The organism is Streptomyces sp. NRRL B-1140, from assembly GCF_001280065.1.
Classification (GTDB): Bacteria; Actinomycetota; Actinomycetes; order Streptomycetales; family Streptomycetaceae; genus Streptomyces.
On sequence record NZ_LGEA01000148.1, the window covers coordinates 171,301 to 228,006 of the forward strand.

The window sequence follows — 56,706 nt, forward strand, 5'->3', positions numbered from 1 at the left end:
ATGTCGCGCATCGGCTGGTAGAGGTCGATGCTCAGCCCGAGGTCGGCGCAGCGGGCGCGGATGTCCTCGGGGGTGAGGGGGCAGGCCAGCAGGTCGTTCTCGAAGATCTCCACCCCGTCGAAGCCGGCCCGGGCGGCGGCGTCGAGTTTCCCGGTGAGGGAGCCGCTGAGGGAGACGGTGGCGATGGACGTACGCACGTCGGTACCTCTCTCTAGTTCGGAGCTCCGACGGCCCCGGCCAGTTCGGTCAGGTCCGCCAGCATCCGCGCGGCGCCGGGTTCCCGGCCGGTGAACAGGCGGAACGCGTCTGCGGCCTGGAAAGCGGCCATGCCACCACCGTCGAGTGTGGCGCAGCCCAGGGCTCGTGCGGTGCGCAGCAGTTCGGTCTCCAGCGGACGGTAGACCACCTCGGCCACCCACAGGCCGGGGTGGAGCAGCTCGGCGGGCAGGGGCAGGCCGGGGTGGGCGGCCATGCCGGTGGGGGTGGCGTGCACGATGCCGTCGGCCCGGGCGAGCAGCTCGGCCTGCCGGTCCGGCGTGGCAGCGGCCGCCCGGCCCTGGCCGAAGGTCCGGTTCAGGGCTGCGGCGAGGGCCGCGGCCCGCTCGGGCACGGCGTCGACGACGGTGACCCGCCCGGCGCCGAGGGTGAGCGTGGCTTGGGCGACGGCCACTCCCGCGCCTCCGGCGCCCAGCTGCACGACCCGCTCCAGCGGCGCGTCGGGCAGCCCGCGCGCGAAGGACGCGGCGAAGCCGGTGACGTCCGTGTTGTGGCCGACGGCCCGGCCGTCCTCGAAGACGACGGTGTTGACCGCGCCCAGCGCCTCGGCCTGCGGGGCGAGCGCGTCCAGGTGCTCGATGACGAGCTGCTTGCAGGGGTGCGTGATGTTGAGCCCGTCGAAGCCCAGGTCGCGGGCGGCCCGCAGCAGGTCACCGACCCCCGCGGGCGGCACCCCGAGGGTGTCGATGTCGATCAGGCGGTACACCAGGCGCAGGCCCTGGCGGTCGGCCTCCCGCTCGTGCAGCGCCGGGCTGAGTGACGGGCCGATGCCGGAACCGATCAGTCCGACGAGATACGACTCCTTGGGCACGCGCGCCTCCCGAGCGGCTCACTAATGTACGAACCAGTACGTTAGCTATATCAGTCGAGCACGGACTCGGGAAGACCCGACGGGCGAACGGGCCCCTGCTTCTAGAATCACCGGCACCGGCCCCCGAGCCTGAAGGAACCTGATGACCAGCGTCGAAGAACCGGCACGACCCGGCGAGCGCATCCGTGACGCCGTACGCACCCGGGCCGAGATCCTCGACGTCGCCACGCAGGAGTTCGCCCGGGCCGGCTACGACGGGGCCCGGGTCGACGAGATCGCCGCCCGCACCCGCACCACGAAGCGGATGATCTACTACTACTTCGGAGGCAAGGAGCAACTCTTCACAGCGGTGCTGGAACGCGCGTACGGCGTGATCCGGGAGGCCGAGCAGCGGCTGGACGTCGACCATCTGGACCCGGTCGCGGCCATCCGGCGCCTGGCCGAGCTGACCTTCGACCACCACGAGCGGCACCCCGACTTCATCCGCCTGGTCAGCATCGAGAACATCCACGAGGCGCAGCACATCGCCGGCTCCGAGATGCTCGGGAGGATCGGCTCCCCGGCTCTGGACGTGATCCGCCGGATCCTGGCGTCGGGCCAGGAGTCGGGCCTGTTCACGGCCGACGTCGACGCCGTCGACCTGCACGCGATGATCTCCTCCTTCTGCTTCTTCCGGGTCGCCAACCGGCACACCTTCGGCGCCCTGTTCGGCCGCGACCTGCTCGACGGGGCGCAGCGTGCGCACTACCGCGCGATGCTGGGCGACATGGTGATCGCGTACCTGACGGCGGAGCGCACGGCCCCCTGAACGCGCGGCGCGCGACCCCTTGACACCGGCGGCACGCGAGCGCAGCATCACTGGCCATCGCCTACTAACTACCCAGTGGGTTAATTAGCCGCGATCCGGCACGCCCCACTTCTCGCCGTTCTTCTCACTCCGCCTGTGGCGGAGTCCCTCAAGGAGCCGCCGTGTCCGTCCCCGCCGTGCCCGAAGGGCCCGCCGCCCCGCCCGGTCAGCCCAGGAAAGCCGCGACCGCCGCCTGGATCGGCAGCGCCCTGGAGTACTACGACTTCTTCATCTACGGCAGCGCCGCCGCGCTGATCTTCCCCGAGGTGTTCTTCGACGAGTCCGACCCGGCCACGGCGACCCTGCTGTCGCTCGCCACGTTCGGTGTCGCGTACGCGGCCCGCCCGCTGGGCGCGCTGGTGCTCGGGCACTTCGGCGACCGGGTCGGCCGTAAGAAGATCATGGTCTTCACGCTGATGCTGATGGGCCTGTCGACGTTCCTCATCGGCTGTCTGCCGACCCGCGACCAGGTCGGCGCGCTCGCCCCGGCCCTGCTGGTGCTGTGCCGCGTGCTGCAGGGCATCTCCGCGGCGGGTGAGCAGGCCAGCGCCAACTCCATGACGCTGGAGCACGCGCCGCCGGGCCGGCGCGGCTTCTTCACCAGCTTCACCCTCAGCGGCACGCAGGGCGGCCAGCTGCTGGCCACGCTGGTCTTCATTCCCGTCGCGGCGCTGCCCGAGGACCAGCTGCTGTCGTGGGGCTGGCGACTGCCGTTCTGGCTGAGCGTCGCGGTCGCCGTCGTCGGCTACGTCATCCGCCGCAAGCTGGACGAGACGCCGGCCTTCGCCCGGCAGGCAGCGCGGGAGGGAGTCGTGAAGCTGCCCCTCGCCGTGCTGGCGCGCGAGCACTGGGCGGATGTGCTGCGGGTGATCGCGGGCGCGCTGATCGCCTCGGTCAGCACGATCTTCACGGTGTGGGCGCTGGCGTACGCCACGAGCGACGCGGTCGGCATGTCGCGTACGGCCATGCTGTGGGTGAGCGCCCTGGCCAACGTCGTCGCGCTCGCCGCGATCCCGCTGTGGGCGACGCTGTCCGACCGGATCGGGCGCCGCCCGGTGTTCCTGATCGGCGCGGCCGGCAGCGCGGTGACGATGTTCCTTTACCTGTGGGCTGTCTCCACCGGCTCCTACCCGCTCACTCTCCTGACGGGCGTCCTCTGCTTCGGCGTGGTCTACAGCGCCGCGAACGGCGTGTGGCCCGCCTTCTACGGCGAGATGTTCGCGACCCGTGTCCGGCTGTCCGGGGTGGCCATCGGCACCCAGATCGGTTTCGCGGCGGCCGGGTTCGCGGTGACGTTCGCGGCGCGGATCGCCGGGCCCGGGGGCGACGACTGGTCGGCGGTGGGGCTGTTCACCGCGGCGTTGTGCGTGCCGCCGGTGATCGCCGCGCTGTCGGCGCGGGAGACCCACCGGCTTCCTACGGAGTCGCTGGGGGAACGTCCCGGACTCGGGGATGTGCAGCGGGACAAGGTGGCGGCCTGAGGGATCGGGCGGGTGTGTGGGGGGCTGGTCGCGCAGTTCCCCGCGCCGCTCAGGGGCCGCCTGTTCAGCCGTTGGACCATGCCCTGCGGCACAGGACCAGGCGGTAGCCGTCCGGATCCTGGATCGTGACTCCCCACTCGTTCCAGTAGGGGTTGGGTGACTCGACCCTTTTTCCGCCGTGCTGCTCCAGGCGGGCGACGAGGTCGTCCGGGACGGGGCCGTCCACGTAGACCACCAGCAGGTCCTCCTCCGTGGGGCGGGGCTCGACCGGGCGGGCGGGCTCGTGGACGAGTTCCAGGTGCCAGTCGGCGTCGGGCCAGCCGAGCATCAGCAGGTCGTGCTCGCCGGGTGCGTGGCCGCCCTCCGCCCGCCACAGCACACCGAGACCCAGCCCTGTGCCCCAGAACCGCTCGGCCGCCGCGAGGTCCCTGGAGGGACGGGCGATACGGATGTGGCTGCGACCGTTCACGGGCATGGCGACCTCTTCTCCTGGCGTCCTGGCCTCGGCGATGCCCCGAGCCTACGAACCCGGCCGCCGCCGGACCATCGGCCATCGGTCCTGCGTCCGGGGCCCTAAGGCCCCCGCTCGCGTGTTCCCCCCGCGGTCACGAACCGTTCCTGCACCACCATGGGGTCTGAGGCGGTCCGGGCGGGGTATGCCGGATCTCACCTCGACAGCGCGACGGGAGACGAGCCATGGCACAGCTGCGACAAGAGGTCGATCCGGGTGAGGCGGGGCTGGATCCGCAAGTGCTGGACCGCCTGGACCGGACCTTCGCCCGGCTGGTCGACGAGGGGCGTCTGCCGGGATTCCTCGTGTCCGTCGCCCGGGCCGGACGCGTCGCCCACCTCACGGCCCACGGCCTGCGCGACATCGCGGCCGGGCTGCCGGTCGAGCCCGACACGCTGTGGCGGGTGTACTCCATGACGAAGCCGGTCACCGCGGTCGCCGCGCTGCTGCTGGTCGAGGAGGGCCGGCTCTCGCTGGACGACCCGGTCGCCGACCATCTGCCCGCCTTCGCCGAGCCGCGGGTCTACGTCGGCGGCAAAGGGGCGGACGTCGAGACCCGCCCGGCCGACGGACCGATCCTCGTCCGGCATCTGATGACCCACACCTCGGGTCTGACCTTCGGCTTCTACCACACCCACCCTGTCGATGCCCTGTACCGCGAGGCCGGCCTGGAGTCGTCGGTGGCGCCGGGTGCGGACCTGGCCGAGACCATCGAGGTGTACGCGAGTCTGCCGCTGCAGTTCGAGCCGGGCACCGAGTGGAACTACTCGGTGGCCAGCAACGTCCTGGGCCGGATCATCGAGGTCGTGTCCGGGCAGCCGCTCGACGTGTTCTGCGCCGAGCGCGTCTTCGGACCGCTCGGCATGACGGACGCGGGCTTCCACGTCACGGACGCACAGGCGCCCCGGCTGGCGGAGATGTACGGGGAGAAGGAGGGCGGCGGCATCGAGCCGATCCCGGGGCTGCCGCTGCGCGGCCGGCCGCGGTTCCTGTCGGGCAGCGGCGGCATGGTGTGCTCGGCCCACGACTACCACCGCTTCATGGAACTGCTGCGCCGCCGGGGCGAACTGGACGGGGTGCGGCTGCTCGAACCGGGGACCGTGGAGCTGATGACCCGCAACCACCTGCCCGGCGGCGCCGACCTGCGGGCCTTCGGCAGCCGCCCCGCCCACGACGAGCCCGGCAACGAGGGGCTCGGCTTCGGCCTCAACTGCTCCGTGGTGATCGACCCGTCCCGCACCCTCGTCCCGTCCGGGCTCGGCGCCTTCGGCTGGAGCGGGGTGGCCACGACGACGTTCTGGGTCGATCCGGGCCGCGACCTGACGGTGCAGTTCATGACACAGGTGCGGCCCCGGACCTCCCACACGGTCTTCAAGGACCTCAAGCGGCTCATCCATGAGGCCCTGACGGACCGAAGGTCCGCTACCGGTTCACGCGCAGAGTGAACTCCACTTTCTCCTGAGCGAGTTCACGCAGCCACTGCTCGGACCGGGCAGCCGTCCCCGCGGCGCGGTTCAGGCCGGGCGGCAGGGAGCCGTTCAGGACGTGACGGACACCGAGGGCGAGGGTCCGTGAGACACAGCGGGCCATCGCGCTCTCCTCTGCGTCGCCCACCAGGTCGAGGAGGTAACCGCCCTGCCACGTGCGCCCCGACTCGGCGCGCACGTCCAGCGACACGGCCAGGACCACCCGGTCACGGTCGTCGTCCCCGGTGGGATACGCGGCTGCCAACTCCCGGGCCAGCGCGGCGATCCGGGCGTCGTCGCCGGTCCTCAGCTCCTCGAAGACGCCGTCCCAGGCGCGCAGCCAGCCCTCCAGCCGCAGGGTGCCGCGGACGAACGTGTGCGGCGTCCAGGCGTCCGGCAGCCCGTACTGCGCGACGAAGGGGACGCTGTCGCGGTTGGGGTAGACCTCGAAGGTCTCCCCGTCGACGACATGCCGCCGGGTCGCCTCCCAGGGCCGCTCCGCGACGGCCTCCACACCACCCTCGAGGTAACGGGCCGGGGAGCGCAGGGCGTTCAGGACACCCGCGGGAGCCCAGCTGAAACGGTACGTGAAGTCGTTCGGGACGGCGGGGACACCGCCGCAGTACGACGTGAAGGTGTAAGACGCCGGCGTCCCGTCGCCGATCGCCTCCCGGGCCCGGGCCACCAGGGCGTGGGCGAACAGGTGGTCGATGCCCGGGTCCAGTCCGGCCTCGGTGAGGACGACGAGGCCGGCCTTCCGGGCGGCGGGCACCTGTTCCAGCACCGCCTCCGAGACATAGCTGGAGCACGCGAAGTGCACGCCCTGCCGTACGCACTCGGCGAGGAGCGGAGCGTGCTCCGTCGCCGGCAGCATCGACACGACGACGTCGCCCGGGGCGAGTTCGGCGGCGAGCCCGGACAGCGTGTACGCGCGGGGCTCGGCCCGGCCGGCGAGACCCAGCCTGCCGAGGGCGTCGGCGGCGCGGCTCTCGGTGCGGTGCCAGAGCCGTACCCGCCCGGCGGTACCGCACAGCGCGGCGAGACCGCTGCCCGTGGACAGGCCGGCGCCTATCCAGTGGACGGTGCCGCTCGCCGGTGCCGGTTCAGTGGTCAAGGGACTCCCCCTTGTCGAGGCCGTGGGCGCGGGACGCGGCACGGAACCGGTCCAGGCAGCGCCCCCAGGCCCCGGACACGCCGAAGTCGAGCAGGTGGGGTACCAGGGCGGCCGAGAAGTCGGTGCTGGACTCCAGCGGCAGCAGGGAGGGCAGGTTGTCGATGGCGATCAGGTCGAGCGGGGGATCGTCACGCAACCGGCGTACCGGATCCTCCCAGGAGGTGGTGTCGTCGTACACCGGCAGGACGTTGAGCGGGGATCCGACGTCGCAGGTGACGTCGCACAGGGTGCGCAGGCGGCGGTCGGGGGCGTCGAGGTCCTGTGGGCGCAGGAAGGGCGGGACGGGGGTGGTGGCGAGCACCGCGTTGACCATCACGTCGTGCCGCAGCAGGGCGGCGCGGTCGAGGTCGCGGGTTTCGGCGAGGTCCCAGCAGGTCGGGTCGGCGCCGGCGGTGGCGAAGGCCGTGCGGGCTCCTCGGCCGCTGCGGCCGAGAGCGCCGATGACGAGGCCGGTGAACGCGGCGTCGGCCGCGTCCGGCTTCAGTGTCTCGTCCAGGTCTTCCTTGGTGGTCGGGGTCAGCGGTGCGTGCAGCCGGCCGCGGTGGCGGAGCACGGCGAGGGCGGCGCCCAGATAGCCGGCCCAGAAACCGAAGGCCGCGAGGCGCCGCCCGGCGTCGTCCACCAGGTACTCCAGGTCGAACAGCGCCCCGCCCCCGGCGGCGAACCGGCCCAGCAGGTCCGCCGCGCCCGGCTGGCCCTTGTAGGCGTGGCCGAAGAAGATGTGCCGGTGCGTCAGTTCGACCGGATCGCCGGGCAGTTCCTTCAGGCCGAGCACGACGGCGTCCCGCGGCGCCGCGGCCCAGGAACCCGCGGGCGCGACCCGGCAGCCGGCCGCCTCGTACTCCTCGATCGGGAAGACCCGCTGCGGGGACTCCTCGACGGTCAGTTCCACTCCGTGCCCGACGAGCCGCCGGGCGTCGTCGGGCACGATCGGAGTGCGTCGCTCGGTCGTGCGGGCCTCGTGGCGCAGCCACAGATGGAGCTCGGTCATACCAGGTGGGCCTCCGGCGTGAGGCGTCGGCCGCCGAGGGCCGACGCTTCTGGGGCGGACGTCCACGAAGCGTACGCGGCCCGCCTCCGGGTCGCGTACGGATCCGCCCAGGTCACGTCAGGGAACCGGAACCGGCCGTAGCGGTCAGGAGGAGCTGACCACCGCGTCCAGGTGGGGCAGGTGATGGTCCAGGCGCTCCCGCTTGGTGCGCAGATAGGTGATGTTGTTCTCGCACGGCGGTATGAGCAGCGGCACCTGCTCGGCGACGGTGATGCCGTGGTCCACCAGCGCCTCGCGCTTGCGCGGGTTGTTCGACATCAGGCGCACGGACCGCACACCCAGGTCCTCCAGGATCCGTGCGGCGACACCGTAGTCGCGGGCGTCCACGGGCAGGCCGAGGGCGAGATTGGCCTCGACCGTGTCCAGGCCCTCCGCCTGCAGGGCCATCGCGCGCAGCTTGCCGAGCAGGCCGATGCCACGGCCTTCGTGCCCTCTGAGGTAGACCACGACACCGGCGCCCTCGGCGACGACCGCGCGCAGGGCCGCGTCGAGCTGGTCGCCGCACTCGCAGTGCTGGGAACCGAAGGCGTCGCCGGTGAGGCACTCCGAGTGCAGCCGGATGAGGACGTCGTCCGAGCCGATCTCGCCGTAGACCAGCGCGACCTGTTCGTCACCGCGGTCGTGGTCCATGTAGCCGATCGCCTGGAATTTCCCGTACACGGTGGGCAAGGGGGCATTCACGACGCGTTCCACGCCGGTCCGCTGGGGTGCCTTCTTGCCGAGTACGCCAATGTTGTCTGTCATGATTCTCGAGTTCCTAAGCAGAGACGAAAGGCCGTGACGATATGAGTGATCTGGTGCCGGCGGACACCACGGAAGACGTACGGACGCGAGCTGCCGGCGTCTCACGGCAGGTCGCGGTGCTTCCCGTGGGGAGCTTCGAACAGCACGGCGCGTATCTTCCGTTGGCTACCGACACACTCGTCGCCTGTGCCGTCGCGCGGGAGATAGCCGGCGCGTATCCGGTGCACCTCCTTCCTCCGGTGACGATCTCGTGCTCGCACGAGCACGCGGCCTGGCCGGGGACCGTCAGCATCTCCTCGGTGACCCTTCATGCGGTGGTACGGGACATTGCGGCTTCGCTGCGCCGGTCCGGTGTCGACGCCCTGGTGGTGGTCAACGGGCACGGGGGCAACTACGTGCTGGGCAACGTGGTTCAGGAATCCTCCGCCCGCGGCGAGCGGATGGCGCTCTTCCCGGCCGCGGAGGACTGGGAGGCGGCGCGCGAGCGGGCGGGTGTGGTCACCTCGCTGCTCACCGACATGCACGCGGGGGAAATCGAGACCTCCATCCTTCTGCACGCTCATCCCGAAATGCTCCGACCCGGTTATGAGACTTCCGATTTCGTCGCTGACGACCGGCGTCATCTGCTCACCCTCGGCATGGCCGGTTATACCGATTCCGGTGTCATCGGCCGTCCTTCGCTGGGTTCGGCGGAAAAGGGGAAGCAACTGCTGGCGAGCCTGGCGGATTCCTTCGGGGCGTATTTCTCGATGCTGACCTCCGACGCGTAGTCCCCCTGGGGCGCCGGGGCCCCGGGGGTCGCGCGGGGCCCGGCCCGCAGGCCCGCGTACCAGCGGGCGACGAGCACGATCAGGCCGGGCAGGCTCGCCACGAGGCTGAGGACGCCGTAGACGACCGCGACGGCGAGCCCCCGGCCCGCGCCCAGGCCCGCGGCCCCGAACGCCCAGGCGGTGACGCCCTCCCTGGGTCCCCAGCCGCCGACGTTCAGCGGCAGGCCCATCGCCAGCAGGGCGAGGACGGCGAGGGGCAGCAGGACGGCCACGGAGGCGGCGGTCCCGGCGACCCGGGCGGCGAGGACGAACATCGCGACGTAACCTGCCAGCACGACCACTGAGGAGACAACCACTCCGGGCCCGTTCCGTCGCGACAGCAGCCCCTCGCGGGCCTCGGCGAGGAACGCGCGCAGCTTACGGCCGCGGGGCGAGGGTGCCGCGCGGTTCATGCGCAGGGCGAGAACGACGGCGAGCGCACCCAGGGCGGTCAGGGCCGCGAGCGGGGCGATGTTCCGGGCCTGGGTCAGCACCGGGGACGGCATGGTCAGCAGGACGACGGCCCCGGCGGCGAACAACGCGAGCTGCCCGGCGGTCCGTTCGAGGACGACGGCCTTCACGCCCCGCCGCAGGTTGCCCTCGCTCTGCCCGTGCCGCACGGCCCGGTGCACGTCGCCGAGGACACCGCCGGGCAGGGCCGCGTTCAGGAACAGGGCCCGGTAGTAGTCGGCGACGGCAGGCCCGAACGGCAGCCGGATCCTGAGCCCCCGGGCCACGATCGCCCACCGCCACGCGCTGCACACGGTGGTGACGAGCCCGATGCCGAGCGCGAGCAGCAGCGACATCCCGTCGATCCGTCGCAGCCCGTCCAGGAAGACGCCGGTACCGAGGCGCCAGAACAGCACGCCGAGGATGGCGATTCCGGCGAACGTGCCCAGGTGCGTGCGGACCTTGGGGGAGCCGAGACGGGCCAGGGCCGTACGGACACGGTTCGCCGGGGCTTCGGCCGTCCGCGTGGGGCCGGACGGGGCCGAGGCGGCGGGCTCGCTGCTGTCGCCCACGGCCGGACACGGCAGGGCCGCGTCCACCGGGCCGGAGGGCGCCGGCACACGGGTGCCGCCGGTGGTCGCCTGCGGCCGGGTGCGCTCGGTGAGCGTGGTGGGCGGGCGCGTTCCCGTCGCCTGCGGGCTCATGACGCTCCGCCCACCGGGCGGGACAGGGCGAGGAGGTCGACGTGGTGGACGGTGACGCGCAGCTCGCCCGCCGCGCAGGCCGCCAGCCTGTTGGTCAGGTAGACGTCGGCCTCGGCCCGCAGTTCGGGGCGCTCCTCGACGGCGGCGCCGACCCAGCCGCGCAGCCACTGCTCGGTGAGCCGGGCCTGCTCGGGACCGAGCCGCCAGGCGCTCGGGTGCAGCCGCACGGTCGCCCCGTGCTCGGAGAACGCCTCGGCCGCCACGGTGACCGCGTCGGGTCCGAGCAGGCCGTCGCGACGCTGGTGGTCGTTGAACGCCTGGGCGATCTCCGCGTCCAGCGGGTGGGACGGGGTCAGTTCCACGCGCCCGGCGACGGACAGCGTCAGCAGGGCGGGGCAGCCGGCTCCGGCACACGCCGCGACGAGCGTGTCGATCTCCTCGCGCGTGAGGACGTCCAGCAGCGCCGACGCCGTCACCAGGGACGCGCCCTGCAGGGCGTCCGGGGTGAGACGGGCGACGTCACCCCGGCGCGTCTCCACGGTGACCCGGCTGCCGTCGGCGGCCGAGCGCGGGGAGGAGACGGCGGCGAAGTGCAGCAGGTAGGGGTCGCGGTCGTGCAGGATCCAGTGCTGGGCGCCGTCCAGGCGGGGTGCGAGCCAGCGGCCCATCGAGCCGGTGCCGCAGCCCAGGTCGTGGATGACGACGCCCGACTTGCCCGGCAGGTTGGCGAGCCGTATCCGCAGCGGGTCGAGCAGGTCGTGCGCCCGTGCGGCGGCATCGGCCGGCTCACGCAGCTCCAGCCACTCGGGCGCGTACCGGGGCGGGTCGTCCGGGTCGGCCTCACGCAGTTTGACGGTGGGCCGCGAGCCGGGCCTGCCACTGGGGCCGGCGCCGGGGATGACGGCGTCCGGGGCGTACCCCGGGACGAACTCCACGCTGGAGCCCAGGCCCGGGGTTCCCGTGTTCCCGGCGGGAGCCGCGTCCGCGACGCCCGTCGTGGCCGCCTGCCCAGGGCCGGGCTTGCCGCCCGCGCGTACGCCGCCCGTCACGCCCGTGATCTCCCTCGGCCCGGGTTGTGCCGGGATCGCCCCGCTCTGCTGGGTCGTCGTCGCCGGGTTCGTCATGCGGCCCTCCGGGGTTCGGTCGGGAGCCGGCGCAGTACCGCCGCCAGGCTCTGTGCGGTCGTCGCCCAGCCGTCGAGGGCGGCACGGCGGCTGCGCGCGGCGGCCTTCAGGCGGCGTCGTACGTCCGCCTCGCCGAACCAGCCCCGCAGTTCGGCGGCGATGGCGGCGGGGTTCTCCGGCGGGACGAGGATGCCCGGCACTCCGCCGTCGGGAGCGCGGCCGACCGCCTCCGGCAGCCCGCCGACGTCCGTGGCCAGCACCGGGATGCCCCGGGCCAGCGCCTCGGTCACCGCCATGCCGTACGTCTCGGCGTAGGAGGTGAGGACCATCAGGTCGGCCGTGGCGTAACTCGCGTCGAGCGCCGGGCCCAGCTTCGGACCCGCCAGCTCCAGCCGGTCCTCGATGCCGTGCTTTCTGATGAGGGTCCGCAGGTGGTCGACGTACTCCGGGTCCTGGGTCAGGGAGCCGACGCACACGCAGCTCCACGGCAGGTCGCTCACCGCGGCCAGCGCCTCCACCAGCCGGTGCTGGCCCTTGCGCGGGGTCACGGCTGCCACACACAGCAGGCGCGACACCCCGTCGGTGCCGGGCGCGAGCGGTGCGATGTCCGCGCCCGGGGCGGCGACGTGCACCCGCTCCGGCGGAAGGCCGTGGTGGGCGACCAGGCGGCGGACCGCCCAGTCGCTGGTGGCGATCACCGCCGGCACCGCCCGCAGCACCGTCCGCTCCTTGGCGTCCAGTTCGGCGGCGACCGTGGCGTCCAGGCCCGTCTCGTCGCCGAGCGGGAGGTGGACGAGGACCGCCATGCGCAGGCGTTCCGCCTCGGGGACCACGATCTCCGGCACGCCGCAGGCCACCAGCCCGTCGAGGAGTACGACGGATCCGTCGGGCAACGCGGCCAGGGCGCGGGCCAGTTCCGTACGGGCGTCGGCTCCCGGCCGGGGCCAGTCACCGGCCACGGCGTGCTTGGTCACCTGCCAGCCGAAGCCGGGCAGGTCCAGGCACACCCGCCGGTCGTAGGCGTTGCCGCCGCTGGGGGCCGTCGGGTCGTCGATGCCGCCCGGCAGTACGAAGTGCACGGTGCGCAGGGACATGGGGATGATCTCGGCGTTCTTCAGGGAGGCGTGCTGCACGGGAACATAATTCAGCCGTGCCGGTGCCGGACCCATGTGCTCGGGCCGTTCGACGGTCGTGTCGGTCACAGCGCACGCTCGTAACTCGCCCAGGCGATGTGCGACTCGTGCAGGGTGACGGTCAGGCCCGCGATGCCCTTGGCGCCCTCTCCCAGCGCCCCCTTGTGGATGCGCTCGGCCAGCCGGTCGGCGACGACCTTGGCGAGGAACTCAGTGGAGGTGTTGACTCCGGCGAAGTCGGGCTCGTTGTCGAGGTTGCGGTAGTTCAGCTCGCTGACGACGGCGCCGAGCTCCTGGGTGGCGAGCCCGATGTCCACGACGATGTTGTCCTCGTCCAGCTGCTCGCGCCGGAACGTGGCGTCCACGAGGAACGTGGCCCCGTGCAGGCGCTGCGCGGGTCCGAAGACGTCGCCACGGAAGCTGTGGGCGATCATGATGTGATCGCGGACGGTGATGCTGAACAACGGACGACCCTCCAGGTGCGGCGCGTCTGTTCCCCGCTCTCGGTGCCGGGGATGCCGAGTAGTACGGCCCTTTGCCTTCCCTTGTTCAGCCTGTCGTACGTCTTTTCTCAGGTCAGGCACGCGTGCCGTGGGCAACTCGTACCGGATGGAACGAATCGTCAGCCGATGTGTCCATCGCTCTCGTCGTAGCGGACGCGGTGGCACAGTGCCGGAACCTCGCCGGAGACCAGCCGGGGCAGCACGTCGGGCAGCTCCTCGAAGAGGGACTCGCCGGTGATCAGGGCATCGAGGGCCGGGTCGGCGAGCAGGTCGAGGGCGACGGCCAGCCGGTCGGCGTAGCTGCGGTTCGGGCGGGCCGGGGAGACGGTGCCGACCTGGCTGCTGCGGATGACGAGCCGGCGGGAGTGGAAGGCCTCACCGAGCGGGAGGCTCACCTGCCGGTCCCCGTACCAGCTGAGCTCGAGCACGGTTCCCTCGGCGGCGAGCAGCTCCAGGGACCTGGTGAGGCCCGCTTGCGTGGCACTGGCGTGCACGACCAGGTCGAGGTCCCCGTCGGCGTCCTCGGGGGCGGCGAAGCCGACACCGAGCGCCTCGGCGGTCTTCGCGCGCGACGGGTCGGCGTCGACCAGCTGGACGCGGACCCCGGGGAACCGGGCGAGGAGGGCGGCCACCGAGCAGCCGACCATGCCGCCACCGACCACGGCGATCCGGTCGCCGATGAGCGGCGCGGCGTCCCACAGGGCGTTGACGGCGGTCTCCACGGTCCCGGCGAGCACGGCCCGTTCGGCGGGCACGGTGTCCGGCACCGGGGTGACCGCGGCGGCCGGGACGACGTAGCGCGTCTGGTGCGGGTAGAGGCAGAACACCGTGCGACCGGTGAGCTCCTCGGGCCCCTCCTCCACCACGCCGACGTTGAGGTAGCCGTACTTCACCGGGCCGGGGAAGTCGCCCTCCTGGAACGGCGCGCGCATGGCCTTGTGCTGGCTGACGGGCACGCCGCCGCGGAAGACGAGCGTCTCGGTGCCGCGGCTCACGCCGGAGAACAGCGTGCGGACCAGCACCTCCCCTTCGCCGGGCGCCGGCAGGGCGACGTCCCGGATCGCGCCTCGCCCAGGCGAGTCGGTCCAGAACGCGCGTCCGGTGTGCTTCATCGAAGTCCTCCTGAACGATCGGGAAGCTGCTTGCGTACCGAGGGGTGCACAGGCCGCGCACAACGTAGCGGCGTTGATCGACTCTGTCACACGGCCGGAGGGTGTTCGGTGGCCCTGAACAACACTTACGACGCGAGGCTCGTACAGCAGGAGACCGCCCTGGGGGCGGGCGTGCAGATCCTGCTGCTGGCCCTGATCGGCACGGCGATCGGGATGGGGCCGGCGGGCTGGCTGAGCGGCCTCGCGTTCGCGATCGCCACCTGGGCGGTGCTCTCCCGGGCCCTGCACCGCTCCCGGCTGCGCTCCTTCGGCGCGGCCAACCGGGTCACCCTCGGCCGGGCCACTCTCGTCGGCGGGGTCACGGCGCTGGTCGCCGACTCGTTCCAGAGCTCACCGCCGGTGTCGCTGCTCGTCGGTCTGACGGCGGTGGCTCTGATCCTCGACGGCGTCGACGGCAAGGTCGCCCGCCGCACCGGCACCTCGACCCCGCTGGGCGCGCGCTTCGACATGGAGGTCGACGCCTTCCTCATCCTGGTGCTCAGCGTGTACGTGTCGATGCAGCTGGGACCGTGGGTTCTGCTGATCGGCGGCATGCGCTACGTCTTCGTCGCCGCGGCGAAGGTGTGGCCCTGGCTGACCGCAGCGCTCCCGCCGAGCACCGCACGCAAGACCGTCGCCGCGCTCCAGGGCGTGCTCCTGCTGCTGGCGGGCGCCGATCTCCTCCCCTACGCGGCCAACTTCGGCGTCGCGGCCCTGGCACTGGGCCTGCTGGTCTGGTCGTTCGGACGGGATGTGCTGTGGCTGTACCGGACCTCGCGGACCGAGGAGCCGGCGGCCGCCCGTCAGGTGCCGGAACTGGTCGCGGGCTGACGCCCGGCCGGCGCCATCGGTCAGGTGCCGAAGCGCCCTCGGGCCTCCTCGATGTGCCCGAGGTACCGGTGGGTCCAGCCGCAGATCGCGTCGACCGTGGCGCGCAGCGCGCGACCCGGCTCGGTGAGCGTGTACTCGACCTTGGGCGGCACGGTGGGGTGCACCTTTCGGTCGACCAGGCCGTTGCGCTCCAGCATCCGCAGGTTCTGCGTGAGCATCTTGTGGCTGACGCCCTCGACCTCGTCACGCAACTCGCTGAAGCGGAGGGTGCGTTCCCCGAGCGCCTCGATGATCAGCAGCGCCCACTTGTTGGCCACGTCGGAGAAGATCTCCCGGGCCAGGGAGTCCGCCCGCCGCAAATCCGCGTTGTCGGGCAGGTCTCTCATCTGCTTGGTCACCATCTGGTTCCCCAGTCACCGAAAAGTGCGTTCTTCCAGGTCGGCGGTCACTCTCCTACGGTTTCCGAGTAACCGCAAGAGAGCACGGGCTCGTTACCCGCGGTCCGTGCCCGACGGAAGGACGCACACCATGACCACGCTCGACGTCTACGACCACGGCATACCGGCCGAGAGCCACTTCGGTTACGCCCAGGCGATCAGGTCCGGTGACCTGGTCCATGTCTCCGGGCAGCTCTCGTTCGACGAGGCGGGCGCCTTCCACCCGGAGGACGACCTCGCCGCCCAGCTCGACCGGACCTACGTCAACCTCGACAAAGTCCTGGCCCACTACGGTGCCACCCGCAATCAGGTTGTCTCCCAGACGCTGTACGCGGTGGACCTCGTGCGGAACGCCGAGGTGGTCGCGAAGGGCAACCGGGCGTACTTCGGCGCCCACCGCCCGGTCAGCACGGCCCTCGGCGTCACCGAACTGACCTTCCCCGGGCAGCTCGTCGAGATCAGCTGCGTGATCGACACGAGGCTGCCCGCCTGAACCGTCCGCTCAGCGACGCGTTCCGGCGCCCACGAGGGTCCGCTCGTAGGGGTCGAGCAGCACGCCCCGGACCTTGGTGGAGACGCCGGCGATGATCTGCTGGTGGGCCAGCGGGACGACCGCGTCCGTGCCGAGGATCGCGGCCTCGGCGGCCATGGCGGCATCCTGCCGCTGCTCGGTGCCGTCGGTCTCGATGGCCTCGGTGACGGCCCGGTCGACCTGCTTGTCGCACAGCCGGGCCAGGTTGTAGCCGCCGTGGCAGGTGTAGTCGCTGCCGAGGACGCCGACGGGGTCGCCGGTGTCCAGGAGGCTGTTGCGGGCGCCGATGAACGCGTCGAACTTCCCGGCGAGCGCGTCGCTCTCCAGCCGTGAGTATTCGCGCACCTCCAGCTTCACAGTGAAGCCCGCCTTCTGCAGCTGCTGTTGCACGACCTGTGCGACCTCGGGGAGTTCGGGCCGGTTGTCGTAGGTGGCCAGGGTGATCGACGCCCCGTCGGGGTGGGCGGCCTTCACGCGCCCGGCCGTTTTCACCCGCTTGCTCTCGGCCCAGGTGACGGCTGGTCCGAAGATGCCGGCGCCCGGGTCGGCGTATCCCTCGAAGACGCCCTTCACGAGAGCGGAGGAGTCGATCGCCCTGCGGGCCGCGGCGCGCAGCCGCGGGTTCTTGAAGGGTCCGGTCCCCGTGTTGAGTTGCAGGCTGGTGGTCCGGGTGGTGCCGGCTTCCTCGAGGGTGGCCTCGTCGAGTGTGGCGGCCTGGGCCACGGGTATCGCCTCGGCGATGTCGACTTCGCCGGTTCGCACGGCGTTGGCACGGGCGGTGCCGTCCTTGATGAAACGCGCGTCGATGCCCGAGGCGTGGGCGAGGCCGCCCCAGTAGTCGTCGTAGCGGTCGAGGGTGGCGGAGCCGCCGCTGACCTTGGCGATCTCGAAGGGCCCGGTGGCAGTGCCGACGGGGGTGGCGGCGTCCGTCTTCCCGCGCGCCTTCTTCTTGTATGCGTGCGGGGAGAGGATGGCCAGGCTCGGACTGGACAGGCGCAGGGGCAGGACGGGGTCCGGCGTGGCGGTGGTGACGCGGATGCCGTGGGCGCCGTCGGCCTGCGCGTCGAGGGTGACCCCCGCGAGGGCGGCGGGTGCGGGCTGGGCCTTCTTGGCATGGGTCAGGGCGGAGGCGACGGCGGCGGGGGTCACGTCCGTGCCGTCCTGGAAGGTTGCCTCGCGGAGGGTGAAACTCCAAGTGCGGTCGCTCTCCCGGCGCCAGGACCGGGCGAGCGCGGGGGCAGCGGCACCGTTGGCGTCCAGGGCGGTCACTCCCTCGGTGACGCCGAGCCGGCTGAGCAGCGTGGCGTCGGCTCCGTAGGGCGAGAGATTCTCGGCGGGCGGGAAGGCAAGGGCGACCCGCAACCGCGAGCCCGACGTCACGCCGCCCGGCGACGACGCGCCCTCGGGAGACACGAAGCAGCCGGTCAGCGCCGGGAGGAGGAGGACGGGAAAGAGGAACCGGAGAAAACCTTTGATGCTCATTGCACGCACTTGCACATCCTACGCAGCAAGGCGGACCCCCGATCGGCTCAAGCGATTTGACAGTGGCGGCGATCACTCTCTAAACCTAGCCACATGACATCCATTTTCAACAAGGTGGGACTGTCGTGAGGATCGCGTTCGTCGGCAAGGGCGGCAGCGGCAAGACCACGCTGTCGGCGCTCTTCTCCCGCCACCTGGCGCGCTCCGGCGCCCAGGTCCTCGCCGTCGACGGCGACATCAACCAGCACCTGGCCGAGGCGCTGGGTGGCGAGGAGAAGTCCGCCCCGCCCCTGGGCGCGCACATGGCCGAGATCAAGGACTACCTACGGGGCGACAACCCCCGCATCCCCTCCCCCGAGGCGATGATCAAGACGACCCCGCCGGGCCGCGGATCCCGCCTGCTGCGCCCGCTCGGCGACGACGAACTGCACACGCGGCACGTCGGCCGGGCCGGAGGCGTGCCCCTCATGGTGACGGGCGAGTTCGACGAGTCCGACCTGGGCGTGGCCTGCTACCACTCCAAGCTGGGCGCGGTCGAGTTGTACCTCGGGCATCTGCTGGACGGCCCCGGTGAGTACGTCGTGGTCGACATGACGGCCGGCGCGGACGCCTTCGCCTCGGGCCTGTTCGCCCGTTTCGACATCACCTTCCTGGTGGCGGAACCCACCCGCAAGGGCGTCTCCGTGTACCGCCAGTACCGCGACCACGCTGAACGGTTCGGTATCCGCATCGCCGTCGTCGGCAACAAGGTCACCGGCGAGGACGACCTGCTCTTCCTCAAGGAGCAGGTGGGCGACGATCTGCTGACCCACCTGGTGCACTCCCCCTGGATCCGGGCGGCGGAACAGGGCCGGGCCGGGTCCGGCCCGGACGCACTGGCGTCGCTGGAGCCGCACAACCGCCACGCCCTCACGGTCCTGCGCGAGGCGGTCGACGCCGAGGTCCGCGACTGGGACCGGATCCACCGCCACGCGGTCGAGTTCCACCTGCGCAACGTCCACGCCTGGGCGGACGCCCGTACGGGCCAGGACCTGGCGGCTCAGGTCGACCCGGACTATGTGCCGGGGCCGACCGCGCCGGCCTGAGGCATGCCACATCGATCACACCCCCCCTTCGGGCTACTCGATCCCCGTGGCGTCGAGTAGCCGGACCACGTCCTTGCGCCCGTATCCGAGCAGTCGGGCGCGGTCGGCCGCCATCAGTACCAAGTGCGCGACGATCGTGGCGGCGTACCCGTTCTTGCTGTCCGCGTCGAACCATTCCTGAGGTTTCTCGACACCCAGGCTGTTCATCACCAGGCCGTGCTCCCGGCGGACCTCCGCGACGGTACCGGCGACCGCGTCCAGGAGCGTCTTCCCGGGCCGTTCGCATTCCAGGGCGAAGCACCCCCAGTCGACCGGCACGCACCCCTCCGGCGGGCGGGCCCGCAGTCGCGCGTACCTCTCGTCCTCGAACCCGGAGGCCCGGAACTCGTCGTGCACCAAGGAGAACCGATGGAACCCGGGCGGAACCGGTGGCGGAGGAGGCGTGTACGCCCACCCGGCGTCCTCGTACAACTGCCGTTTCACCTCTTCTTCGTCGGCATGCGTCACGGTGAAGCCGTTGGCCTCGTTGCGCCCGGTCGTCGTGCCGTCGGCGTTGCGGTGGAAGTGCAGGCCCATGGTGTGTGCTCCCGTTGCCGTGCTGAGAATGGACAACAAATCCCGTCACCAGCTCGAACGGCCCGCACGCCGGGCAGGTGCCCGCTCCCCGAGCCACCATCCGATCGCGTGAAAAGTGCCGCCCCGGGAACTTCCCGTCCCCACCGGGGGCGGTTGTTACGCTCGCCCGATGAGGATTCCGGGACCAGCAGAGATCCGATCGCTGCACGAGAAGTACGCGCCGACCACCGAGGCGTTCACCCTCGTCCACCGGCACTGCGAGATCGTCTGGGGAATCGCCGAGCAGCTCCTGTCCTCACCCCACCTCGCTCACGTCGACGCCGAACTGATCCGCGCGGGCTGTCTCCTTCACGACATCGGCGTCTACCGCCTCTACGACGCCGAAGGACGCCTGGACCACCGGAACTACATCCGGCACGGTCTGCTGGGCCACGAGATCCTCGAAGCGGAGGGCTTCCCCGAACCTCTCCGCCGCTTCTGCTCCCACCACACCGGGGTGGGACTCACTCGGCACGACATCGTCAGCCAGGCACTGCCCCTCCCTCCCGCCGACTACGTGGCGGTGACGGACGAGGAGAGGCTGGTGATGTACGCGGACAAGTTCCACACCAAGTCCCGGCCGTCCGTGTTCCTCACGCCTGACGAGTACACCACCTACGTCCGCCGCTTCGGTGAGGACAAGGTGGCCGCCTTCGCATCCCTGCGCACCGAGTTCGGCGACCCGGACCTCGGGTGGGCCTGTGCCGTGCGGCGGCATGGACGCGGACATGAGGACGGCCGACGTTCAGGCGTAGCTGCCGCTCCGAACACGGCGAAGGGCCCGTCCCGTCACGTTCGTTGAACTACCGTGACGACATGACGACGAAGTCTCTGCCCCGCCTCACTCCGACCGGCACCTGCTGGTGCGGCTGCGCCAAGAAGGTCGGAGCCGGATCGTTCTTCGCTCCCGGCCACGACAAAGTGGCCGAGGCCGCACTGCTCGCGGCCGAGTACGGTTCATCCGTCGCCCAGTTGCTGCACGGCCACGGATACGGGCCCGGACACTCGGTGAGCGCGCGTGCCGTTTCCGAGGGTGTGTGGCGGAAGTGCCCCGCGTGCGACTACGTCGGCGCACCGGGCAGTATCGCCAACCACACAAAGAAGGCGCACACCGCGACCACCGGCGAGCAGACGCAGGGAGCGGAGCGTTGACCGGATCCGCCGGCAGCCAGCGCGCCGACCTCGAGAAGACCGTGCGCATGTACGGCGGCTACTGGGACACAGATCGAAGCCTGCGCGCACTGCGTGACGCCGGACACGACCCGCAGGACAAGCACACCCGCCGGATCCTGCGGGACCTCGCGAGCGATGGCCTGCTGGTGAAGGTGGAAGACCGGCCCGTCAAGTACCGCCTTGCGGAAGCAGGTTGAGAAAGAGACAGGCCGTCGCAGCGGCGGGCAGGCAGAAGCCGAGATGCGTCGTGACGGCCGTCGCGCCCGGGTTCACCGAAACGGACGGCGTTGTCACCCGAAAGCCCTCACCCTGCGCGATTTCCTCCCCCTTCATCCTTGTGCCGCATACCGTGAACCCGCCGCCAGAACACCTCTCGCTACAAGAGGAAGCGGCGGCGGCACGCAGGTCGCGGGAGACGGAGGAAGAACGGGATGACACAGGCCGCCGCAGGGAGTGAGCTGGACGAACGGGTGCCGGGGCGCCGGTGGATCGTGCGTCTGGACCCCGTCGGCCGAGGCAGTACGGAGGTGCGCGTCTCATGCGACCGACCCGCCTGTGCCGAGCGGCGTCTGCCCTCCGCGGCGGAAGGCCGTACGGCCGCGGTCGCCCACCTGAAGGCGCACCTGCGCGCCGCCCCCGCCCCCAGAGCCGATACCTACTGCGCCTGCCGGGCCGACGGCTGCCGCGCCCACCTCCCCGACACCGGAAGACGTGCGCGTACCGAACAACCCTGGCGGTGCGGCGGACCGGTCGTCCTGACCGTGATCACCGACCGGGCAGGACGCTGGTGGCAGGCCCTGGAGTGTTGTTCCAGGTGTGCCGCAGCCACTCCCGGTGCCCGGACCGCGGCCGCCTCCCAGCCGTCCGCGCCCCGGACCGCCGACCGCCCGACCCCAGCAGCGGCGAGCACCGGCGCGGGCACGCCGCAGTTCTCCGACCAGCAGGTCACCACCCGGACGGGCTGTCCGGCGCCCCTCCCCGTACCCGCACCCCGCCCGGAACCCGCGCGGCGCCGACGCCCGGCGGAGGCGAGGATCGGCCGGCGTGTCATTCCGCGCGACCTGCGGCCCCTGTCCCTGCGGGACGAACTCACCGAGCTCGGTGACCTCTTCCGTGCCTACCAGAATCGCCCCGAGCCCGACCTGGCGCTGCTGGCCGATCTCCAGGAACGCAAGGCCCGCGCCTTCCTCACCTGGTCCGACGTCAGTTGCGACGTCACCCTGCGGCTGGAGGCCCAGCGTGCCGAGCAGGCCGCCGCCGTCATCCGACGCCAGCACCAGCACCGCACGGGCTGCGTCCCGGACGGCGACGAACCGGGCGTGGCGCGCCTGCTGACCGTGCCGACGCAATGGGAGTACACGCGCTCCGTCCTCGCGTACGTGGCCGGCCACACGCCGCTGCCCGGAGCGGAAGCACGGCTGCTGGTGCTGATGCTGACCCTGCGCACCGCGCACACCGGCACCGGCAACCTCGTCGGCCAGGACGTCAACGCGCTGGGCCTGACCGACCCGGAGGACCTGGTCGAGCAGCTGACCGGCTGCGGCTGGCTGTCCCTCCCCGGCACCGTCGGCGACCTGCTCGCCTCGCGGCCGGAGAACCCCACCCCGGTCACCGTCCCCTCCCTGGTTCCCGACGAGGACGGGACGGGCCCGTTCACGTTCGGCAGGAAGACACGGCCCAAGCTCTCCGGCTGGGCGCAGAGAGTCGTCTCGGACAAGAAGCTCCGCAAGGCCAAGGCACCGGCCGGGGCCCGGTTGCTCGCCGTGACGCTGGCCACGTGTACGGACGGGGTGGGGCGCCTCGGACCCGACGGCCGGGGCGTCACCCTGAACGCCCTCGCCGCCCGGGTCCCGGTCGGCGCCGGCGAACTGCGGGACCTGATCGACCGGCTGACCGCAGCGGACTGGCTCACCGACGCCGCCCTCACCGACACCCACCTCACCGGCCGGCTGACCGAACGCGTTCTCCCCCTCACCTGCCCCCTGCTGGATTGAGCTCCCGCCCGCCCTCGTCCGCGACCGCGCCCGTGGGCGGGGCGCCGTCGCCCAGCCCACGGGTTCACCACTCCACGTCGGTGGTTCGGGCGTTCTCCCCGTCGGCGAGCTCGGCCGGCTGAGCACCATCGCCCACTCCTGGGGCTCACTCTGCTCGGGCAGCACGGAGACCGTGAACGGCTGCTGGTGGACGTTGTACGCCTTGTTGGAGTCGTTCTCCTTAGTGACGCTCGGCCCGATCATGACGTACGCCGGCAGCGCCCCGCCCAGACCTCCCAGCACGGCGCTCACCGCCGACACCGACAACCACAGCCTCCTCTTGCGCCGGGAGGCTCCGGCAGGCACGCCGAGCGCTTTGGGAAGGACCGTCCGCAGACCGTCGTTGCCCCTCTGTCCGCGCCAGGGGGAAGCTGAGGGCGGGGTTGGGGGCGTGGGCAGCACCTCCGGGGGTCGCGTCGGTGTGGGCGGTGCCGGGGCGGGTGGGTGAGGTCCCGTCCGCGGTTCCGTTCCGCCTTCCCGGTCCCGGAGTGGTGCTTCCCCCGGGTGGCCCCGGTGGTGTTCGGCCGGGGTTCCGGTGTCCCGCCCGCCGGCGCGGTCGCCTTCATGCCGTCCCCTCACGACGTGATAGGGGGTGTTCCCGCTCAGCGGCCCGACGCGGAGTCCGTGCAAAAGCCCCATCGAGCAACGACCGTCCCTCACCATCCACCGTGGGGACAACGGCCGTACCCGTCCCGCGGAGTTGACACCCCCTCCCCGCCTCGCACCGGCACCCCGCCCCGTGTACAGCCCCCCCTCCCGTACAGGCGTCGCTGCTGGTGACACGCCGGTCGCCGCCGCCACGCTGGCGTCATGCACAGTCCTTCCCCCCCAGCGGCACCGGCCGGACGCCTCCGGTCCCGTCTCCCCCGCCGAGTTCGCCATGGCGTTCACCTCGACCCCGCGCGGCGCCCGCCTCACCCGGCTCTTCGTCGCGCAGTGCCTGGACTCCTGGGGCCGCCCCTACACCAGCGACGTCAACGAGACGCTGACCCTGATCACCGCCGAGCTGTGCGCCAACGCCGTCCAGTACGGACGCGTGCCCGGACGCGACTTCCACGTCACAAGGCGAACGGCGGGAGGCTACGCGTGGAGGTCTCCGACACCCGTGCGGAACACCGGCCCGCCGCCTCCACCCCCACGAGCCCCGACGCCGAGTCCGAGTCCGGCCGCGGCCTCCTCCTCGTCGCCGCCCTGGCCGACGCCTGGGGCGTTACCGACCCTCGTGGCGGCCCCGGCAAAACGGTGTGGGCGTCCGTGAGCGTGGTCTGCCCTGCAACGACATGAAGCCGTCCGCCCCGTCGACCATCCGGCTCCACCGGCAGGTGTGCTTGCGGTGGCGGACGCCGGTCGACGGGTGTTCCTCGTCGTTCAGGAAGGGCAGGTGTAGATCACCGATGGCCAGGGGTACGAGGTCCGCGCTGAGCGTTTCGGCGCTCGGGGCGAGGGTCTCGAGGGCCATCCACCGACGGCGGGCCGAGCGCGCATGCCTGCCTGCCCTCGCGCTTTCGGCGCCCGACTGCACACCCGGGGCCTTATCCCAACGCGGCGCCGATCGAGCGACGAGACGCTAGGGTTGCGCCTCATGGGGAGGACGCCGAGCAGCCGTTGTGCCGCTCGCCGAAGCAACGTGCGGAGACGGCAGCCGGGGCCCACGTCCCGCAGTTCGGCCGGCCGCGGAACAGTCTGGGGGAACGCGCCGTGACAGACGCGCCGACACATGCTGCCGACACCGGCACGGACGAAGCCGACGACGCCGCCGACCGGAAGGTCGTCGAGCAGGAGCAGGCCGCGATCAAGGACTTCGTCAAGGGCCTGAGCGCGGACGACATCAGGTCGGGCAACTGGTTCACCAAGCTCGCCGCCCATGCCATGAATTCGTACATTGAGAAGGTCGACTGGCAGTACTTCCAGGACCGGTACGCGGGTGTGCCCGCGGACGCCATCGTGGATCAGCGGATCAAGATGGCGTCCCGGTACGCCGCGCTGGAAGGCGGGCTCTCCGCCGGGGCCTACACGGCGACCGTCGCCGCCACCATCGGAAGCCTCGGGGGTGCCTCACCGGCGACCGTCCCCGCGGCCGTGGCGACCGTGATGGTCGACATCGCGTTCATCACCCAGCTCCAGCTTCGCCTGGCCTACGACATCTCCGTCCTCTACCGGGTCCCGCTCGACGTGCATGACCCCGAGGACCTGTGGAAGCTCATCCGCGTGGCCCTCACCATCAAGAGCGGGGAAGCGGCCAACAAGACCGTGGTCAAAGCGGTCCCCGCCCTGGTGCGACCGCTGGTCAAGCGCTTCTACTCGAAATCGGTGCTCGCCGCCGGGAAGGCGCTCCCCGTCGTCGGGAAGCACCTCCTGCAGCGCAACGTCATCAAGATCGGTATTCCCTTGATCGGCGTCCCCCTCGCCGTTCTGCTGAACCGCTACACCACGCTCCTCGCCGGTCGGCACGCGCGGGCCGTCTTCCGGAACGAGGCGCGGGTGATCGAACTCGCCGAGGGGATGAGCGGGAGCAGCCGGCACCCGCAGTTGATGCTGTGGGTCGCATGGCTCGTCATCAGGGCGAACTCCAAGATCGCGGACGACGAGGCGCTGTTGATGCGGCATCTGGTGCGGCTGGTCCGGGAGCGGCACGAGGTGGTCGACGAGCGGCTCGCGCACGTCGTCGACATCGACCCGGCCGAGGTGTGGAAGCGCGTGGACGCCGAGCCGGGCGATCTCAGCGACGTCCTCGACGCGGCGGAGCGCGTGGCCACCGTGGACGGTGACGTCGACTCCCATGAGAAGGCGGTCCTCGCGATGCTGCGGGAGCGGTGCCACCGGGGGTGATCCTGTCGTGCGGCAGCACTCTCGCACCGCCGTCCAGCACGGACGCGTCCCGGGACGGGACTTCCACGTCCGGCTGGCCGCCGAGGCGGACGGCCGACGGCTGAGCGTGGAGGTCTCCGGCACCCAAGCGGAGCCCCGGCCCGCGCCACCGCCTCCATGGCCCCCGAAGGCGAGTCCCACCACGGCCTCCTCCTCGCTGCCGCCCGGTCCGACGCCTGAGGCGTCACCGGCCACCGCTGCGGCCCCGGCAATACCGTGTGGGCGGTACTGAACATCGCGTCAAGCCATCTACACGGCCAGGACGCCTCGATGGTCAAACGGGAACGCGTCGACCGGGCCAGCCAGCGGTTGATGACCTGCTCGTTCGCCAAGGCGACCTGCTGGGCGGCCCATTGGGCGGTTTCGTGGTCCGGTCAGTCGAAGTGGACGTACGAACGGGGTGACTCTCAGGCACGGTGACCGCCTTGTGCGGGAAGAGGCGACCGGGCGGGGCTGCGATCGTGGTCCGTAAATCCCGCGTCCCCAGGGTCCGAGTGCGTCAGTAGCCCTCCTCGCCGCGCTGCCGCGCCCGCAAGGACGTGGATCAAGCGAGCAAGTGACAGCGCCCCGACCGGATCATCGGCGTACCGTCGCACTTGTACGGGACCGACCTCGTCCAGAAACACCTTCTCGCGTGCCAGGACGAAGCTCATCGTGAGCAGGGCCGCCCGGCCGTTGCCGTCGTCGAACGGGTGAATCACGGAGTCGGGGAATGCCGCGTTCATATCAAACCAGAAGAGGGGCGGCTGACGAGCGCAGTCTCTTGAAAGCAACTTCCCTGCCGCCGGACTCATTGATCCTCAGGAACAGGACCCTGCCATGATGAACGCTCTTACGCGTCTGCCCGAAATCGCCCCAGCGCCGAGCGAGCCCCGCCGGAAGGATTGGGACGAGGTCGAGCGAACCCTTGGGGTCGGACTCCCCGCCGACTACAAGGAGCTCATCCACGCCTACGGGGGCAGTAACTGGGACGACTATCTGTACGTCCTGGAGCCCGGCTGCCCCAACGAGAACTACGACCTCCTCGAATGGGCAAAGAACCAGGCCGAAGACTTGGAAGACCTCTGGGAATTCGAGAAGAAGCCGGCGGAGCTGGAGGTCGAAGGGTCCCGGGTCATCCCATGGGCAACCACGGACAACGGAGAATGCCTCTTCTGGCTTGTCCGGCCAGGCCACAGCGCGGACCAGTGGACCGTCATGGTGAACGAGGCGCGCGGCGACCGATGGGAGCATTTCTCCGTATCCTGTACGCAATTCCTCGCATCCTCCCTCGATGGAGAGCTGCATTCGAGCATCCTCTCGACCTCGTTCCCCCGTTCCACACATGAGTTCCGTCGGCTCGGTGCGGTATGACGATGCTGCGCGGGGCTGTCCAAGGGCTGTCCCGTAACTGCTGGTCACGGGACAGATGATCTCGCTGTGTCTGGTGTGATTACGGCGTCGGAGCCCTCCTGGACAGCCCCGTTCACGGGGCTGAGCCCGCGCCAGTTCGGCAAGCTGATCACCGCCCTCCGACGTGAGGGGGCGGACCCGGTGCCCGAGGGCCGGCCCTGGAGCCTGCCGCTGGAGGACCGCGTGCTCCTGGTCGCCGCGTACTGGCGGACAACCTGACCCTGGACAGCTGGCCCAGCTGTTTGGGGTGTTCAAGTCGGCTGCCGACCGCATCATCGACCACCTCGGACCCGCGCTCGCGCTCCCAGCAGCGCAGGCGGTTCCGCAAGGACACCGTGCTGTCCGTGGACGGCACCCTCGTTCCAGGATCCACCGCATCAGACCGCCTTGCGCGGCCGACTCCGATGGGCCCGGACGACATCGGCGTACCGGTGCCCCGTGCCCTTGATCGTGCGCTTCTGCGGTGGAGAGGTTGTTGACGATGCCGACCTGCGCTCCCCGGCGCCGTCGCGGGGATCGCCCGGGACGCCAGCCCGTGGCCGAGCAGCAGGGGGGTAGGAGGCGTGGACGGCGGCCGTGGTGTCGTACCCGTGACGGAACCGGCCCCTCCCTTCCGGTCGGGAAGGGAGGGGCCCGGCGCTCTACCGTGCCGGTGTCGCCACCGGTGCCGGCGCGTACCCCGTGGGCCGGGCCGTGAAGGTTCCGCGGCCCTGGGTGCGGCTGCGCAACCGGGTGGCGTAGCCGAACAGTTCGGCCAGCGGCACGGTGGCGGTGACGACCGCCGCACCCGCGCGGGTGGCCGAGCCGGTCACCCGTCCCCGCCGGGCCGCGAGATCACCGAGCACACCGCCGACCGCGTCCTCGGGCACGGTGACCGTGACCTCGACGACCGGCTCCAGCAGGACCATCGCGCAGGCGCGCAGGGCCTCCCGGAGACCGAGCCGGCCGGCCGTGCGGAACGCCATGTCCGAGGAGTCCTTCACATGGGTCGCTCCGTCGGTGAGCGTGACGCGCAGCCCGGTGACCGGATGGCCGCCGAGCGGCCCCTCGGCCAGAGCATCACGGCAGCCGGCCTCGACCGCACGGACGTACTCCTGCGGCACCCGGCCGCCGGTCACGGCCGAACGGAACGCGAAGCCTTCTTCCCCGAACGGCTCCACGTCGAGGACGACCTGGGCGAACTGCCCCGCCCCGCCGTCCTGTTTGACGTGCCGGAACACCAGACCGGACACGCCCCGGCCGACGGTCTCGCGGTGGCTGACCCGGGGCCGGCCGACATTGACCTCCAGCCCCAGCTCGCGCCGGAGCTTCTCCACCGCCACCTCCAGGTGCAGTTCGCCCATGCCGGACAGCACGGTCTGCCCGGTCTCCGGGTCGGTCCGCACGGCCAGTGAGGGATCCTCGTCGGTCAGCCGCGCCAGCCCCGCCGCGAGCCGGTCGGTGTCACCGGCCCGGCGGGACTCGATCGCGGCAGACACCACCGGCTCGGCCACACCGGGCGGTTCGAGGACGAGCGGCGTGTGCTGTGCGCACAGGGTCGAGCCGGCGCGGGCGGACTTCAGCCCGATGACGGCGACGATGTCCCCGGCGACCGCCCGGTCCAGCGGGGCGTGCCGGTCCGCCTGGACGCGCAGGATCCGCCCGACCCGCTCGGCGCGCCGCGCACTCGCGTCCCACAGGGTGTCTCCCTTCTCGATCGTGCCCGAGTAGACGCGCAGGTAGGTCAGCCGTCCCGTCGAGGTGGCGTGCACCTTGAACGCGAGGGCGGCCACCGGTGCCGCGGGGTCGGCGGCCCGCTCCTGCTCCTCACCCTCGTGTTCGCCCCTGACCGGCGGCAGGTCCAAGGGCGACGGCAGATAGGCCACGACGGCGTCCAGCAGCGGCTCGACACCGCGGTTGCGGTACGCGGAGCCGCACAGCACGACCACCCCGTCACCGTCACGAGTCACCTCGCGCAACGCCGGCACGAGGGTCCGCTCGCCCAGCGCGCCCGTGTCGCAGAACTCCTTCAGCGCACCGGGGTGCAGTTCCGCCACGGCCTCCTCCAGCGACCGGCGGCGCGCCAGAGCCTCACCTAGCAGGTCCTCGGGGACCGGCACGTCCTCGAAGGTGCCGTCATCGGCCCACAGCAGTGCGCGCATGCGCACCAGGTCGACGACGCCGGCGAAGGCGTCCTCCGCTCCGATCGGCAGCTGCACGACCAGGGGTGCCGGGTGCAGTCGCTCCCGGATCGTCGCCACGGCCGCGTCCAGGTCGGCCCCGGCACGGTCCATCTTGTTGACGAACGCGATGCGCGGCACGCCGTACCGGTCGGCCTGCCGCCACACCGACTCGCTCTGCGGCTCCACCCCGGCGACCGCGTCGAACACGGCCACCGCACCGTCGAGCACCCGCAGGGCACGTTCCACCTCGTCGGCGAAGTCGACGTGCCCGGGGGTGTCGATGAGGTTGATCCGGTGACCGTTCCAGGCGCAGCTGACCGCCGCGGCGAAGATGGTGATGCCCCGGTCGCGCTCCTGCGGGTCGAAGTCGGTGACGGTGTTGCCGTCGTGGACTTCACCGCGCTTGTGTGTGGTGCCGGTCGTGAACAGGATCCGTTCGGTGACGGTGGTCTTGCCGGCGTCGACGTGGGCGAGGATTCCGAGGTTGCGGACGAGGGAGAGCGGGTTGAGGTGGGTGCGCACGGCCCGGGGCCTTTCGGTGCGATCGGGAAGAGGGGCAGCGCGATTTCGGGGGGAAACGGGTGACTGGAACCGCACCTGACATTGCGTCGGTGTCGGTGGGTGCCTGAGTCGTTCGACCCGGTCAGCCGGTGCCGCCGCGCAGCGGGCACCGGAACGACGAAGACACGAGGATCACCTCGTAGCGCGGCAGGGAAACGGCGACAGCGGCGTGGTCACGCATGGCCGTCTCCCTTCGTTCGTCGCGTTGTGCCCGGCGCTCGGTGGGCGGCGCCGGATCCGTCCGTGAGTGTAGGGAGACCCGGGGGTAGGGGGCGAGGGATTATTCCGGCGGGGTGGGGGTGTCGTGGGTGCGGTACATCGCCTGGACGTCGAGTTCCAGTTGGACCGTCGGGCCGACGACCGCGATGCCCCGGGCCAGCATCGAGCGCCAGTTCAGCGTGTAGTCCTCGCGGTGCAGTTCCGCGGTCGCCAGGGCCGCGCAGCGCAGTTCCTGGCCGTAGCCGCCGTTCACGGTACCGAGGTACGTCGTGTCCAGGGCCACCGAGCGGCTGACGCCGTGCATCGTGAGGGAGCCCTGCAGCGTCCACTTGGTGCCGCCCCGGTAGGCGAAGCGGCTGCTCGTGAAGTCGATGTACGGGAAGCGCTCGACGTCGAGGAAGTCGGCCGATCGCAGGTGATTGTCGCGGGTGGTGTTGCCGGTGGTGATGCTGGAGGCGTCGATCCGGACCTGCACGCGGGAGTCGGCCATGTCGGGAGCGATCCGGATGCCGCCCTCGAAGCGTTCGAAGCGGCCGTGCACATGGGCCATCCCGACATGCTTGGCGATGAACCGGATCGCCGTGTGCGGAGGGTCGAAGAGCCACGTTCCCGCTGTGGGCAACTGGAGCGCCTCGGCGGGCTGCAGCCAGACGCGCTCGGTGGCCGTCGGGGCGCCCGGGCTCGTCTCGATCGTCTCGCGGTGCGGCCGCAGACCCTCCGCCGAGATGAGCAGGCTGTACCGGCCGGGCGGCAGCGCCGCTAGGAAGTACCCGTAGGGGTCGGTCGTGCCACGGGCGGCGACACGGTGGGTGTCCAGGGCGGTGACGGTGACGTCCGCGGCCGCCAGGGGCGAGCCCATAGGGTCGACGACCTCGCGGGCCACGGCGCCCGCGCCGTCGGGGAGAGGGAGGGCGAGGTCCGCCGCCGCGGCGGAGGTGTTCTTGAGCCACCGGCGCCGGAGCAGTGCGAGGGCCATGGTGGTCACCTTTCTTCGGGTGTGCGGCCGTGCGGTCGGCGATTCAGCGCCTGCCGACGGCCGCACCTTGCTGCGGTCACACCCCCTTGTCGATCTTGACAGGCCGGCTACCAGCACGGGTGTCTCAATTCGAGACAGTCACGACCGTCCCCCGAAGACGTGCGCGTGCTCGGCCACCCATCCGGCGAAGGTGCGCGCCGGCCGGCCCGTGACCTTCTCCACGGTGCCCGAGACCGTGCGGCCCACCTCCGGGGTGTCGCCGTACGCCATGAGCAGGAAGCCGATGACGTCTTCCGGAAGACCCGCCGCACGCCACTGCGCGAGAGCCTCCTCTTCGGTCAGCTCGACCAGGGTGATCTCCCGGCCGGTGGCCGTGGCGATCGTCTTCACCTTGTCGCCGACGGTGAGCACGTCCGGACCGGTGATCACGTACTCCTGGCCGCCGTGCCCCTCTTCCGTGAGCGCGACCGCGGCGACGGCACCGATGTCGCCCTCGTGGACCATGGCGCTCAGCCGGTCGGTGAACGGCTCCCGCACCTCGCCCGCGGTCACGATCCCGTCCACCCACTCCAGGGCGTTCGCCATGAACTCGACCGGCATGAGCACGGTCCAGTCCACGCCGTCGGCGGCGCGCACCGCGTCCTCCAGCGGGGTGGGACCCCCGCCGTGCAGCACGGTCACGCGCCGGACACCGGCGGAGCGGGCGAGCTCCAGGATCCGGGGGCCGGTGTCCAACGGGCTGAAGGCGGCGCCCCCGAAGGTGATCAGGTGGAGGCCGGTGACGCCGTCCAGAGCCGGGGTCAGCCCCTCCGGCTCGGTCAGGTCGCCCTCCACGACCTCGACGCCGGGCGGAAAGGACGCCTTCCCGGCGTCCCGCGTGAGAGCACGCACCTCGTGCCCCCGTTCGAGCAGTTCGGCGACGACCTGACGGCCGACGGTTCCGGTGGCGCCGGTGACGAGGATCTTCTGCGTCTGAGTCATGCCACGACCCTAGGAAGGCTTGCGGTCACCTTCTGTCCGCGAGCCGGAGTCCGGCGGGCTCCCTTCGAACGCGGCGAGCAGCACGCCCCGTACCCCCTCCTCCGTCACCTCGCGCGGGTTGGCGTACGGCTCGCCCGCGGCCCGGGCCGCCGCCTGGGCGAGGTCGGCCTTCGTGAGGCCGAGTTCGGCGAGGGAGCGCGGGGCGCCGAGGCGCCCGGCCAGGGCCCACAGGGCGCGGGGCACGTCGTGGGTGCCGAGGGCGCGCCCCAGTACCGTCAAGGCCTGCGGGGCGGCTGGGGCGTTGTGGGCGAGGGCGTAGGGCAGGACGACGGTGTGGGTCTCGGCGTGGGGCAGGCCGTAGGTGCCGCCGAGCACGTGGCACAGCTTGTGGTGCAGGCCCATGGTCGTCGCGCCGAGGCACGCGCCGCACAGCCATGCCGCGTACAGGGCCCGGCCGCGCGCGTCGAGATCCGCGGGGTCGACGGCCAGCCGTGGAAGTGCCCCGGCCATCGCGCGGACGCCCTCCTCGGCCATGACCGTCACCAGCGGTGAGACGTCCGGGGCGTACAGCGCCTCGACGGCGTGCGCGAGTGCGTTGATCCCGCTGGTCACGGTCAGCGGCACCGGCAGGGAGATCGTGAGCCGTGGGTCGTAGACGACGCTGCGGGGCTGGACGACCGGGTCGCGGCCGGTGCGTTTGGTGCCGTGCTCGGTCAGGCCCCACACCGGGGTCATCTCGGAGCCCGAGTAGGTGGACGGTACGGCGATCAGCGGCAGTCCGGTGCGCAGGGCGATCGCCTTGCCGAGGCCGATCGCGGAGCCGCCGCCGACCGCGACGCAACCGTCCGCGCCGGCCGCCCGGACGGCCGCGACGGCCCGGTCCGCGTCCTCGACGGGCACATGCATCCGTGCCTGGGCGTGCAGCCCGGCGCAGTTGTCGCCGAGCGCCTCCGCTACCGCCCGCGCCACCTGCTCTCCCCGGCTTCCGGACACCACGAGGAGCCGCCGCAGGCCCAGGCGCGCCGCCTCGCCCGGGGTGGCGGTGACAGCCGCGCCGGGCCGGAAGACCACCCGCTGGGGCCGGGTCTCGTAGCTGAACTCCTCCTGGAACGTCATGCGGTCCGCTCCAGTACGAGGTCGAAGCGGGCGTGCCGGAAGGGGTTCGCCACGCCGAACTCCCGGGCCAGCGCCGGGTCGTCGGTCTCCGTGAAGTCCTGGACGAGGCTCTGCTGGACGGCGAACACCGCGTCGGAGTCGAGGTAGTCGCCGCCGGCCACGAAGATGTGCGTGGTGACGGGTGCGTGGCCCTCGGCCGCGGCGATGAAGTGGATGTGCGCGGGGCGGTAGGGGTGCCGTCCGGTCGCGCGCAGCAGCTCGCCGACGGGACCGTCGGTGGGGATCGGGTACGCCGCCGGGACGCAGGTGCGGAACCAGAAGCGCCCCTCGGTGTCGGCGGTGAACAGCCCGCGTCCGTTTCCCGCGGGCTGGACGCCGGGCTGCTGGACGTCGTAGTAGCCCTGGTCGTCGGCCTGCCAGACGTCGACGACGGCGCCGGGCAGCGGCGTGCCGTCCGCGGACCGCACCCGGCCGCTGACGACGCACCTCTCACCCCGGCCCACCAGGTCGATGTCGTCGCCGAGCGCGCGCGGCGGCGACTCGGTCATGTGGAAGGGGCCCAGCACGGTCGACTCGGTGACCCCTGGCGCGCGGTCGCCGTTCAGGGTCTCCACCAGCATGGACAGACCCAGTACGTCCGACAGCAGGATGAACTCCTGCCGGGTGTCGGTGCAGGTCCGGCCGGTCGCCGTCAGGAAGGCGATCGCCCGCTCCCACTCCGCCTGGGTGAGTCCGGTCTCGCGGGCGAAGTCGTGCAGATGGCGGACGAGGCCGCTGAGCAGTTCACGCAGCCGTGGGTCGGTGGTCGGGCGTAGGCTGGCCAGGGCCTGCTGGGTGACGTCGGCCCCGGTGGCATCGGTGGTCATCCCGGCTCCTCGTCGTCGATGTCCGCTTCTTCCATGATGGCGGGCTCACCCGTGCCCGAGGATCCGCCTCAGCGCGTCCGCGAGCAGTTCCCCGGCGGCCGGATCGGCAGTGGCGTGCCGGAAGGCGACGAATCCGTCCGGGCGGACGAGGAGGGCTCCCGCGTCGGAGGTCTCGCGCAGGCGGGCCCAGTCGCCGTAGGGGTCGTCGTACTCCTGGCCGGGTCCGATCACCACGGTGGCGATCTCGATGTCCTGGGCGGCGGCCGCCCTGACCCAGCTCTCTCCCCCGATGCCGGTCAGCAGGGTGAAGCGGCCCCGGCCGACCGTGTCGAGGGTGGAGAGGGCGCGGGTGCCGCGGGTGATCCAGGCGTGCGGGAGGCGGGCTCCGGGCCGGGTGGAGGGCTGGTGGTGCAGTTCGGGGTCACGGCTGAAGCCGGGGTCGGGCGTGCCGTCCGGGACGATCGCGTCGGAAGTCTCCGCGTCATAGCGCTGGTTGAGGTCGACGCCGTGTGCGTTGAACTCGTAGGCCTTGAAGGCGATCGCCTCGCGGAGCTTCGCCCGCTGCTTCTCGGCGGCCTCGGTGGCGTCCTTGCGGGCGGCGATGTTGGCCCAGAGCTGCTCGGGGGTCTGCGGCGAGAGGCCGTCGAGGGCCTCGAAGACGGGGGCGGTCTCGCGGATGGACCGGTTGGCGCGGGTGACGATCTGCCGTCCGACGGGGGCGCGTTCGGCGGTGTAGCTGTCGAGCAGCCGCGGGTGGGCGGTGCCGTCGAGGACCAGCTTGAGCTTCCAGGCGAGGTTGTAGGAGTCCTGGATCGAGGTGTTGGAGCCGAGGCCGTTGGACGGCGGATGCCGGTGGACGGCGTCGCCGGCGCAGAAGACCCGGCCGTCGGCGTACGTCTGCGCGTACATCTCGTTGACGGTCCACGCCGAGGACGACGTGACGGTCACGGGGATGTCGTCGTCGCCGACGAGCTTCCGGACGATCGACTCGGCGTACTCGGTCGTCAGGTCGGGGGCGCCGGCGCTCACGTCGTAGCCCCAGACGATCAGCCACTCGTTCCAGGGGCGCACGCAGCGCACCAGGCCCGCGCCGATGCCGCCGACCGTCGCGCCGGGGGCGAGGACCCAGTAGAGGGTGGAGGGGCGGTGGGCGGTGTACTTGCCCAGGTCCGCCTCGAAGACGATGTTGATGCTGCCGGCCACGCCCATCTGCCCGCCCATGGGCAGCCCGGCGTCGGCGGCGACCTTCGACCGTCCGCCGTCGGCGCCGATCAGGTACTTGGCGCGGATCTCGTACGTGTCCCCGCGCAGCCGGTCGCGGACGGTGGCGGTGACGCCGCCGGCGTCCTGGGTGTGGGCGAGGTACTCGTTCTCGAAGCGGAGCCTGGTGCCGCGGGCGACGGCCGCGTTCACGAGGACCGGCTCCATGAGGTGCTGCGGCATGTCGCACATGCGCGTGGGGCTGGCCAGTTCGTGCTCGGCCTGCACGAGCGGGTCGTTGCCCCATGAGCGCACCCGGCCCAGCTCCTCGCCCGCCAGACTGGTGCAGAACGTCGTGTTGCCCATCAGGTGCTGCGGGGTGGCCCGGGCGACGACCTCCTGTTCCACACCGAGGTCGCGCAGCACCTCCATGGTGCGCTGGTTGGTGATGTGCGCGCGGGGTGTGTCGGCGAGGCTCGCGTAGCGGGTCACCACGATGTTGGGGACGCCGTAGGTGCTCAGGGCCAGCGCGGCCGAGGCACCGGCCGGGCCGCTGCCCACGATCAGGACGTCGGTCTCGACGACGGTGGCCATGCGGCGCTCCTGCGAAGGGGGACTGAGGATGCGGAACATGCACGATCATGGAGTGGTCCGGGCGGGCGCGGGTGTCTCATTACGAGACACCCGGTGGCCAGCGAAGGCCGGCGCCGGGTCGCTGCCGAAGGGAACACCGCGGAGCCGCCGCGCAGGGCGGAACCAGGACCCGCAGTTGTTTCCTGTTCAACCGAACCCGCTACGGTGGTCCGTGCCGTGACCACCACAGACCCCTCCCCCGCAGCCACCGCCCGGCCCTCGCTGCGCCTCGCCCGCGAGCGGTTCCTGTCGGGCCGTCCGCTGCCCCGGGGCGTTCCGGAGGAGGTCGTCGCGGCGTGGCGGCGGGCGCGGTTCTTCGGCGTGCCGCACGACTTGGCGGAACCGGTGGCCCGCCCCCCGCGCGCCGGGGACTCGCCGCTGCTCGACGCCGCCCGGCCGGTGCTCGACCGGATCGTCCCGGCTCTGGACGGGGGCGAGGCGCTGCTCGTCCTGACCGACGAGCGGCTGCGTGTGCTGTGGACGGCGGGAAGCGTACCGGGGCTCGGCGGGTGCGCCGTCCTGTCGGAGCAGGAGGTCGGAAACAACAGCGCGGCGCTCGCCGTGCGCAGCCGGAGCCGGGCCGAGGTACACGGGCCCGAGCACTTCCTCGACCGGTGGCAGGACGTGTCCGCGGTCAGCGTCCCCGTGCTCGGGTCGGAGAGCGGGCAGATGCTGGGCACCCTGACCGTCGCGTCACCGCTGTGGGCAACCGGAACACCTCACCCGCAGGCGGCCTTCGCCGAGGCCGCGGTCGCGGCGATCGAGACGGAACTGCGGGCACGGGCCGGGCGGGACGAACGGGTGCTGCTGGACGCCTATGTGCGGGCGGCACACGGGCCGGACCGGGCCGTGGCGGCACTCGACGGCCGCAACCGGCTGGTCAGTGAGGCGGCGCAGCGGTTGCTGACGCCCGAGGTGCTCGGGGCCCTGGAGCGTACGGCGGCCAGTGCGCGGGATACGGACGTCACGAGCCTCGTGCGGCTGCCGGAGGGAGCCGGGTGCACCGCGCGCGTCACCCCGGTGTGCCGGGACGGCCGGACCATCGGGATCGTGGCCGCCCTGGAACCGCTCGACGATCCGGCGCCCGACGCCCCGGCTTCGGCCTCACTCCCGCCGGTCGCCCTGACCGGCTCCTCGGTCCCCTGGCGGCACGCCGTCGGGCAGGCCGTGCGACTGGCCCGCTCCCGGGAGCCCCTGCTGCTCACCGGTGAGCGCGGTACGGGCAAGTTCGCGCTGGCGCGGGAGCTGTCCGGGCCGGGACCCGTCCAGGTCGCCGACGCGGCGCGGGACACCGGCCTCGACCAGGCCCTGCACGCCTGGCACTGCGAGCACCCGCTCCTGCTGCGGCACGCCGAGCGCCTCGCACAGCCCGGCGTGGCCGCGCTCAACACCCTGCTCGACCAGCGCCCGGACGCCCGGGTGCTGATCACGTACACACCCGGCGCGCCCGCCGGCCCCTGCCTGCAGCGTCTGCTGGACAAGCTGTCCGCCCGCACCGTGACCCTGCCACCGCTGCGGGAACGCGCCGAGGACATCCGGGAACTCCTGCCCGCCCTCACCCCCCGCCCCGCGCCCGGGCAGCCGCCGCTGACCTGGACCCTGGACGCCCTGCACGCGCTGGAGCAGTACCCGTGGCCCGGCAACGTCACCGAGCTGGCCCATGTCGTACGGGCCCTCGCGGAGCACCGGCGGGTGTCCGGGCCGGTCCGCCGGACGGAGCTCCCGGACGCCGTCCGGGAAGGACCGGCCGCTCGTCCGCTCAGCCCGATGGAGCACGCCGAGCGGGCCGCGATCCTGGAGGCGCTGCGCCGCCACGGGGGGAACAAGGCTCGCACGGCGACGGCGCTGGGCATCGGCCGGGCGACGCTCTACCGCAAGCTGCGGGGGTACCGGCGCTGATCCCTGGCGACGGGGACGACGCACAACAGCTCGGGCGGGCCGAGAAGATCTCGACCCGCCCGAGCTGGTCTGTGTCCGAGGGGGGACTTGAACCCCCACGCCCGATAAAGGGCACTAGCACCTCAAGCTAGCGCGTCTGCCATTCCGCCACCCGGACCAGGTGTCTGCCGCCGTGCCAGGGCTGTTCCCCGCGGCGACATGGACAACCATACCAAGCTTTCGGAGTGCCTTTCACCTGCGTTTCCGTGCGCCTGGCGGGGGTCCGGGACCTTGCGCTCCGATGCGTTTAGGGTCACACCATGAGTGACTGGATGGTTACGCAGGGATCCCCGGGTGGGCGTCGACCGCGTGCGCTGTCGCCGCTCAGGGAGCATCTGCGCGACACGTTCTGGTTCGCCCCCACCGCGGCGATGGTGAGTGTCTTCGTGGTCTGGCTGGGGGCCGAGGCACTCGACACGGCCATCGTCGACGCGCTCCGGCAGGACCGTGACTACGACACGCTCGGCGAGCTGCTGAGATTCGCCGAGGACGCGAAGGCCGTGGTGAGCGCGGTCGGCTCGGCGATGATGACCTTCATCGGTGTGGTCTTCAGCATCTCGCTGGTGGCCGTGCAGATGGCGAGCGGGCAGTTCACCCCGCGCGTGGTGCGGCTCTTCGTGCGGAGCCGGATCACCAAGGCGACCTTCGCGGTCTTCCTTTCGACCTTCGTACTGACCCTGCTGGTCCTGACGAGTTTCGACACCGTCGACGATCCCCGGGCCGTCACGACGGTGCCTCTCGTGCAGTCGGTCCTCACCTTGTGCATGGTCGCTCTGAGCCTGCTGCTCTTCGTGCTGTACGTGAACGCGACCCTGCGGCTGATGCGGATCAGCCATGTGATCGCGCGGATCGCCTCGGAGTCGTTCCGGGTGGTCGCCTCGATGCCCGTGCCGGTGAGCGGGCAGGACACCGCGGCCCTCGGCGCAAAGACCGCGTGGGTGCCGCACGAAGGCCGGGCCGGGGTACTGCGGGACGTGCACATCGCGCGCCTGGTGCGGGTGGCGCGCACCCACGGGGTCGTGCTGCGGCTGATCCCGCGGATCGGGGACTTCGTGGTGCCCGGCATGCCCGTGCTGGCGGTGCACGGCGGGCCGGTCCCGCCGCGCAGGGCGCTGCGCCACGCCATCTCGGTGGGCGTGGAGCGGACCTACCACCAGGATCTCGGTTTCGGGCTGCGGCAGTTGTCCGACATCGCGCTGCGTGGCCTGTCCCCGGCGGTCAACGATCCGACGACGGCCGTCCAGGCGCTGGACCGCATCGTCCAGTTCCTGGCCGCGCTGAGCCGGCGCCCGCTGGACGCCGCCCTGCACCGGGACCGGGCCGGTGCGGTGCGGCTGGTGCAGCCCGTGCCCGGCTGGACCGAGCTGGTGGATCTCGGGTTCACCGAGGCGCGGGGGTGCGCCGTCGGCAACCCGCAGGTCTCCCGGCGCATGCTGGCTGGTCTCGACGACCTGCTTCTGCTCGCGCCACCGGAGCGCCGCGAGCCGCTGCTGCGCCATCGGGAGCTGCTCCGGCAGGCCGTCGCTCTCGCCGCGGCGACCGCGCCGGACCGGGACTTCGCCCTGCGCCCGGACCGGCAGGGCATCGGCTGAGCGACGCCTCGAAGGCCCGGCCGCGCCACGCCGGACCGCACCCGTGCGGCGACCTCCTGCCTGCCGTCAGACCGCTCCGGCGTCCGACGCCGGCCCCCCTTCGTCGCGAACCCCGCGGGGAACCGGCGTCGGACGCGCCCCCTACGTCAGGGCAGCAGCTGGTACTCCGGGAAGTTTCCCGGCAGCCGCTCCCCCTGCGGTCCTCGCGTCACCGCCCGCACGAGCAGGTCCCCGCCGACGAACGCGCCGCGCCAGGACGCGCCGAGCCCGCCGAACAGCTCGTCGCGGTCGCCCCGGGAGCGAGGTGTGCCGTGGCCGACCTTGAACGCGCGGATGTGCGGGGCGAGCCGCTCGTACGTCGCCCGGTCGTCCGTGGACAGGGTGGCGACCAGCGCGCCGTTGGAGGCGTTCATCGCGGCCAGCAGCTCCGCCTCCGTGTCGACCAGGACGATCGTGTCGACCGGGCCGAACGGCTCCGCGTGGTGCAGCGGGGAGGAGGAAGGCGGATTGAGGAGGGTGACCGGCTGGACGTAGGCGGAGGTGCCCTGGCCAGGCAGGAAGCGGGCGTCGTCGGGTGTGGCACGGTGCAGCGGTACGGCGCCGCGTTCGATCGCCACGGCGACCTGGTCCTGCAGCTCCTTCGCCTTGGCCGCGTTGATCACCGGCCCGAAGTCCAGCTCCGGGTACGGGTCGTCGGGCCGCTCCACGGCGAGCGGATGCCCGACCCTGAGCGTGCGCACCGCCGGGAGGTACGCCGCCAGGAACGCGTCGAACAGGTGCCGCTGGACGACGAAGCGCGGGTACGCCGTGCAGCGCTGCTTGCCGTAGTCGAAGAGCTTGGGGATCACCCCGGTGAAGGTGTCCCAGTCCGAGTAGTTCCAGATGCCCCAGGTGTTGAGTCCCTCCTGTTCGAGTACGTGTGGTTTGCCGAGGTCGGCGACTGCCGTGGCCACCGCGGCGCCGGTGTCGCGGCCGCCGACGAAGGAGACGCAGCCGATCTCGGGCGCCCGCACCAGCGCCTGGGACAGCTCGCTCCCACTGCCGCTGACGAGGGTCACCGGAACTCCCTCGCGGGCGGCGAGGGCGCAGGCCAGGGTCAGGCAGGCGACACCGCCGTCGGTCGGGGTCTTGGCGATGACCGCGTTGCCTGCCAGTGATTGGACCAGCAATGCGTGAACGAGCACGCTCATCGGGTAGTTCCAGCTGGCGATGTTGGATACCGGGCCGTCCAGCGGGGAGCGGCCGGCGAGCATCGGTTCGATGCCGTCGACGTACCAGCGGACGCCGTCGATGGCCCGGTCGACGTCCGCCTGGGCGAGCCGCCAGGGCTTGCCGATCTCCCAGACGAGCAGGAGCGCGAGCAGTGTGCGGTGTTCGGTGAGGGCGTCGAGTGTGGCCGCGACCCGGGCCCGGCGCTCTGCCAGGGAGAGGTGCCGCCAGGCGCGGTGCTGGTCGAGTGCGGCGCACACGGCCCGGTGTGCGGTGGTCCCGTCCAGGCGGGGCGGGCCTGCGATCGGGCTGCCGTCGACGGGGCTGACGGCGGGCAGGACCCGTCCGTCCTTCTGCCAGGTGCCGTTCCAGAGGTTGAGGACCCGGTCGTCGCGGAAGGCCTCGGGAGCGATGCCGAGGCAGCGCTGCCACGCGTCCGGCCAGGAGGTGCCGGTCTTGAGGGTGAGGGTGGGATCCATGGGGCTGCTCCGCTCTCGGTGCACAGTCGGGGGCGGGGAGGGGTGTTGAGGGTCTGCTGCCTGCTGACGGGCCGCGGCGCGTCGTGCGCGCAGGTATCGCGACGGTCCGGATGACGGCCCTCCCACGCGTTGTGCGCATGGGCCGCGACGGCCCACACGACGGGCCGTCCCACGCGTTACGCGCATGGACCGCGACGGGCCGGATGACGAGCCGCCGTCCGGCGCGCAGCGCAAGCACGCCGGTGGTTTGGCTAGCGCCCTTCGAGTCGGGCGAGCACCAGCCTCGCCGTCTCGGTCGGTGTGCTGCCCACGCTCACCCCGACCGCCTCCAGGGCCTCCTTCTTCGCGGCGGCCGTGCCGGAGGAACCGGACACGATCGCGCCCGCGTGGCCCATGGTCTTGCCCTCGGGCGCCGTGAATCCGGCGATGTAGCCGACGACCGGCTTGGTGACGTGCTCGCGGATGTACGCCGCCGCGCGTTCCTCCGCGTCGCCCCCGATCTCGCCGATGAGGACGATCAGTTCGGTGTCGGGATCGTCCTGGAAGGCGGCGAGGCAGTCGATGTGTGTGGTGCCGACCACGGGGTCGCCGCCGATGCCGACGCAGCTGGAGAAGCCGATGTCGCGCAGCTCGTACATGAGCTGGTAGGTCAGCGTGCCCGACTTGGAGACCAGTCCGATGCGGCCCGGCTTGGTGATGTCGGCCGGGATGATGCCCGCGTTGGACTGGCCGGGGGTGATGAGGCCCGGGCAGTTGGGGCCGACGACGCGGGTGCCCTTGTCCTCGGCGTACGCGGTGAAGGCGACGGAGTCGTGGACGGGGATGCCCTCGGTGATGACGACGGCGAGGCCGATGCCGGCGTCGGCGGCCTCGACCACGGCGGCCCTGGCGAAGGCGGGCGGGACGAAGACGACGGTGACGTCGGCTCCGGTGGAGCGCATGCCGTCGGCGACGGAGCCGAAGACCGGCACGGAACTGGGGGCACCTCCCAGGCCGTTCAGGCACTGGGGGACGTCGAAGTCGACGGTGCGGCCGGCCTTGCGCGGGTTGACGCCGCCGACGACGTTCGTGCCGGCCGCGAGCATGCGCCGGGTGTGCTTCATGCCCTCGCCACCGGTCATGCCCTGGACGAGGACCTTGCTCTCCTTGGTGAGGTAGATGGCCATGGCGTTCCCTCTCCTCAGGCCGTGGTGGCGAGTTCGGCGGCACGGGCGGCGGCGCCGTCCATGGTGGTGACCTGCTGGACCAGCGGATGCGCGTGCTCGTCGAGGATGGCCCGGCCCCGTGCCGCGTTGTTGCCGTCCAGGCGGACGACCAGCGGTTTGGTCAGGCGCACGGATTCCAGGGCCTGCACGATGCCGTCGGCGACTGCGTCGCAGGCCGTGATCCCGCCGAAGACGTTGACGAAGACGGATTTCACGTCCGGGTCGGAGAGGATGACCGACAAGCCGTCCGCCATGGTCCGGGCGCTTGCTCCGCCCCCGATGTCGAGGAAGTTGGCAGGTCGCGCGCCGCATCCCGCGACCACGTCCAGCGTCGACATGACGAGACCGGCGCCGTTGCCGATGATGCCGACCTCGCCGTCCAGCTTGACGTAGTTGAGGCCCTTCGCCGCGGCGGTCGCCTCCAGTGCGTCGTCGTGTTCCGCGTCGTCCGCGCCCCAGCGTGCCTGCCGGAAGCGGGCGTTGTCGTCAAGGGTGACCTTGCCGTCAAGGGCGAGAATCCGGCCCTCCTTCGTGCGGACGAGCGGGTTGACCTCGACGAGGAGGGCGTCCTCACGGACCAGGACCTCCCAAAGGCGTACGAGGACGTCCACGGTCTGCTGCGGCAGTCCGGCCGCCTCGGCGATCTCCCCCGCCTTCGCGGTGGTGACTCCCTCGGCCGGGTCGACGGGAACACGGGCCACGGCCTCGGGACGGGTGGCGGCGACCTCCTCGATCTCCGTGCCGCCCTCCGCGGAGGCGATCGCGAGGAAGCGGCCCGCCGCGCGGTCGAGAACGTAGGACACGTAGAACTCGGTCTCTATGTCCACCGGTTGGGCCAGCATGACCCTGCCGACCGTGTGTCCCTTGATGTCCATGCCGAGGATCTGGCGTGCGGTCAGCTCGGCGTCGGCCGGGCCGGCGGCGAGCCGCACACCGCCGGCCTTGCCCCGGCCACCGGTCTTGACCTGGGCTTTCACCACGACCCGACCGCCGAGTCGGCGTGCGATCTCGCGGGCCTTCTTGGGCGAGTCGGTCACCTCGGCCCTCGGCACCAGGATGCCGTGTTCCGCGAAGAGTTCTCTTGCCTGGTGTTCGTACAGGTCCATTTCGGCTCCTGACTGAAAATGCCGCACGCCCCCTGGACACCACCCACCGGATGCGGGATAACAAGCTTCATACAGTATTCGTCGACTGTATGCAATGTACTGCGAGCCGCTCCAACCCCCTACGAAGGGACAGGACTTCGCCATGCCCGACGACACCCAGGACTTGATCTCCGGTGGTCATCTCGTAGCCAAGGCACTGAAGGCCGAGGGGGTCGACCGCATCTACACGCTGTGCGGCGGCCACATCATCGACATCTACGACGGCTGCGTCGACGAGGGCATCGAGGTCGTCGACGTACGCCACGAGCAGGTCGCCGCCCACGCCGCCGACGGCTACGCCCGCATCACCGGCAAGCCCGGCTGCGCGGTGGTGACCGCCGGCCCGGGGACGACCGACGCCGTCACCGGTGTCGCCAACGCCTTCCGCGCGGAGTCCCCGATGCTGCTGATCGGCGGTCAGGGGGCGCTCTCACAGCACAAAATGGGGTCCCTGCAGGACCTGCCGCACGTCGACATGATGAACCCCATCACCAAGTTCGCGGCGACCGTGCCCGACACGGCGCGCGCGGCGGACATGGTGTCCATGGCGTTCCGCGAGTGCTTCCACGGCGCGCCCGGCCCCTCCTTCCTCGAGATTCCGCGCGACGTGCTGGACGCCAAGGTCCCCGCCGCCAAGGCACGCGTGCCGCAGGAAGGCTCCTACCGCGCCTCGACCCGCTCGGCCGGTGATCCCGAGGCCATCGAGAAGCTCGCCGACCTGCTGGTGCACGCCGAGAAGCCGGCCGTCCTGCTCGGCAGCCAGGTCTGGACGACCCGGGGCACCGAAGCGGCCGTGGAGCTCGTCAGGGCCCTCAACATCCCGGCCTACATGAACGGCGCGGGACGCGGCACCCTCCCGCCCGGCGACCCGCACCACTTCCAGCTCTCGCGGCGCTACGCGTTCTCCAACGCCGACGTCATCGTCGTCGTCGGCACGCCCTTCGACTTCCGCATGGGTTACGGCAAGCGGCTGTCCCCGGACGCGACCGTCGTGCAGATCGACCTCGACTACCGCACGGTCGGCAAGAACCGCGACATCGACCTCGGCATCGTGGGAGACGCCGGGCTGGTACTGAGGTCGGTCACCGAGGCTGCCTCCGGACGCATCAACGGCGGCGCGTCCAGGCGCAAGGAGTGGCTGGACGAGCTGCGCGCGGCCGAGCAGACCGCTCTGCAGAAGCGGCTGCCCAACCTGAAGTCGGACGCCTCACCCATCCACCCCTACCGCCTGGTCAGCGAGATCAACGACTTCCTCACCGAGGACTCCATCTACATCGGCGACGGCGGCGACATCGTCACCTTCTCCGGCCAGGTCGTGCAGCCCAAGTCGCCCGGGCACTGGATGGACCCGGGTCCCCTCGGCACGCTCGGCGTCGGCGTCCCCTTCGTGCTCGCGGCCAAGCAGGCACGGCCCGACAAGGAGGTCGTCGCGCTCTTCGGTGACGGCGCGTTCTCCCTCACCGGCTGGGACTTCGAAACCCTCGTCCGCTACAACCTCCCGTTCGTCGGCATCGTCGGCAACAACTCCTCCATGAACCAGATCCGCTACGGCCAGGCCGCCAAGTACGGCAAGGACCGTGAGCGGATCGGCAACACCCTGGGCGACGTCCGCTACGACGAGTTCGCCCGCATGCTCGGCGGCCACGGCGAGGAGGTCCGCGACCCCGCCGACATCGGCCCGGCCCTGCTGCGCGCCCGCGAGTCCGGCAAGCCGTCGCTCATCAACGTCTGGGTCGACCCCGACGCGTACGCCCCCGGAACCATGAACCAGACCATGTACAAGTGAGGTGCCCGCGATGACCGCTACCTCCGCCAAAGCCCTCGAAGGCATCCGCGTCCTGGACATGACCCACGTCCAGTCCGGGCCGTCGGCGACCCAGCTGCTCGCCTGGCTCGGCGCGGACGTCGTCAAGCTGGAGGCTCCGACCGGTGACATCACGCGCAAGCAGCTGCGTGATCTGCCGGACGTCGACTCCCTCTACTTCACGATGCTCAACTGCAACAAGCGGAGCATCACCCTCAACACCAAGACCGAGCGCGGCAAGGAGATCCTCACCGAGCTGATCCGGCGCTCCGACGTCATGGTCGAGAACTTCGGCCCGGGCGCGGTGGACCGGATGGGCTTCACCTGGGACCGCATCCAGGAGATCAATCCACGGATCGTCTATGCCTCCATCAAGGGGTTCGGCGAGGGCCCGTACACCAATTTCAAGGCGTACGAGGTCGTCGCGCAGGCCATGGGCGGGTCGATGTCGACCACCGGTTTCGAGGACGGACCGCCGCTGGCGACGGGGGCCCAGATCGGGGACTCGGGGACGGGTGTGCACGCCGTGGCGGGCATCCTCGCCGCGCTCTTCCAACGGGAGCGCACCGGGCGCGGGCAGCGGGTCAACGTGGCCATGCAGCACGCTGTACTCAACCTGTGCCGGGTGAAGCTGCGGGATCAGCAGCGTCTGGCACACGGGGCGCTCGCTGAATATCCCAACGAGGACTTCGGCGACGAGGTTCCCAGGTCCGGGAACGCGTCCGGCGGCGGGCAGCCCGGCTGGGCGGTCAAGTGCGCGCCGGGCGGCCCGAACGACTACGTGTACGTCATCGTGCAGCCCGTCGGCTGGCAGCCGATCAGCGAGCTCATCGGCCGGCCCGAGCTGGCCGACGACCCCGAGTGGGCGACGCCCGAGGCGCGGCTGCCCAAGCTGGGGAAGATGTTCCAGTTGATCGAGGAGTGGTCCTCGACGCTGCCCAAGTGGGAGGTGCTGGAGCGGCTCAACGCGCACAACATCCCGTGCGGGCCGATCCTGTCCACCCGGGAGATCATCGAGGACCGTTCGCTGGTCGCCAACGAGATGGTCGTCACCGTCCCGCACCCCGAGCGCGGCGACTTCGTGACCGTCGGCAGCCCGCTCAAGCTGTCCGACTCCCCTGTGGACGTGACCAGTTCACCCCTGCTCGGCGAGCACAACGAAGAGGTCTACGTCGGCGAACTCGGCCTCGGTGACGAGGAAGTGCGCCTGCTCAAGTCGAACGGGGTGATCTGACGTGATGGCGGAAGACCGGGTCCTGCGGGTGCGGTCCCTCCTGGAGTCCGTGCGGGCCGAGGGGCGGACCGCGCTGACCGCGCCCGAGGGCAAGGTGATCGCCGACGCGTACGGGATCGCCGTACCGGGCGAGGAACTGGCGACGGACGTCGACGAGGCCGTGGCGTTCGCGGCGCGCTTCGGCGGGCCCGTCGTGATGAAGATCGTCTCGCCTGACATCCTGCACAAGACCGACGCCGGCGGGGTGATCATCGGGGTCGAGGGTGCGGCCGACGTACGGGCCGCGTTCCACACGATCATCGACAACGCGCGTGCCTACGACGCCGACGCCCGTATCTCGGGCGTGCAGGTGCAGGAGCTGCTGCCGAAGGGGCAGGAGGTCATCGTCGGCGCCGTCACGGACCCGACGTTCGGGAAGGTGGTCGCCTTCGGGCTCGGCGGAGTGCTCGTCGAGGTGCTCAAGGACGTCACGTTCCGGCTGGCGCCGGTGACCGCCGACGAGGCGCTGTCCATGCTGGACTCGATCCGGTCGGCGGAGATCCTTCGCGGGGTGCGGGGCCAGGCGGGTGTGGACCGGTGGGCCGTCGCCGAGCAGATCCGCAGGGTGTCGCAACTCGTCGCGGACTTCCCCGAGATCGCCGAGGTGGACCTCAATCCGGTGATCGCGACGCCGGAGGGGGCCGTCGCGGCCGACATCCGGGTGATCCTCGCCGAGTCGCAGCCCGCGCCCCGCCGGAAGTACTCGCGCGACGAGATCCTCACCTCGATGCGCCGGCTGATGCAGCCCCGTTCGGTCGCCGTGATCGGCGCCTCCAACGAGCAGGGCAAGATCGGCAATTCGGTGATGCGCAACCTCGTGGACGGGGGCTTCGCGGGCGAGATCCACCCGGTGAACCCCAAGGCCGATGACATTCTGGGCCGCAAGGCGTACAAGAGTGTCACGGACGTTCCCGGTGAGGTGGATGTGGCGGTCTTCGCGATCCCCGCCAAGTTCGTGGCCTCGGCCCTCGAGGAAGTGGGACGCAAGAAGATCCCGAACGCCGTGCTGATCCCCTCCGGGTTCGCGGAGACCGGCGAGCACGAACTCCAGGGGGAGATCGTGGCGATCGCCGAGCGGCACGGCGTCCGGCTGCTGGGGCCGAACATCTACGGCTACTACTCGACCTGGCAGGACCTGTGCGCCACGTTCTGCACGCCCTACGACGTCAAGGGCGGGGTGGCGCTGACCTCGCAGTCGGGCGGTATCGGGATGGCCATCCTGGGCTTCGCGCGCACCACCAAGACGGGCGTGTCGGCGATCGTCGGGCTGGGCAACAAGTCGGACCTCGACGAGGACGACCTGCTGACCTGGTTCGGCGAGGACCCGCACACCGACTGCATCGCGATGCACCTGGAGGACCTCAAGGACGGCCGGGCGTTCGTGGAGGCCGCGCGGGCCACCGTGCCGAAGAAGCCGGTGGTCGTACTGAAGGCCGGGCGAACCGCGGCCGGTGCCAAGGCGGCCGGTTCGCACACCGGCGCCCTCGCCGGTGACGACGCCGTCTACGACGACATCCTGCGGCAGGCCGGGGTGATCCGCGCGCCGGGGCTGAACGACATGCTGGAGTACGCGCGCGCGTTGCCGGTGCTTCCCGCCCCCAAGGGCGACAACGTCGTCATCATCACGGGCGCCGGCGGCAGCGGTGTGCTGCTCTCCGACGCCGTGACGGACAACGGCCTGTCGTTGATGGAGATCCCGCCGGACCTGGACGAGGCGTTCCGGAAGTTCATCCCGCCTTTCGGGGCCGCGGGCAACCCGGTGGACATCACCGGGGGCGAGCCGCCGTCGACGTACGAGGCGACGATCCGGCTGGGTCTGGAGGATCCGCGTATCCACGCGCTGGTCCTCGGCTACTGGCACACCATCGTCACTCCTCCCATGGTCTTCGCCGAACTCACCGCGCGCGTGGTGGCCGAGTTCCGGGAGCGCGGGATCGAGAAGCCCGTGGTGGCGTCGCTCGCGGGGGACGTGGAGGTCGAGGAGGCCTGCCAGTACCTCTTCGAGCGCGGGGTCGTGGCGTACCCGTACACGACCGAGAAGCCGGTGGCCGTACTCGGCGCGAAGTACCGCTGGGCGCGGGAGGCGGGACGGCTGGGGGGCGGTACATGAGGTGAGTGAGCGGGGGCCGGCCGACGGTGCGCGTCGGCCGGCCCCGGGACCCGCACGCGCACGAAAGGAATGGGACAGGGGGCGCTGGCCAGATCTTTCGACGCAAGGGGTGCGACACGACATGACAACGACCGATCTGCCCACCACGGTTCCCTACCGGGAGGTCACCGACGCGAACGGCCGCGTCTACCGCCTCGGTGAGACCGACATCGACATCATGGGCCGCAAGCGCAAGTGGATGGTGATCCTGCCCTGGATCGGCATGATGGGCATCTCCTCCGCCGAGTACGCGTTCGCGTCCGCCGAGGACACCCTGCACACGGCGCACAGCTGGAACAGCATGCACATCTTCTGGATGATGACCGTCTGGGTCTTCTTCCAGGCCGCGGTGGCCTTCCCCGCGGGGAAACTGCGTGAGAGCGGAAAACTGCCGGCCCGCTGGGCCATGATGCTCGGCGCGACGGGCACCTTGCTGGGCTACCTGTCCCTCGCCTTCGCGCCGCACGTGGTCTTCGCCTACATCGGCTTCAGCATGTTCAGCGGCATGGGCGCGGGCATGGTGTACGCCACCTGCGTCAACATGGTCGGCAAGTGGTACCCCGAGCGCAAGGGCGGCAAGACCGGCTTCGTCAACGGCGGTTTCGCCTACGGCTCGGTTCCCTTCGTGTTCCTCTTCAACGGCTACATGGACCTCACCAACTTCCGCTGGGTGCTGGTCTCGGTGGGTCTGTTCCTGGCCGGGATGGTCGCCTTCTCCGGCTACTTCTTCAAGGACCCGCCGAAGAACTGGTGGCCCTCCACGATCGACCCGCTGAACCCGCCGGACGACCCGCGCGCGGCCCGCTCGATGCGGATGAACCCGCCGGCGGTGCGCCAGTACTCCCCCAAGGAGGCGTGGAAGACCGGCCGGGTCGCCCTGATGTGGTTCTGCCTTGCGTGTACGTCCGGCGTGAACATCTTCGGGATCGCCTTCCAGGTGGACATCGGCGAGGAGGCCGGCTTCGCCGGCGGGATCGTGGCCACGGCCATGTCCCTGAAAGCCGTCGTCAACGGCACCGGCCGCGGCGTCATTGGCTGGCTGTCGGACCTCTACGGCCGCAAGCGGTGCCTGCTCGTGGTGTGCCTCATCCTGGGCCTCGCCCAGTACGGCATCCTCTGGTCGGCCGAAAGCGAGAACCTGGCCCTGTTCCTGATCTTCTCCGCTGTCTCCGGCTTCGGCGGCGGCGCCATCTTCCCGATGTTCGCCGCGCTCACCGCCGACTACTTCGGTGAGAACAACAACGCCTCCAACTACGGCATGGTCTACAGCGCCAAGCTCGTCTCCGGCCTGGGCGCCGGCATGGGCGCGGTGGTCGTCGGCGCCTGGGGGCACTCCGGTGCCTTCATCCTGGCCGGCTCCATCTCCCTCTTCGCCGGCTGCGTGGCGCTGTTCCTCACCCCGCCGGGACGCGACAAGGAAACGCGCCGCATCTCCCCCAACCCGCAACCGCTCGGCGAGGACACAGCCTGACATGACGGCAGATCCGTACGAAGCACGCACCGCCTCCTTACCCTCCGGCGCCGCACACCGTCCCTACCGCGAGGTGACCGACCCTCATGGCCGTGTTTACCGCGTCGGCGAGACCGACCGGGACATCCTCGGCCACTCCCGCAAGATCATGGTGTATCTGCCGTGGATCGCCATGATGGCCATCAGCGTCTTCGAGTACGCGTACGGCTCCGCGGAGGACACCCTGTCCCACGCGCACGGCTGGACGCAGAGCAACACTTTCTGGATCCTCAGCGTCTGGGTGTTCTTCCAGGCCGGCATCGCCTTCCCGGCGGGCTGGCTGCGGGAGAAGGGCCATCTGTCGGCCCGCTCGGCCATGTACATCGGGTCGGGCCTGTGCCTGCTGGGGTTCCTGGCCCTGTCGCACCTCGACAACGTGCTGCCGGCGATCCTCGGCTTCGGCGTGGTCGGCGGGACCGGCGCCGGGCTCGTCTACGCCACCTGCATCAACATGGTCGGCAAGTGGTTCCCGGAGCGGCGCGGCGCCCGCACAGGGTTCGTCAACGGAGGGTTCGCGTACGGGTCACTGCCGTTCATCTTCATCTTCAACTACGGCTTCGACACGGCGAACTACCACCGCGTCCTGGACCTCATCGGCGCTTACGTCATGGTCGTGGTCGTGGCCTGCGCGTTCTTCTTCAAGGACCCGCCGAAGAACTGGTGGCCCGCGGAGATCGACCCGCTGTCCTTCTCCGGGGACCGGAAGAACGCGGCGAGCCTGGCCAAGAACCCGCCGGCGGTACGGCAGTACACCCCGAAGGAGGCCATCCGCACGGGCATGCTGCCGCTGATGTGGCTCTCGGTGGTGATGACAGCCGGAGTGTCGATCTTCGGGATCTCGTTCCAGGTCGACTTCGCCAAGGACGTGGGCTTCGGCCCGCTGGTGGCGGCGTCGTCGATGGGCGTGATGGCGGTGGTCAACGGGATCGGCCGTGGTGTGGTGGGCTGGCTGTCCGACCGGTGGGGCCGCAAGTCCACCCTGGTGTTCGTCATCGTCGTGCTGGGCCTCGCCCAGTTCGGCGTGATCTGGGCGGGCGACCTGAAGAGCGAGTGGCTGTTCCTGTTCTTCGCTTTCCTGTCCGGCTTCGGCGGCGGCGCGTTCTACCCGCTGTTCGCGGCGCTCACCCCGGACTACTTCGGGGAGAACTACAACGCCACCAACTACGGGCTGGTCTACAGCGGCAAACTGATCAGCGGACTGTTCGGCGGCGGACTGGGCTCGATGGTGGTCGCGGCCTGGGGCTACAACGGCGCGTACGCGCTCGCCGGGGGCGTGTCGATGCTCGCCGCGCTGGTGGCCCTGCTGCTGCGCCGGCCGGGTCACGCACCGGCTCGGGCACGGACCGCGGGCTGACGGCCGACGGCGGGCTGATGGCCGCGGCACCATGAGGAGGCCCCTCCCCGTTCGGGGAGGGGCCTCCTCATGTCCGGACAACGGTCAGCACTTCTCCCTCAGGGAGTGCAGGTGCGCGCTGGAGCGGCGGGCGAAGGTGAAGGACTCGGCCGGGTTGTCGTGCTCGGCCTGCCAGTGGTGGGCCATGCGGTGGCCGCGCAGCCGGGTCACGGCGGAGATGAACCGCTGGTAGTCGATGTCCCCGTCGCCGACGTCGGTCATGCGGTAGCCGTACGGGTTGGACGGGTCGCTCTCGCCGTCCTTCACGTGGAAGAGCGGGTAGCGGTCGGGCTGCCGCAGCACGTAGTTCAGCGGCTCGAACGGGGCGGACGTGCCGTCGGGCCGCTTGGAGAAGCGGAACTGGCCGACGTACGCCCAGTAGATGTCCATCTCCAGGAAGACCAGGTTCGGGTCGGTCTCCTTGAGCAGGACGTCGTAGAGGCGGACCTTGGGGTTGTCGGTGGCGAAGGAGAACTCCTCGGAATGATTGTGCTGGTAGAACTTCATGCCCCGGGCCCTGGCCGCCGCCCCGTAGGTGTTGAAGTCCTCGGCGGCGCGCTTCCAGGCGTCGACGGTCGAGCCGTAGCGGAACGGACCGGCCGCCGTGCCGATGTGCTTCAGGCCGAGGGCCTGGGCGTCGTCGAGGACCCTGGTGAGGTTCTGGGCGAAGGTGTAGGCGTTCGGGTCGCTGGAGTAGTAGCCGACGTGGCTGCCGATCGGGTTCAGGCCGTGGTCGCGGGCCAGCCGCTTGAGCTGGGCGAGTGTGATGGGGCCCGCGGAGCCCTGGGTGTAGCCGGCGAACTCGACCTCGTCGTAGCCGTACCGCTCCAGCTCGGCGAAGACGGGACCGAAGCCGAGGGTGGAGACCTTGTCGCGCAGGCTGTAGAGCTGTATGCCCAGGCGACCCGGCGGCAGGACGGGGCGGCCGCGGCCCTTGGCGCCGGAGGCGGTGGCGGGCGTGGCGTCGCCGGTGGCGGTCGCGTTGCCGACGGCGGTCGCGTCGCCGTTGGCTGCGTTCGCCGGGGCCGCGGCGCCGAGCAGGGCGGCCGCGGTGGCACCTGCGGCCACGCCGAGCATGCCTCGTCTGCTGAGGCGGTGGCCGAGTTCGGGGTCGGGCTGGGAGAAGCGGCTCATGCGGGGAACTCCTCGTGATCGCGGGGCGTTGTCGGTGGTGAGTGCTTCACTTGTGAGCGGTCGGGGCTGAGGGTGTGGCCTCAGGCGAGACCGGCGAGTCGGAGCAGCAGTGACTTCACATCGGTGGCCGCGACGCGGTCGCCGACAGCGCGGGGGGTGGAGCAGATGAGGAGCGGACCGTCGTCGTCGCTCTGCGGAAGGCGGCCGTGGCTGCCGCGAATAGGTGATGGGTCCAGGGGCACGACCGCCATGCGGTAGCGCATGCCGAGCTTCTTGCGCGCCAGTGCGGTGGCCGCCTTGACCTTGACGTAGGGGTCGAGGGGATCCATGAAAAGCTCGACCGGGTCGTAGCCGGGTTTGCGGTGGATCTCGACCAGCTGCGCGAAGTCGGGCGCGCGCTCGTCGTCGAGCCAGTAGTAGTACGTGAACCAGGCGTCGGGTTCCGCCACGGCGACGAGTTCGCCGGCGCGCGGATGGTCGAGGTGATGGGCCTTCTTGCCCTCGTCGTCCAGGAGCTCGGCGATGCCGGGCAGATCCTCGAGCGCCGCCCGGGTGGCATCGAGGTCCTCGGGGCGTCGCACGTAGACATGGGCGATCTGGTGGTCGGCGACCGCGAAGGCACGCGAGGCCATCGGGTCGAGGTACTCCATGCCGTCCTGCGTGTGCACGTCCAGCAGCCCGGCGCGGCGCAGGGCGCGATTGATGTCGACATGCCGGTTCACCCGGGTGATGCCGTACTCGGACAGGGCGACGACGGTGCGGCCCTCGGCGCGGGCGTCGTCCAGCAGCGGGGCCATGGCGGCGTCCAGGTCGGCGGCCGCCTTCAGGGAGCGCGGGTCGTCGGGACCGAAGCGCTGCAGGTCGTAGTCGAGGTGAGGGAGGTAGCAGAGCGTCAGGTCAGGGTGGCGGGTGGTGATGATGTGGCGGGTGGCGTCGATGATCCACCGGCTGGAGACGAGGTCGGCGCCGGGGCCCCAGAAGTGGAACAGGGGGAACGTGCCGAATCTCCCGGTGAGTTCGTCGTGGAGTGCGGCCGGTCGGGTGTAGCAGTCGGGTTCCTTGCGGCCGTCGGCGTAGTAGACGGGACGAGGGGTGACGGTGATGTCGGTGTCGGCGCCCATGGCGTACCACCAGCAGATGTTCGCGACGGTGTAGCCCGGGTGGGCGCGGCGGGCGGCGTCCCAGAGCTTGTCACCGGCCACGAGCCCGTTGTGCTGGCGCCACAGCAGGACGTCGCCGAGTTCGCGGAAGTACCAGCCGTTGCCGACGATGCCGTGCTCGGAGGGCATGGCGCCGGTGAGGAACGTGGACTGGGCGGCACAGGTGACGGCGGGCAGAACGGTGCCCAGCGGGGCGCGGGAGCCGGACTGGCCGAGCGCTTTGAGGTGGGGCATGTGGTCGAGGAGACGGGGGGTGAGGCCGACGACGTCGAGGACGAGGAGCGGGGTGGGGCGGTCCGTGGCGGCCGGGAGCGGGGCGTGCGTGCCCGTGGCGGGTGCACGGGGTGCGGGCGTGTCCGTGGCGGCCGGGGGTGGTGCGGGCGTGTCCGTGGCGGCCGGATCTGGGTGCTCATGGGGGCCGGTGCTCATGGCAGCTCCTTCAGTCCGAGGTCCGTCAGCAGGTCGCGGGCGAGGGCCAGTTCGGCGGCGATGCCCTCGGCGAGCTGGGTGCGGCCCTTGGGGCGCAGCTCGGGCGGAAGGGCCTGCCAGGTGTAGGTCTCGACCTCCAGGTGGCGGGTGAGCGGGGCCGGGCCGCCGACCAGTCGGGTCAGTGCGGACTTCAGGACCCCGAGCGTGGAGGTGAGGGGCGCGGCGGGGGCCGCGTGCAGCGGGACGTGGAAATGGGCGCGCCAGGGTGAGGCGTCCGGCAGGGCATTTCCGGCGAGGGCCTCTTCGAGGTCGTCTGTGGCACGCAGACCGGCGGCGGTCGCCGTGCGGGTCTGGTGCAGGAAGCGGGGTTCGGCGAAGGCGGCCAGTGCGTCGCGCACCTCGGGGAGGTGGGGGTGCTCGGCGTGCAGGGCGGCGGACAGCTGGGACTTGACGACGGGGACGCGCGCTGCGGCGAGCGCGTCCAGGGCGGTGTGCGGATCTTCGAAGGAGGTGGCGAGATGGCAGGTGTCGACGCAGATGCCGATGCGGTGGTGGCCGATCGCGGTGAGCGGGGCGATGGCGTCGTGGGTGGTCTCGATGACGCAACCGGGTTCCGGTTCCAGGCCGACGCGGATGGAGCGGCCGGTCAGTTCCTCGAGGGCGTCGAGGCGTTCGGCGAGCGTGCGCAGGGCGGTGCGGGCGGTTTCGGCTCGCCTGTCGTCGTACGCGGTGCGCCAGGCGAGGGGCAGTGTGGAGACGGTGCCGTCGGTGACGTCGTCCGGGAGGAGACCGGCGAGGACGCGGGCCAGGGCGGCGGTGTGATCGAGGCGCTCCGGATCGGCCCAGTCCGGCTTGTAGACGCGGTATTTGACCTCCTCGGCACCGAAGCCCTCATAGGGGAAGCCGTTGAGGGTGACGACCTCGAGGCCGCGGCGGTCGAGCTCGGTGCGCAGGCCGCGCAGGGCGGACGGGTCGGTGACGAGGGCGTGGGCGGCGTCCCTGGCGAGCCACAGCCCGATGCCCAGCCGGTCGCGGCCCAGGCGTCGGCGGACGGGTTCGCAGTGGTCGCGGAGCTGGGCGAGGACACCGTCGAGGCTTTCGGCGGGATGGACGTTGGTGCAGTAGGCGAGGTGGACGGTGGAACCGTCGGGGTGGCGGAAGCGCATGGTTCACGCCTCCGCGGCGGTGACGCGGGCCGGCCCGTCGCCGTCCCCCGGGCCGGTGTCCGCCTCGTGCGGGTCCTTCGGGGCACCACGGAGGACGGAGTTGCCCTCGTGGGTGGTGTCGGTGCCCGGGACGTCCAGGTTCAGGCGTCCGCTGAGCCCGTAGAAGGCGACGGGGTTGCGCCACAGCACCTGGTCGACGTCGTCCTCGTCGAAGCCCTCCGCCAGCATGAGGTCGCCGACCTTGCGCGTCTTGAGGGGGTCGCTCCTGCCCCAGTCGGCGGCGGAGTTCACCAGGACCTGCGCGGTTCCGTAGGTGCGCAGGATCTCGACCATGCGCTCCTCGTCCATCTTGGTGTCCGGATAGACGGAGAAGCCCAGCCAGCAGCCGCTGTCCCTGGCTTCCTTCACGGTGGTCTCGTTGAGGTGGTCGACCAGGACCCGGTCCGGGGCGAGGTCGGATTCACCGACGACGTCGAGGGTGCGACGCAGCCCGGCGAGCTTGTCGCGGTGCGGGGTGTGCACGAGGGCGGGCAGGCCGTGGTCGGCGGCGAGCTGGAGCTGTGCGGCGAGAGCGGTGTCCTCCGCCGGGGTCATCGAGTCGTAGCCGATCTCGCCCACCGCCACGACGTGGTCCTTGACGAGATACCGCGGCAGTTCGTCGAGGACGGGCCGGCAGCGCGGGTCGTTCGCCTCCTTGGGGTTGAGGGCGATCGTGCAGTGGTGGGCGATGCCGTACTGGGCGGCGCGGAAGGGCTCCCAGCCGAGGAGGGAGTCGAAGTAGTCACGGAAGGAGGCGGGCGAGGTGCGCGGCTGGCCGAGCCAGAAGGACGGCTCGACGAGGGCGCGGACACCGGCGGCGTACATGGCCTCGTAGTCGTCGGTGGTTCGGGACGTCATGTGGATGTGGGGGTCGAAGATGCGCATCAGGACTCCTTGCCGTGGGGGTGGTCCGTGCCGGAGGCCGGGGTGACGGACTCGGTCAGGTCCAGAACGCGGTACAGGTCCTCGGGGACGGTGCGGCCGGCGGCGGTGCGCTCGGCGGCGTAGTCGCCCAGCATGCGGGCGAGTTCGCCGTCGCCGGCCGCGCGCCGGGGCAGGTCCGCCACGTCGTCGACGGGGACACCCGTGAACAGGCACTTCAGCACGGCGTGGCGCCAGACGTGGGCAGTCAGGTACCGGGCGGCGTAGGGGCCGAGCGCGGCGCCGATGAGCCGGGTGTCGTTGGTGCGCAGGGCGTCCTCGACCAGAGGGAGGGCGTCCGGGCCGGACACGAGGTGGGGCAGGGCGTGCAGTACGGCTCGGCGTTCGTCGGCGGTGCCCTGGGAGTACACCCGGGTCAGGGCGTCGGCGTCGGCGCTGGCCGCGGCCAGGATGAGGACACGGGCGGCGTCGGCGTAGGCGGGGCCGCAGCGCCGGCCGGCTTCGGCGAGACGCAGCTCCCAGACGGAGATGGGCCCGTGGAGGCCCGGGTGGGCGGCGGCCTCGTCGAGGGCGTGCCCGAGCCAGGTGCGGGCGGGTGGGTCGAGGTGGGTGGTGAGGTGGTGACGGAGGTCGGTGAGCGAGGGGGTGGGGGCGGTGTCCCGGGTGGAGAAGCGGACGCGGGCGTCGGTGTCGCCCGGGCCCTTGGCGGCGGTCGGGTCGGGTTCTTCGACGCTCTGGGCGTCCGGGCTGCGCTCGGTGTTCTCGGTTCTCGCCGCTGGTGAGGTTCGAGGCTGGGTCATCT

Annotated in this window: 49 protein-coding genes, 1 tRNA gene and 2 pseudogenes (2 of these 52 cut by a window edge); 22 read left to right on the forward strand and 30 right to left on the reverse strand. The window is 71.4% G+C overall.

Annotation, left to right across the window (positions count from 1 at the left end; genetic code table 11):
• Both ADK65_RS34030 and ADK65_RS34035 read right to left on the reverse strand, forming a co-directional pair.
• Positions 1-197, reverse strand: partial view of a bifunctional sugar phosphate isomerase/epimerase/4-hydroxyphenylpyruvate dioxygenase family protein gene (locus ADK65_RS34030; protein ID WP_053675045.1) — the 5' portion only. It extends 1,609 nt beyond the left edge of the window; the window shows 197 of its 1,806 coding nt (coding positions 1-197); it begins with the start codon at positions 195-197; the stop codon falls past the left edge of the window.
• Positions 198-211: 14 nt separating this feature from the next.
• Positions 212-1,087 (reverse strand): shikimate dehydrogenase, encoded by an 876-nt coding sequence (locus tag ADK65_RS34035; RefSeq protein ID WP_053675047.1) that lies wholly within the window; start codon positions 1,085-1,087, stop codon positions 212-214.
• Positions 1,088-1,229: 142 nt separating this feature from the next.
• On the opposite strand from ADK65_RS34035, the gene ADK65_RS34040 reads away from it, so the two are divergent.
• Both ADK65_RS34040 and ADK65_RS34045 read left to right on the forward strand, forming a co-directional pair.
• Positions 1,230-1,895, forward strand: coding sequence for a TetR/AcrR family transcriptional regulator (locus tag ADK65_RS34040; RefSeq protein ID WP_053675049.1), 666 nt, complete (start codon positions 1,230-1,232; stop codon positions 1,893-1,895).
• Positions 1,896-2,056: 161 nt separating this feature from the next.
• Complete coding sequence (locus ADK65_RS34045) at positions 2,057-3,415, forward strand: MFS transporter (protein ID WP_053675051.1); 1,359 nt, start codon at positions 2,057-2,059, stop codon at positions 3,413-3,415.
• A gap of 64 nt (positions 3,416-3,479) precedes the next feature.
• Here ADK65_RS34045 and ADK65_RS34050 read toward each other — a convergent pair whose 3' ends face one another.
• Entirely contained in the window at positions 3,480-3,890 is a 411-nt protein-coding gene (locus tag ADK65_RS34050) for a VOC family protein (protein WP_053675053.1), read from the reverse strand.
• Positions 3,891-4,111: 221 nt separating this feature from the next.
• Between ADK65_RS34050 and ADK65_RS34055 the strand changes: the two genes are divergently transcribed.
• Positions 4,112-5,371, forward strand: a complete 1,260-nt coding sequence (locus tag ADK65_RS34055) for a serine hydrolase domain-containing protein (protein ID WP_053675055.1) — start codon at positions 4,112-4,114, stop codon at positions 5,369-5,371.
• Here ADK65_RS34055 and ADK65_RS34060 read toward each other — a convergent pair.
• The 3 genes from ADK65_RS34060 to ribA all read right to left on the reverse strand — a co-directional run bounded on the left by ADK65_RS34060 (position 5,349) and on the right by ribA (position 8,361).
• A complete protein-coding gene (locus ADK65_RS34060; protein ID WP_053675057.1) occupies positions 5,349-6,506 on the reverse strand; it encodes a saccharopine dehydrogenase family protein in 1,158 nt (385 codons plus the stop codon). The two genes, ADK65_RS34055 and ADK65_RS34060, sit on opposite strands and share 23 nt — an antisense overlap.
• Entirely contained in the window at positions 6,496-7,557 is a 1,062-nt protein-coding gene (locus ADK65_RS34065; RefSeq protein WP_053675059.1) for a saccharopine dehydrogenase, read from the reverse strand. The genes ADK65_RS34060 and ADK65_RS34065 overlap by 11 nt, the downstream gene beginning before the upstream one ends.
• Positions 7,558-7,701: 144 nt before the next feature.
• A complete protein-coding gene (gene ribA / locus ADK65_RS34070; protein WP_053675061.1) occupies positions 7,702-8,361 on the reverse strand; it encodes a GTP cyclohydrolase II in 660 nt (219 codons plus the stop codon).
• Between the two features lie 41 nt (positions 8,362-8,402).
• Between ribA and ADK65_RS37710 the strand changes: the two genes are divergently transcribed.
• The gene (locus ADK65_RS37710) at positions 8,403-9,131 is read left to right on the forward strand and encodes a creatininase family protein (RefSeq protein ID WP_078956281.1); all 729 of its coding nucleotides are present in this window, start codon (positions 8,403-8,405) and stop codon (positions 9,129-9,131) included.
• 143 nt (positions 9,132-9,274) lie between these two features.
• Here the strand turns inward: ADK65_RS37710 and ADK65_RS39525 are convergent.
• From ADK65_RS39525 to ADK65_RS34095, 5 genes and pseudogenes are all read right to left on the reverse strand, one after another.
• Positions 9,275-10,324, reverse strand: a pseudogene (locus tag ADK65_RS39525) (lysylphosphatidylglycerol synthase transmembrane domain-containing protein); the annotation flags it as partial.
• A complete protein-coding gene (locus tag ADK65_RS34080) occupies positions 10,321-11,448 on the reverse strand; it encodes a class I SAM-dependent methyltransferase (RefSeq protein WP_053675063.1) in 1,128 nt (375 codons plus the stop codon). The pseudogene ADK65_RS39525 and the gene ADK65_RS34080, both read right to left, overlap by 4 nt.
• Positions 11,445-12,650 carry a glycosyltransferase family 4 protein gene (locus ADK65_RS34085; RefSeq protein ID WP_420709133.1) on the reverse strand — a complete coding sequence of 402 codons (1,206 nt, stop codon included), beginning with the start codon at positions 12,648-12,650 and terminating at the stop codon, positions 11,445-11,447. Before ADK65_RS34085 ends, ADK65_RS34080 begins: the two co-directional genes overlap by 4 nt.
• Positions 12,647-13,045 carry a 6-pyruvoyl trahydropterin synthase family protein gene (locus ADK65_RS34090; RefSeq protein WP_053675065.1) on the reverse strand — a complete coding sequence of 133 codons (399 nt, stop codon included), beginning with the start codon at positions 13,043-13,045 and terminating at the stop codon, positions 12,647-12,649. The genes ADK65_RS34085 and ADK65_RS34090 overlap by 4 nt, the downstream gene beginning before the upstream one ends.
• A 158-nt stretch (positions 13,046-13,203) precedes the next feature.
• A complete protein-coding gene (locus ADK65_RS34095; RefSeq protein ID WP_053675067.1) occupies positions 13,204-14,196 on the reverse strand; it encodes a zinc-dependent alcohol dehydrogenase in 993 nt (330 codons plus the stop codon).
• Positions 14,197-14,304: 108 nt separating this feature from the next.
• Here ADK65_RS34095 and ADK65_RS34100 point away from each other — a divergent pair, with 108 nt between their 5' ends.
• Entirely contained in the window at positions 14,305-15,066 is a 762-nt protein-coding gene (locus ADK65_RS34100) for a CDP-alcohol phosphatidyltransferase family protein (RefSeq protein WP_053675069.1), read from the forward strand.
• A 20-nt stretch (positions 15,067-15,086) separates the two neighbouring features.
• On the opposite strand, the gene ADK65_RS34105 is transcribed toward ADK65_RS34100, so the two are convergent.
• Positions 15,087-15,467: a winged helix-turn-helix transcriptional regulator gene (locus tag ADK65_RS34105; protein WP_053675070.1), complete on the reverse strand. Its 381-nt coding sequence runs from the start codon at positions 15,465-15,467 to the stop codon at positions 15,087-15,089.
• A gap of 127 nt (positions 15,468-15,594) precedes the next feature.
• Between ADK65_RS34105 and ADK65_RS34110 the strand changes: the two genes are divergently transcribed.
• Positions 15,595-15,996 carry a Rid family hydrolase gene (locus ADK65_RS34110; RefSeq protein ID WP_053675073.1) on the forward strand — a complete coding sequence of 134 codons (402 nt, stop codon included), beginning with the start codon at positions 15,595-15,597 and terminating at the stop codon, positions 15,994-15,996.
• A 9-nt stretch (positions 15,997-16,005) separates the two neighbouring features.
• Here ADK65_RS34110 and ADK65_RS34115 read toward each other — a convergent pair whose 3' ends face one another.
• Positions 16,006-17,517: an ABC transporter substrate-binding protein gene (locus ADK65_RS34115; protein ID WP_053675075.1), complete on the reverse strand. Its 1,512-nt coding sequence runs from the start codon at positions 17,515-17,517 to the stop codon at positions 16,006-16,008.
• 125 nt (positions 17,518-17,642) lie between these two features.
• Between ADK65_RS34115 and ADK65_RS34120 the strand changes: the two genes are divergently transcribed.
• Positions 17,643-18,602 (forward strand): AAA family ATPase, encoded by a 960-nt coding sequence (locus ADK65_RS34120; RefSeq protein ID WP_053675077.1) that lies wholly within the window; start codon positions 17,643-17,645, stop codon positions 18,600-18,602.
• Between the two features lie 33 nt (positions 18,603-18,635).
• Here ADK65_RS34120 and ADK65_RS34125 read toward each other — a convergent pair whose 3' ends face one another.
• Positions 18,636-19,178: a hypothetical protein gene (locus tag ADK65_RS34125; RefSeq protein ID WP_053675079.1), complete on the reverse strand. Its 543-nt coding sequence runs from the start codon at positions 19,176-19,178 to the stop codon at positions 18,636-18,638.
• A gap of 169 nt (positions 19,179-19,347) precedes the next feature.
• Between ADK65_RS34125 and ADK65_RS34130 the strand changes: the two genes are divergently transcribed.
• From ADK65_RS34130 to ADK65_RS34165, 8 genes and pseudogenes are all read left to right on the forward strand, one after another.
• On the forward strand, positions 19,348-20,019 hold the full coding sequence (locus ADK65_RS34130; protein WP_234353034.1) for an HD domain-containing protein: 672 nt from the start codon (positions 19,348-19,350) through the stop codon (positions 20,017-20,019).
• Between the two features lie 14 nt (positions 20,020-20,033).
• Positions 20,034-20,369 carry a hypothetical protein gene (locus ADK65_RS34135; protein WP_234353035.1) on the forward strand — a complete coding sequence of 112 codons (336 nt, stop codon included), beginning with the start codon at positions 20,034-20,036 and terminating at the stop codon, positions 20,367-20,369.
• Positions 20,366-20,587, forward strand: a complete 222-nt coding sequence (locus ADK65_RS34140) for a hypothetical protein (RefSeq protein ID WP_053675081.1) — start codon at positions 20,366-20,368, stop codon at positions 20,585-20,587. The genes ADK65_RS34135 and ADK65_RS34140 overlap by 4 nt, the downstream gene beginning before the upstream one ends.
• A 234-nt stretch (positions 20,588-20,821) precedes the next feature.
• Positions 20,822-22,384, forward strand: a complete 1,563-nt coding sequence (locus tag ADK65_RS34145) for a hypothetical protein (protein ID WP_053675083.1) — start codon at positions 20,822-20,824, stop codon at positions 22,382-22,384.
• Positions 22,385-23,509: 1,125 nt separating this feature from the next.
• The gene (locus tag ADK65_RS39855) at positions 23,510-23,707 is read left to right on the forward strand and encodes a hypothetical protein (protein WP_324614332.1); all 198 of its coding nucleotides are present in this window, start codon (positions 23,510-23,512) and stop codon (positions 23,705-23,707) included.
• A gap of 414 nt (positions 23,708-24,121) precedes the next feature.
• A complete protein-coding gene (locus tag ADK65_RS34155) occupies positions 24,122-25,252 on the forward strand; it encodes a hypothetical protein (RefSeq protein WP_053675087.1) in 1,131 nt (376 codons plus the stop codon).
• An 858-nt stretch (positions 25,253-26,110) separates the two neighbouring features.
• Positions 26,111-26,644 (forward strand): SMI1/KNR4 family protein, encoded by a 534-nt coding sequence (locus ADK65_RS34160; RefSeq protein WP_053675089.1) that lies wholly within the window; start codon positions 26,111-26,113, stop codon positions 26,642-26,644.
• Positions 26,645-26,710: 66 nt separating this feature from the next.
• A pseudogene (locus ADK65_RS34165) lies at positions 26,711-27,048 on the forward strand (helix-turn-helix domain-containing protein); the annotation flags it as partial.
• A gap of 276 nt (positions 27,049-27,324) precedes the next feature.
• Here the strand turns inward: ADK65_RS34165 and fusA are convergent.
• From fusA to ADK65_RS34195, 6 genes are all read right to left on the reverse strand, one after another.
• Positions 27,325-29,367 carry an elongation factor G gene (gene fusA, locus ADK65_RS34170; RefSeq protein WP_053675091.1) on the reverse strand — a complete coding sequence of 681 codons (2,043 nt, stop codon included), beginning with the start codon at positions 29,365-29,367 and terminating at the stop codon, positions 27,325-27,327.
• Positions 29,368-29,686: 319 nt separating this feature from the next.
• A complete protein-coding gene (locus tag ADK65_RS34175; RefSeq protein ID WP_053675093.1) occupies positions 29,687-30,601 on the reverse strand; it encodes a YceI family protein in 915 nt (304 codons plus the stop codon).
• Positions 30,602-30,739: 138 nt separating this feature from the next.
• A complete protein-coding gene (locus tag ADK65_RS34180) occupies positions 30,740-31,582 on the reverse strand; it encodes an NAD(P)H-binding protein (protein ID WP_053675095.1) in 843 nt (280 codons plus the stop codon).
• A gap of 9 nt (positions 31,583-31,591) precedes the next feature.
• Positions 31,592-32,698: a maleylacetate reductase gene (locus tag ADK65_RS34185; RefSeq protein ID WP_053675097.1), complete on the reverse strand. Its 1,107-nt coding sequence runs from the start codon at positions 32,696-32,698 to the stop codon at positions 31,592-31,594.
• Positions 32,695-33,564: a dioxygenase gene (locus ADK65_RS34190; protein ID WP_053675099.1), complete on the reverse strand. Its 870-nt coding sequence runs from the start codon at positions 33,562-33,564 to the stop codon at positions 32,695-32,697. Before ADK65_RS34190 ends, ADK65_RS34185 begins: the two co-directional genes overlap by 4 nt.
• A 45-nt stretch (positions 33,565-33,609) precedes the next feature.
• The gene (locus ADK65_RS34195; protein WP_053675100.1) at positions 33,610-35,358 is read right to left on the reverse strand and encodes an FAD-dependent oxidoreductase; all 1,749 of its coding nucleotides are present in this window, start codon (positions 35,356-35,358) and stop codon (positions 33,610-33,612) included.
• Between the two features lie 216 nt (positions 35,359-35,574).
• Here ADK65_RS34195 and ADK65_RS34200 point away from each other — a divergent pair, with 216 nt between their 5' ends.
• A complete protein-coding gene (locus tag ADK65_RS34200) occupies positions 35,575-37,296 on the forward strand; it encodes a sigma-54-dependent Fis family transcriptional regulator (protein ID WP_053675216.1) in 1,722 nt (573 codons plus the stop codon).
• A gap of 72 nt (positions 37,297-37,368) precedes the next feature.
• On the opposite strand, the gene ADK65_RS34205 is transcribed toward ADK65_RS34200, so the two are convergent.
• Positions 37,369-37,453, reverse strand: a tRNA-Leu gene (locus tag ADK65_RS34205).
• 142 nt (positions 37,454-37,595) lie between these two features.
• Between ADK65_RS34205 and ADK65_RS34210 the strand changes: the two genes are divergently transcribed.
• Positions 37,596-38,927, forward strand: coding sequence for a DUF2254 domain-containing protein (locus ADK65_RS34210; RefSeq protein ID WP_053675102.1), 1,332 nt, complete (start codon positions 37,596-37,598; stop codon positions 38,925-38,927).
• A gap of 146 nt (positions 38,928-39,073) precedes the next feature.
• Here ADK65_RS34210 and ADK65_RS34215 read toward each other — a convergent pair whose 3' ends face one another.
• The 3 genes from ADK65_RS34215 to sucC all read right to left on the reverse strand — a co-directional run bounded on the left by ADK65_RS34215 (position 39,074) and on the right by sucC (position 42,926).
• Complete coding sequence (locus ADK65_RS34215; RefSeq protein ID WP_053675104.1) at positions 39,074-40,615, reverse strand: aldehyde dehydrogenase family protein; 1,542 nt, start codon at positions 40,613-40,615, stop codon at positions 39,074-39,076.
• 251 nt (positions 40,616-40,866) lie between these two features.
• Positions 40,867-41,781, reverse strand: a complete 915-nt coding sequence (sucD, locus tag ADK65_RS34220) for a succinate--CoA ligase subunit alpha (RefSeq protein ID WP_053675106.1) — start codon at positions 41,779-41,781, stop codon at positions 40,867-40,869.
• A 14-nt stretch (positions 41,782-41,795) separates the two neighbouring features.
• Positions 41,796-42,926 (reverse strand): ADP-forming succinate--CoA ligase subunit beta, encoded by a 1,131-nt coding sequence (gene sucC, locus ADK65_RS34225; RefSeq protein WP_053675107.1) that lies wholly within the window; start codon positions 42,924-42,926, stop codon positions 41,796-41,798.
• A gap of 142 nt (positions 42,927-43,068) precedes the next feature.
• Between sucC and ADK65_RS34230 the strand changes: the two genes are divergently transcribed.
• The 5 genes from ADK65_RS34230 to ADK65_RS34250 all read left to right on the forward strand — a co-directional run bounded on the left by ADK65_RS34230 (position 43,069) and on the right by ADK65_RS34250 (position 51,055).
• On the forward strand, positions 43,069-44,751 hold the full coding sequence (locus tag ADK65_RS34230; protein ID WP_053675109.1) for a thiamine pyrophosphate-binding protein: 1,683 nt from the start codon (positions 43,069-43,071) through the stop codon (positions 44,749-44,751).
• 10 nt (positions 44,752-44,761) lie between these two features.
• Positions 44,762-46,003 carry a formyl-CoA transferase gene (frc, locus tag ADK65_RS34235; protein WP_053675111.1) on the forward strand — a complete coding sequence of 414 codons (1,242 nt, stop codon included), beginning with the start codon at positions 44,762-44,764 and terminating at the stop codon, positions 46,001-46,003.
• A gap of 4 nt (positions 46,004-46,007) precedes the next feature.
• Positions 46,008-48,152 carry an acetate--CoA ligase family protein gene (locus tag ADK65_RS34240; protein ID WP_053675219.1) on the forward strand — a complete coding sequence of 715 codons (2,145 nt, stop codon included), beginning with the start codon at positions 46,008-46,010 and terminating at the stop codon, positions 48,150-48,152.
• 121 nt (positions 48,153-48,273) lie between these two features.
• Entirely contained in the window at positions 48,274-49,662 is a 1,389-nt protein-coding gene (locus tag ADK65_RS34245; protein WP_053675112.1) for an OFA family MFS transporter, read from the forward strand.
• A gap of 1 nt (position 49,663) precedes the next feature.
• The gene (locus tag ADK65_RS34250) at positions 49,664-51,055 is read left to right on the forward strand and encodes an OFA family MFS transporter (RefSeq protein WP_053675114.1); all 1,392 of its coding nucleotides are present in this window, start codon (positions 49,664-49,666) and stop codon (positions 51,053-51,055) included.
• Between the two features lie 84 nt (positions 51,056-51,139).
• Here the strand turns inward: ADK65_RS34250 and ADK65_RS34255 are convergent, their stop codons facing one another.
• The 6 genes from ADK65_RS34255 to ADK65_RS34280 all read right to left on the reverse strand — a co-directional run.
• Positions 51,140-52,228: a sugar phosphate isomerase/epimerase family protein gene (locus tag ADK65_RS34255; protein WP_053675117.1), complete on the reverse strand. Its 1,089-nt coding sequence runs from the start codon at positions 52,226-52,228 to the stop codon at positions 51,140-51,142.
• An 80-nt stretch (positions 52,229-52,308) separates the two neighbouring features.
• Complete coding sequence (locus tag ADK65_RS34260) at positions 52,309-53,817, reverse strand: nucleotide pyrophosphatase/phosphodiesterase family protein (protein ID WP_053675119.1); 1,509 nt, start codon at positions 53,815-53,817, stop codon at positions 52,309-52,311.
• Entirely contained in the window at positions 53,814-54,983 is a 1,170-nt protein-coding gene (gene eboE, locus ADK65_RS34265) for a metabolite traffic protein EboE (protein ID WP_053675121.1), read from the reverse strand. The genes ADK65_RS34260 and eboE overlap by 4 nt, the downstream gene beginning before the upstream one ends.
• 3 nt (positions 54,984-54,986) lie before the next feature.
• Complete coding sequence (locus ADK65_RS34270) at positions 54,987-55,907, reverse strand: TatD family hydrolase (RefSeq protein ID WP_053675123.1); 921 nt, start codon at positions 55,905-55,907, stop codon at positions 54,987-54,989.
• On the reverse strand, positions 55,907-56,704 hold the full coding sequence (locus ADK65_RS34275; protein WP_063788078.1) for an EboA domain-containing protein: 798 nt from the start codon (positions 56,702-56,704) through the stop codon (positions 55,907-55,909). The genes ADK65_RS34270 and ADK65_RS34275 overlap by 1 nt, the downstream gene beginning before the upstream one ends.
• On the reverse strand, positions 56,701-56,706 hold the 3' portion of the coding sequence (locus tag ADK65_RS34280) for a sugar phosphate isomerase/epimerase family protein (RefSeq protein WP_053675125.1). Its footprint extends 993 nt past the window's final position; 6 of the gene's 999 nt are visible here — the last part of the coding sequence; the start codon falls outside the window, past its right edge; its stop codon occupies positions 56,701-56,703. The genes ADK65_RS34275 and ADK65_RS34280 overlap by 4 nt, the downstream gene beginning before the upstream one ends.

Bases quoted from the DNA above. Each gene is read 5' to 3' on its own strand.
- ADK65_RS34065 (WP_053675059.1), bottom strand. From the start codon at position 7,557: ATGACCGAGCTCCATCTGTGGCTGCGCCACGAGGCCCGCACGACCGAG.
- ADK65_RS34055 (WP_053675055.1), top strand. From the start codon at position 4,112: ATGGCACAGCTGCGACAAGAGGTCGATCCGGGTGAGGCGGGGCTGGAT.
- ADK65_RS34190 (WP_053675099.1), bottom strand. From the start codon at position 33,564: ATGACCACCGATGCCACCGGGGCCGACGTCACCCAGCAGGCCCTGGCC.
- ADK65_RS34080 (WP_053675063.1), bottom strand. From the start codon at position 11,448: ATGACGAACCCGGCGACGACGACCCAGCAGAGCGGGGCGATCCCGGCA.
- ADK65_RS34125 (WP_053675079.1), bottom strand. From the start codon at position 19,178: ATGGGCCTGCACTTCCACCGCAACGCCGACGGCACGACGACCGGGCGC.
- ADK65_RS34245 (WP_053675112.1), top strand. From the start codon at position 48,274: ATGACAACGACCGATCTGCCCACCACGGTTCCCTACCGGGAGGTCACC.
- ADK65_RS34275 (WP_063788078.1), bottom strand. From the start codon at position 56,704: ATGACCCAGCCTCGAACCTCACCAGCGGCGAGAACCGAGAACACCGAG.
- eboE (WP_053675121.1), bottom strand. From the start codon at position 54,983: ATGCGCTTCCGCCACCCCGACGGTTCCACCGTCCACCTCGCCTACTGC.
- ADK65_RS34230 (WP_053675109.1), top strand. From the start codon at position 43,069: ATGCCCGACGACACCCAGGACTTGATCTCCGGTGGTCATCTCGTAGCC.
- ADK65_RS34105 (WP_053675070.1), bottom strand. From the start codon at position 15,467: ATGGTGACCAAGCAGATGAGAGACCTGCCCGACAACGCGGATTTGCGG.
- ADK65_RS34160 (WP_053675089.1), top strand. From the start codon at position 26,111: ATGATGAACGCTCTTACGCGTCTGCCCGAAATCGCCCCAGCGCCGAGC.
- ADK65_RS34175 (WP_053675093.1), bottom strand. From the start codon at position 30,601: ATGGCCCTCGCACTGCTCCGGCGCCGGTGGCTCAAGAACACCTCCGCC.
- ADK65_RS34240 (WP_053675219.1), top strand. From the start codon at position 46,008: ATGGCGGAAGACCGGGTCCTGCGGGTGCGGTCCCTCCTGGAGTCCGTG.
- ADK65_RS34210 (WP_053675102.1), top strand. From the start codon at position 37,596: ATGAGTGACTGGATGGTTACGCAGGGATCCCCGGGTGGGCGTCGACCG.
- ADK65_RS34115 (WP_053675075.1), bottom strand. From the start codon at position 17,517: ATGAGCATCAAAGGTTTTCTCCGGTTCCTCTTTCCCGTCCTCCTCCTC.
- ADK65_RS34180 (WP_053675095.1), bottom strand. From the start codon at position 31,582: ATGACTCAGACGCAGAAGATCCTCGTCACCGGCGCCACCGGAACCGTC.
- frc (WP_053675111.1), top strand. From the start codon at position 44,762: ATGACCGCTACCTCCGCCAAAGCCCTCGAAGGCATCCGCGTCCTGGAC.
- ADK65_RS34135 (WP_234353035.1), top strand. From the start codon at position 20,034: ATGACGACGAAGTCTCTGCCCCGCCTCACTCCGACCGGCACCTGCTGG.
- ADK65_RS34095 (WP_053675067.1), bottom strand. From the start codon at position 14,196: ATGAAGCACACCGGACGCGCGTTCTGGACCGACTCGCCTGGGCGAGGC.
- ADK65_RS34195 (WP_053675100.1), bottom strand. From the start codon at position 35,358: ATGGCCACCGTCGTCGAGACCGACGTCCTGATCGTGGGCAGCGGCCCG.
- ADK65_RS34050 (WP_053675053.1), bottom strand. From the start codon at position 3,890: ATGCCCGTGAACGGTCGCAGCCACATCCGTATCGCCCGTCCCTCCAGG.
- ADK65_RS34260 (WP_053675119.1), bottom strand. From the start codon at position 53,817: ATGAGCACCGGCCCCCATGAGCACCCAGATCCGGCCGCCACGGACACG.
- ADK65_RS34255 (WP_053675117.1), bottom strand. From the start codon at position 52,228: ATGAGCCGCTTCTCCCAGCCCGACCCCGAACTCGGCCACCGCCTCAGC.
- ADK65_RS37710 (WP_078956281.1), top strand. From the start codon at position 8,403: ATGAGTGATCTGGTGCCGGCGGACACCACGGAAGACGTACGGACGCGA.
- ADK65_RS34215 (WP_053675104.1), bottom strand. From the start codon at position 40,615: ATGGATCCCACCCTCACCCTCAAGACCGGCACCTCCTGGCCGGACGCG.
- ADK65_RS34130 (WP_234353034.1), top strand. From the start codon at position 19,348: ATGAGGATTCCGGGACCAGCAGAGATCCGATCGCTGCACGAGAAGTAC.
- ribA (WP_053675061.1), bottom strand. From the start codon at position 8,361: ATGACAGACAACATTGGCGTACTCGGCAAGAAGGCACCCCAGCGGACC.
- ADK65_RS34145 (WP_053675083.1), top strand. From the start codon at position 20,822: ATGACACAGGCCGCCGCAGGGAGTGAGCTGGACGAACGGGTGCCGGGG.
- ADK65_RS34110 (WP_053675073.1), top strand. From the start codon at position 15,595: ATGACCACGCTCGACGTCTACGACCACGGCATACCGGCCGAGAGCCAC.
- ADK65_RS34185 (WP_053675097.1), bottom strand. From the start codon at position 32,698: ATGACGTTCCAGGAGGAGTTCAGCTACGAGACCCGGCCCCAGCGGGTG.
- ADK65_RS34270 (WP_053675123.1), bottom strand. From the start codon at position 55,907: ATGCGCATCTTCGACCCCCACATCCACATGACGTCCCGAACCACCGAC.
- sucC (WP_053675107.1), bottom strand. From the start codon at position 42,926: ATGGACCTGTACGAACACCAGGCAAGAGAACTCTTCGCGGAACACGGC.
- sucD (WP_053675106.1), bottom strand. From the start codon at position 41,781: ATGGCCATCTACCTCACCAAGGAGAGCAAGGTCCTCGTCCAGGGCATG.
- ADK65_RS34250 (WP_053675114.1), top strand. From the start codon at position 49,664: ATGACGGCAGATCCGTACGAAGCACGCACCGCCTCCTTACCCTCCGGC.
- ADK65_RS34040 (WP_053675049.1), top strand. From the start codon at position 1,230: ATGACCAGCGTCGAAGAACCGGCACGACCCGGCGAGCGCATCCGTGAC.